Source organism: Gluconacetobacter diazotrophicus PA1 5 (assembly GCF_000067045.1).
In the GTDB taxonomy this organism is placed as follows: domain Bacteria; phylum Pseudomonadota; class Alphaproteobacteria; order Acetobacterales; family Acetobacteraceae; genus Gluconacetobacter; species Gluconacetobacter diazotrophicus.
In genome coordinates this window covers 822272-879053 of sequence record NC_010125.1, presented here as the reverse complement: position 1 = coordinate 879053, position 56782 = coordinate 822272, and the positions used below count along the sequence as shown (strand labels likewise).

Genomic DNA, 56782 nt, shown 5'->3' with positions numbered 1-56782 from the left:
GTTCGACATGATATCCATCATGGCTGGATTTTCTGCCGTACATCTCCGATCGAGGAAAGAGGCGCCGCGACGTCGGTCGGGCAGCGGATCAGGAAATAGGGGGGCACGCGCAGGTCGTGCCCGCCATTGAAGCTGGCCAGGCGGTTCCATTGCCCGAGCGTGCAATAGACATAGCCGTCATGGACGAAGATCCCGTCCGGCGACAGCACGCGCGGGTCGCGCACCACCGTATCGAACGTGCCGTCCGGATTGCGGCGGAAGATCGCGTCATGCTCGAAATTGGTCGTATAGATCCGGCCCTGCGGATCGGTGGCCAGGCCGTCGGCCACGCCCTTTTCGCCCAGATCGGCGACGGCGGCCGCCAGGTCGGCGTCGGTCTTCGAAAAATCCGAGAGCAGCGCGGTCGGCAGGCTGTAGAGCCGTCGGCTGGTCAGCGGGGAATAATATAATGTCGCGCTGTCCGGGCTGAGCGTGATGCCGTCCACCCCGCCGGAGACGAACGTGGGATGATGCGGATCGAACACCAGCGGCCGCCCCTCGACCACCGTCATGAAGCCCCGCTCGGCCTGCGTCGAGGGATGGGTGGCCAGGACGCGGCGCTGGCGGCCGGTGGCGAGATCGACCACCACCAGGGCCGGATGGGTCCCGAACGACGAATCGGTCACATAGGCCGTTCCCTGCGCCCCATGCGTCAGATCCACCCGCAAATCGTTCATGTGGCTGTCGGACAGCAGGGTCGGCGCGGTCAGCACGATGCTGGCGACGATGCGGTTGGTCGCCGGGTCGATCCCCACCACTTTCGCCGCGCCGGGCCGCAGGGGCTGGCCGGCCAGCTTGCCGTCATCGATCAGCCACAGCCGGCCGCGCGTGTCGGTGGTCATGCCATGCACCGACATCAGCCGGGCGGACGGCGCACGGGCGGACGGCAGGCTGGTCGCGGCGTCGGGATAGGGCACCAGCGCCCCGCCCTTCAGTTCCGCCAGCGTGGCGCCGGTGTGGTTGACGGCATGGCGGGGGAAACCGACGAACATGCGCCCGTCAGGGGTGATGGCGATCCCCGAGGGACCGGGATCGGCGAATTCGGCCACGATCTCGAACGATCCGGCCGAATTGAAGCCGTGATCGGTATTGGTGGCGAAACTGGCGGGCGGCGCGGCCCGCGCCGCACGACCGGCCAGGGCCAGCGCGCCGCTGCCCATCATGGCGCCGCCCAGCACGGCATGACCCAGGACGGATCGACGTTTCATGGCGTTTCCCCCGTATGCTTTCAGGCAAGTCTGCTTTCAGGCAGGGCGGCGGCGGGCCACCAGCAGCCAGATCAGGGCCAGCACGACCGCCAGGGCAGCCACCATGGCGGGAACGATATATGAGTCAACCCGCGCCAGCAGCGGCCTGGCCCCGCCGGCGCGGGACCGCGCCACGTCGGCCGCCGAGACATGGACCGACGGATCGCCGAACTGCGCCAGCACATAATTGCTGACATCGGCGACATCCTGATCCGACAGTTCATCGACATACGACCCGTGCGAGAAGCCGGGCATGTAGACATGCCGGCCGGCCACCGTCCGGTCCACGCCCTGCAGGATCGCGGCAATCAGATTGTCCGGCGTGCGGGCGCCGGTCGCGGTGTTGTGGAACAGTTGCGGGTAATATCCGTCCTGGCTGCCCTGGCCGGTCGGGCGATGGCAGGCTGCGCAGTCGCCGGCAAACAGGCGCGCGCCATGCGCCAGCGTGTCCGGCGCCGCGCCACGGACCAGGGCGTCACTGTCCGACGCCGCGCCGTACGCGTCGCGCGCCTTGCGGTCGGCCGTATCCCGAATGGCCGGGACCTGGCGCACATAGGCGACGATCGCCTTCAGGTCCGCGTCGTCGAGATACTGGAAACTGTGCTCGATCGCCTCGGCCATCGGACCGGCGGCCTGCGCCTTGCCCGGCACGTCGCCGGTCTTGAGGTAGCGGTACAGTTCGTCGGCGCTCCAGGTGCCGATACCGCTGACGGGGTCGGGGGTGATGTTCGGCGCGACCCATGAGCCCAGGGCGGCACCGCCCAGGTTCCTGTCGCCGATTTCCGCCATCGTCACGTTGCGCGGCGTATGGCAGGTATCGCAATGCGCCAGCGCGACCGCCAGGTAGGCACCGCGATTGACTTCGGCGGATCTGGCGGGATCGGGGGTGAAGCGCGTCCGGTCCAGATACAGCATGTTCCAGCCCCACAGGGACAGGCGCACGTTGAACGGGAACGGCAGCTTCGTCTGCGGCGCCACCGCGTCGACCGGCTGTACCGCCTGGGTGAAATAGGCGTACAGCGCGTGGATGTCGGCGTCCGTCATCCTGGCATAGGACGTATACGGCATGGCCGGATACAGGTGCGCCCCGTCGGCCCGGACGCCGTCACGCACCGCGGCGGCGAACTGGGCCTCGGAATATCCGCCGATGCCCCCGTGCCGGGACGGGGTGATGTTCGAGGAATAGATCGTGCCCAGCGGGGAAGCGATGCCGTATCCCCCCGCGAACGGCCGGCCGCCATTCGGGGCGGTATGACAGGCCACACAATCGGCGGCGGTGGCCAGATAGCGGCCGCGCGCCACCAGGCCGGCCCCGGAATCGCCCCCGTCCTGCGCCAGCGCGGTACCGCCGAACGATACGAGGACCAGGGCGGCGGCGCGCGCCGTCCTGCCGATCATGCCCGTCCCCCCTGGAGGTCGGCCCGCATGGCGTCGGCGGCCTTGAGGCCCAGCGCCACCATGCTCAGCGTCGTGTTGACGACGCTGGCCGACGGCATCGCGCCGCCGCCCGGCAGCCACAGATTCGGATGGTCATGGGCACGGCAGTCACCGTCCACCACCGAATCCTTCGGGTCGCGGCCCATGATCGCGCCACCCATGATGTGGTTGTTGGCATTGAACGAGGTGGTGATCCGCAATTCGCTGCCGCCCAGCAGGGCGGCCACCTGCCGAATCTGGTCGGCGGCGGCCACGGCGCCTTTGCGCACATACTCGCCGACATCGTAATGGATGTCCGGGCACGCCAGTCCCAGCGGGTCGCGCCGGGTGCGGCTCAGGGTCAGGCGGTTGTTCGGATCGGGCAAGGGCTCCAGGCTGACCGACAGGTCCACGCCGCGCGCCGCCCGGCGACGGATTTCGTCGTCCAGCGCCTGGCCGACCAGGCCCAGGGCCAGGGCCTGCTGCGTGGCGGGCGCGACGCGGCTGATATTGTTCAGGATCATCTTGTTGGCGGAATAGGTGCTGCGGAAGCCGCCATCACGCGGGCCGACGATGCAACTGCTCTGCGCCGGGCCGCGGCCGAACCAGAGCGGCTCGTTCGCCAGGAACGTCGCATGCACGCCCGAATGGTCCATCATGTTGCGCCCGACCTGGTCGGACGAATTGGCGATGCCTTTGGGGTTGCGCGCATTGGCCGCCAGCAGCAGCAGGCGCGGCGTTTCGATGCCGTTGCAGGCCAGGACGAACATGCGCCCCGATGCCTTGTGCGACGTCCGCTCCGCATCGTACCAGTGAATGGCGGTGATACGGTTCGCCTCGTCGGTGTCGATCCGGTAGGCGACGGCCTGGTCCAGCACGACCGCGCCGGCATCTTCCGCCTTCACCACGTGCTGGATGCCGTTATACATCGCCCCGATGGGGCAGATCGGCTGGCAGTTATTGTTGCCGCAGCATGACGGACGATCCTCGAACGGCTGGATGCTGCGTCCCTGCGGGATCGGTACCAGATGGAACCCGTGCGGGTTGACCAGTTCGGCGACGCGGCGATCGGCATAGCCGAACGGAATCATGTCGCGCGGATAGGGGCGACTGCGTTCGCGCGGGGACTGCAGGTCCGGGTCGTGCGGGCCGGAAACGCCCATCGCCTCTTCCGCGCGGCAGTAATAGGGTTCCAGGTCGTCGTAGGAAATCGCCCAGTCGCGACCCACGCCGTACCGGGTCTTCATCTGGAAGTCGACCGGCAGGTGGCGCCAGCACGACGCCGCCCAGTGCCACGTGGTGCCGCCGACGGTGCGCAGATATCCCTGCTGGAACGCCGACCCGTCCGGGCCGCTGAGCCCGACATAGTCGTTGGCCGGGAAATAGAGCGGGGCCGGGGCCAGCGGCGCCTGGGGATACAGGCCCTGGAAATCGGATTGGACCCGGTTGTGGAACGACATGTTCCGCCAGTTCTCGACGATGTCCGATCGCTTCAGCCGCAGGCCGGCCTCCAGCACCAGGACCGAATGCCCGGCGGCGGCCATCTGGTGGGCGATCATCGCCCCGACGACGCCGGAGCCCACGATCACGACATCGGCCGTCACGTCACCGGAACTGGAAAAGACGGGGTGCGCCACGGATCAATGCTCCTTTGCCGGGGGCTTGGTCGGAAGAATCCTGGATTGCGCCGGGGGTTTGGCTTCGACGCCGACCGGCGGCGGGGCCGGCGCGGGTACCGGAACGGGCGACAGGACCGCCACGCCCAGCGCGGGCGGCACTTCCGTCCACCAGCCCGGTGTGCCGAAGCAGTAGGTCGGCACCGGCAGCGCATCGTCCGTGGGGCGGTACATCAGCGCGTCCCGGTAGGCGACCATGGGCGCGTTGGTCCTGTCCTGCACCGAACCGGTGTACCAGGCCGCGACCAGGTCCAGCATCGTCTGGCGCTGGTTCGCCTCCTCGGCGCGGGCCAGGATTTCCTCGGGCTTGCCCCCGGCGACGGCCAGGCGCGACAGGGCGGCGATCCGTGCGCCGTAATTCGGAAAGGTCCGGACCATTGCCGCGAAAAGCCGGGTCCCGATCAGGGGATTCAGGTCCTGCCGTCCGGTCACCGCCCGGGACACCGCCAGGAACCGCGCCTCGTCCGGGCTCAGCGTCAGGGCGACGGCACGGCCGGGAACCAATGCCCCGGGCGCCAGGGCGGAGGCACCGGCCACGGCCCCCGCCGCCATCAGCGCCCGCCGGCTGACGCCCGGCGCGGCGTCGATCGTCTTCGCCCCCGTCGGTAAGGGATCGCTCATTGTCTCTTCACTCCAACACGGGCGCGTCATCCCACGCCCCTGCACGCGAACCCTGCCGTTCGCGCCTTGGGATATTCCAATCCGGCGTTCAGCCGGCGTCGTGCCCGGTCCAGACGGCCATGCCGGCCTCGGCCGCCTGTTCGTCCTGCGGGTTGGACCCGCCGCTGACGCCGATCGCGCCGATCACCCGTCCATCTTCGATGATCGGAATGCCGCCGGCCGCCGGCATGGCGTCCGGCAGCGCCAGCACCGCCATCCTGCCGCCCGCCAGCGCCTGCTCGAACGACGCGGAAGGGCGTTTGTAGAGCACCGCGCTGCGCGCCTTGCGTTCCGCCAGCGCCAGGCTGGCCAACTGGCTACCCTCCATCCGTTCGACCAGGATCGGGAAACCGCCCGCATCGACGATCGTCACCGCGACGCTGGTATGGTTTTCCACCGCGCGGCGTTCGGCGGCACGGGCCATGGCCCGCGCCTGGTCAAGGGTGGGCGCTACATCGGGGGCGCTGGACGGGGCAGCAACGAGGCGGCTCATCGGCAGGACCGTAAAGATGCCGGCCAGGAACGATATTAAAAAAAGCTTTCTTTTCATCACGCACTTTCGATCGCGACATCCTGAAGAACGAACGGTCCGCCCTGATGCCGGACCGTTCGCAGGCTCGATCAGTTCAGCGGCAGGCCGGTGACCACGTCCCCACGCGGCAGCGCCTTGCGCACGCGGGCCACGTCCGCTTCCGTCACAGGCGCCGCGTCGTTGCCCCACGCCTTGCGAATGAAGCTGACGACATCGGCCACTTTCCGGTCCGACAGGCGGTCGGCGAAACCCGGCATCACGAAGGAAGACGGCGCGGCATGCGTGGCGCGCAGCGTATCGCCCGTCAGCACGATATGGATCAGCGAGTCCGGCGCATGGCCCATCACCACCGGGTTGCCCGCCAGCGGCGGGAACACGGTCGGATAGCCGTGCCCATCGGTGCGATGGCAGGCGGCGCAGCGATCGACGTAGGTCCGGGCCCCCGGGGCCGATACGTCGCCCGCATGCAGCGCGTTCGCCAGCGCCGCGTCATAGACCCATGGCGCCTGCGTCGTGTCGTCGGGCGGCAGCGTCTTGAGGAAGCGCGCAATAGCATGCAGGTCGGCATCGGTCAGATGCTGCGTGCCGTGTCCGACCGCGTCCGACATGCCGCCGAAGGCCGATCCCGCCTGGATGCGGCCGGTCCTGAGGAAAGCGACGATGTCGTCTTCCGACCAGCGGCCCAACCCGGTGCGGTTCTCGCCGCGCAGGCTGGTCGGAACCCAGCCGTCGATGGCCCCGCCGCCGCCCAGGAAGCGCGTGCCGTCCTGGGCCGTCAGGGCGACTTCCTGCATCGTCACGGCGCGCTGGGTGTGACAGGCGCCGCAATGCCCGGGCCCTTGGACCAGGTAGGCGCCACGCGCCACCACCGGATCGGAAAAGGCCCGGCCGGAACTGGCCTGCGCGTCCCTGACCGAGGGCGCGAACAGCGCGCGCCAGAAGATCAGGGGCCAGCGCATGGACATCGGCCAGGGGATGGTGCCGGGCCGGTTCGGCTGGGCGACCGGCGCCACGCCATGCATGAAATAGACGTACAGCGCATGGATGTCGGCATCCGACATCCGCGCGTACGAGGGATAGGGCATGGCCGGATACAGCATCGCCCCGTCGCGGCGCACGCCTTCGCGCACCGCGCGGGCGAATTCGGCCTCGGTATACGCACCGATGCCGTGCCCCGCGTCGGGCGTGATGTTGGGGGCGTAGAGCGTGCCCATTGCCAGCGCGAAGGGCAGGCCACCCGCGAACGGCTTGCCGCCCGGTGCCGTATGGCACGCCACGCAGTCCGAGGCGCGCGCCATATATGCGCCCTGCGCGACCAGCGCCGCCTCGGTACCGGCCTGGACCTGGGCCCGGGCGGGGGTGGCGGCAACCGGGAACGCCAACGCCGCCAGGCCGCCGAACAGGGCCGCCAGGCCGGCCCGCTTACGATACCCCATCAGATCTGCACCAGCGGGCCGGGGTTCTTCAGGTAGGTCGTGCGGATATGATACGCCGACCAGTAGGCCAGGGCCGCCACCATGCCCGTGGGGTTGTAGCCCGTTCCCTGCGGGAAGGCGTTGGCGCCGATGACGAACACGTTGGACACGTCCCAGCTTTGCAGATAGCGGTTCAGCGCGCTGGTCTTCGGGTCGGCGCCCATGACGGCGCCACCGGCCAGGTGCGTCGTCTGGTAATAGCGCGTGTCGAAATGCTCGTCCGGCTGCCGCTGGCCGAAATGCACGTCGCGCGCGCCCATCGCCCGGGTCACCTTGGCAATCTGGCCGACGACGTACCGGTTCATGCGGATGTCATTGTCCTTCCAGTCGAAGGTCATGCGCAGCAGGGGCAGGCCGTACGCGTCCTTCCATGTCGGGTCCAGGTCCAGATACACGTCGCGATAGGCCATGTTGGACCCGTGCGCATCCATGCGGACCGAATGCCGGTAGGTATCGACCATGGCCTTCTTCCACGCCGACCCCCAACGTGGCGTGCCCGGCGGACCGCCACTTTTGGCGGCGGCGATGGCCTTGATGCCGGCCTGGTTCACCCACACGGGCGACCCGCCGACGAAGCCCAGCGGCCCGTGGTCGAAATTCTCGCTGTTGAAATCGTCGAAGGCGACGCCGCCGCCGCCGGTTCCGATAAACTGTTTGGTATAAACCGATTTGTCGAGCCACGCCGTGGTGGTGGTGACGTTCTGGTAGACGAAATTGCGCCCCACCACGCCCTCGTTCGCCACCGGGTCGTAGGGCTTGCCGATCCCCGACAGCAGCATCAGATGCACGTTGTGGAACTGGAACGCCGCGACGACGACCAGGTCGGCGGGCTGGAACACCGTATCGCCATTGCTGTCCAGGTAGGTGACGCCCGTCGCCTGCTTTTTGGTACTGTCGAGCTCGACACGCAGGACGTGCGCGCGGTCGCGCAACTGGAATTTCGGATCGGTGCGCAGCACCGGCAGGATATTCACGTTCGGCGAGGCCTTCGAATACATGTAGCAGGCATAGCCGCTGCAATATCCGCAGAAATTGCACGGCCCCATCTGCACGCCGTACGAATTGGTATATTGCGCCGAGGCATTCGCCGCCGGCATCGCATAAGGATGGAACCCGACTTCCGCTGCCGCGCGGCGGAACAGGCTGGCGCCATACACGTCCTTCAGCGCCGGCAGCGGGAAATGGTCGGAACGCGACGGCGCGAAGACATTCCCCTTGCCGACGACCTGCCCGTTGACGGTATAGGCCTCGCCCGACGTGCCGAAGACTTTCTCGGCCTTGTCGAAGAACGGTTCCAGTTCGTCATAGGTGACGCCGTAATCCTGAAGGTTCATGCCTTCGGGGATGAATTTCTCGCCGTATTTTTCCTTGACCTTGCTGCGCAGGATCAGGTCGTCCGGCGGCATGCGGAAATGCACGCCCGACCAGTGCAGGCCGGCGCCCCCGACCCCCTCGCCCGGCAGGAACGCGGCCATCTGACGATAAGGCAGTGCGGTCTGGCTGGAATTGTTGCGGATCGTCACCGAGCTGCGGGAGAGATCCTGGAAGATCTTGTGACGGAAATTGCCCTGCAGTTCGTCGATCGAACCGGGATAGGCGCCGTCGCTGGCCGTGCTGCGGTCGGCGCCGCGTTCCAGCATGACGACATTCAGTCCGGCCTCGGTCAGTTCCTTGGCCATGATCGACCCGGCCCAACCACCGCCGACCACCACCGCATCGACGGATTTCATCGTGATATTCGCCATGTCAGGCCGTCTCGCCGGAAATCGAGACGGTGCCGAGCGGATATTCCTTCCCGTACTGGTCGACCCAGTCCATGAAATCGGCGCGGGCACCGGGGAAGCCGATCGTCGTCCAGCCGCCCAGCCCCTTGTTTCCACCGTGAATGGGGTCGGAGAACGCCCCTTCCATGGTATTGTTCAGAAGCTGCGCGAAGAAGACGCTGGCCGGCAGGTCACCGAACCGCACGTCGCCTGTCTCGAACCCCTGCAGGATGACATCGCGCGTCGCGGCATCCAGCGCATGGAACGACTGACCGTATTTCGCCTTCACGAACGCTTCGGCCCCGGCGATGCCCTTGCGGTAGATGTCGCGGGGGGTGAAGGGAAGCTGGTACCCCAGATTGTCCGGTCCGGACACGAACGGTGCCTGCATGTACCACAGCTTTCCGTAGGCATACGGTGTTTCCATCTGGCGGTCGATGAATTCCGGCACCCCCAGGGCGATCGCCCCGGGACCGACCGCGTCCTCGGGGATCAGGCGGTCACAGGCCGCATGCAGGAATGCCCATTCCGGTTGCGAAAAAAATCCGGGCGTATAGGACGACCGTTCGGTCGAACGGGCGGCACGTGCGGGAAGCGTGGCCGAACCCAGTGCCGCAGCACCGGCCAGACCCTGCATGAACGTCCTGCGGGACGGATCGGACGAGGGAAGTGTCATGACATCACGAAGCTCCGGGGAACACCGGGGGGGGCAAAAAACGATCTATTCTTGTTTTGAACTGCGGTTATGTCCGCTTATCCACTTGACCTAGATCAGAACTCGCACCGCTGGCAACCCCGCCCGTCCGTGCCGATCCGGCGCCGTGCAAACCGGAACCCGCACGTTTCACGCCTGTCCACACGGGAATCCATCCCCGCCCGGTTCCGGCGAAACTTCATAATCCATCATCATAATCCCGATCTTCCCCGGCCGCCGCCGTGACGGATCACCCGCCGCCCGGCCCGCGCGAAGCAGGACGGTTCCCCGCCGATTATCACGCAATTGTTATGAAGATCTGTCGCAGTTCCGCGACAGTCTTCCGTGCGGCCTGTAGAGTAGATTTAAATTGTATTTTAAACGTCCGGGGCAAGTTTAATACAACATTATCAATATATTCCCGTTCCAGGCACGTCTGACGCCCTTTTATCCTTGGGCGTAATCGCACATGGAGGCCAGAAGCCGCCCGGTTACGACGGATACTCTCAGGCGCCGGCCACTCCGTCGCCCACCATCTCGATCGGCCGGACCAGGCGGTCGAACGTCGCCGCGTCCACCACGCCGGACCGCAATGCCGCCTCCCGGAGCGAGATGTCATGCTCCATGGCGTCATGGGCGATGGCGGATGCCCGGTCATAGCCGATCGCGGGGGTAAGCGCCGTCACCAGCATCACCGACCCTTCGACATAGCGACGGATGCGTTCGGCGTTCAAGGTCGTGCCCTCGACCGAGAAAGTCCGGAACGACCGGCATCCGTCGGCCATGATCCGCACCGCGTGCAGTACGTTCGCGATCACCACCGGCCGCATGACGTTCAATTCGAACTGGCCCTGGCTGCCGGCGAAGGCAACCGCCGTGTCGTTGCCCATGATCTGGGTGCAGATCATGACCATGGCCTCGCACTGGGTCGGGTTGACCTTGCCGGGCATGATCGACGATCCGGGCTCGTTCGCGGGCAGGTGCAGTTCCGCCAGGCCGCATCGCGGCCCCGAACCCAGCCAGCGCATGTCGTTGGCGATCTTCATCATCACCACGGCGGCCCCCCGTATCGCGGCCGAGACGCGCACCATCGCGTCCAGCCCCGCCAGGGCCGCGAACTTGTTCGGCGCGGTCACGAACGGCGCCCCGGTCAATTCAGCCAGACGTGCCGCGATCGCCCGGCCGAACCCGGCGGGGGCGTTCAGGCCGGTTCCCACCGCCGTTCCGCCCGCCGCCAGTTCCAGCGCCCCTTCCCGCGCCATCCCGATCGTCCGCATCGCATCGCGTATCTGATGCGCCCATCCCGACCATTCCTGGCCCACGGTCAGCGGCACCGCATCCTGGAGGTGCGTCCGGCCGATCTTCACCACGTCATGCCACTGGCGCGCACGCGTTTCGATCACATCGGCCAGTGCCTGCAGTTCCGGCAGCAGGCGCGCATCCACCATCCGCACCGTCGCGACATGCATGGCGGTGGGAAACGTGTCGTTGCTGGATTGCCCCATATTGACGTCGTCATTGGGATGTATCGGGTCCTGGCTGCCCGGACGGCCGCCCAGAAGCTGGATGGCGCGGTTGGCGATGACCTCGTTGACGTTCATGTTGGTCTGGGTGCCCGAACCGGTCTGCCAGACGAAAAGCGGGAAATGATCGTCCAGTTTCCCGTCCACGACTTCTTCCGCCGCCTGGATGATGGCAGCCGCCTTCCAGTCCGGCAGCCGCCCGTCGGCCAGGTTCACCAGGGCCGCCGCCTTCTTTACCAGACCATAGGCACGGCATAGTTCCAGCGGCATCCGGTCGGTGCCGATCGAAAAATGCACCAGGCTGCGCTGGGTCTGTGCACCCCAGTACCGATCGGCCGGAACCTGGATGTCACCCAGCGCGTCGTGCTCGCGCCGTTCGCCCTGCGCGGTCAGGCCTATGGGCAGGTCGGATTGCAGTCGGGTTTCCGGCATCGTGTGGTCCTCCCGGGTCGTCTTTGCCTTTGTCTTCCGAAACAGAAGGAAAAAGGCCTTTATTCACCAAGGGACGTTACATGTCCCACCACCGCAATCCTCAACGAATCAGACGTTTTTCGGTTCTTTTTTCCAGCAGGAACAAAAAAGGCGGCCCGTCACAGACGGGCCGCCCTTTCAAATCGACAAGCGTTCGGGATCAGGCCGAACGAGCCGCCTTCGCCGCTGCCAGACGGGCCAGGCGCACCTGCTTGCGGGCCTCGCGCGCTTCACGCCACGCATCGACCGCCGTACGGGTTCCCTTCGCGGCCCGACGCGTCGCGCCACGGGGCGCGGATGCCGGGGCAGCCTTGGCCGCCGCCTGCTTCTTGCCCTTGGGCGCCTTGGGCTCCGGCGCCTTCACGGCCTTGGCGGGTGCCTTTACCGCCGCCTTGGCCTTGGGGGCCGCCTTCGCGGCAGGCTTGGCGGACGTCTTCGTCACGGCCTTGGCCGGAGCCTTGGGGGACGGCGCCTTGGCCGCTTTCACGGGGGCTTTGACGGGGGCTTTCGCCGGAGCCTTCACAGGCGCCTTCGCGGCCTTTGCGGCCGGCGCCCGGGTCGCCTTGGCGGGCTTCACGGCAACGGCCTTGGCCGCGGGCGCCGTGGCCTTCGCACCCTTCTTCGGCGCCTCGATCACCGGGGCCGCCTTGCGGGCGATGCGGGCCGGGCCCTTGGCGACGGCCGCACGCGCCGTGGTCCGCGTGGCAGCCGCCTTGCGTCCGGCAGGGGCCACCCGCGCCGCGACCTTGCGCGCCGGGGCCGCCTTGGCGGGCTTGCGGGCGGACGTCACCGCTTCCTCGGCCACCGCGCCGGTTTTGATCGCAGCACGTGCGGTCCCGCGACGCCGCGCGGGCGCCGCCGCGACGACGGGCGCCGCAACGGGTTCGGCGGCCACGGCCTTCGCCGTGCGCGAACGGCGCGCGGGCTTTGCCGCGACCGGCGCCGGCTCGGCAGCCGGCGCGATTTCAACCTTCGCTTCGGCTTCCTTGGCCTTCTTGCGGCCGCCCTTCGCCTTCGCGGGCGTCTCGGCCACGACCGGGGCCTCCGTCGCGATGGCCGGGGCGGTCGTCACCGGCGTTTCCGCCTTCTTGTCGGATGCCTTGCGCCGCCCGCGCGTGGCCGGCTTCGTTTCTTCGCTCATATAAATACAACCTTCCGCTTGTCCTGATGGCCATCGTCCGGGCGGTAGCGCGCCAGCGCCATGGGCCCATGGTCCGAACGGAAATCCCGAAAAGCCGTTTCGTTCCCACCATGCCGGATACCCGCCCGAACTGAGGTCAATGAAATACCTCGTTCTTCGGCATCATCTCGACCCTGCACGGGCACATGTCAAGTCAAAGCCATGACGGATTGCATTTTTTTCTTGCAGGACGAAACACAGATCGCACCCCCTCTTGGAAGGAAAGAGCAGTCGTATTTTATTTTTCCTATATTATATAACGATTCTGACAAAATCGTCCCAGGCCGCCGCCCACCCTTCCCCCATGTCGCGCGGGCGCCCGCCGCACCGATGAAAAACGGAGCGCGCGGGCGCCGCCCGCCGGTTCACGAGGCCGGCGGGACTCCGGCCACCGTCGGCGGGACCGGAAAACCGACCATATTCCGGTCCGATTTCGCGACCCGCCCCCCGCTACCCCGCGCTTCAGGCTGCGCTGTCGACCAGGACCAGTTCGGAATCCTCCAGCGCGGTCACACGCACGGTCTCGGTTTCCGAAATCGCCGCCCCGTCGCGCGCCGCCACCCGCTTTCCTTCGACCTCGACCGCGCCGCTGGCCGGCACCAGATAGGCCACGCGTTCGGCGCCCAGCGGATAGTCGACGCTCTGTCCCTTGCGCAGGGTGGCCGCGACGACCCGCGCGTCACTGTGAATGCGCAACGCCCCCGCATCGTCGTCATAGCCCGAGGCCAGGACGACGAACCGCCCCGCACGTTCGCCCCTGGGGAAGGGACGCGCGCCCCATGACGGCGCGTGTCCCCGCGCCGTGGGCAGGATCCAGATCTGGAAAAGGCGCGTCGTCCGCTCTTCCAGATTGAATTCGCTATGGACGATGCCGGTACCGGCGGACATGACCTGCACGTCGCCGGCCTCGGTCCGGCCATGATTGCCCAGGCTGTCGCGGTGGGTGATCGCCCCCTCGCGGACATAGGTGATGATTTCCATATCCCGGTGCGGATGCGACGGAAAACCGGTGCCCGGCGCGATGGCGTCGTCATTCCAGACGCGCAGGGCACCCCAGCCCATCCGCGCCGGATCGTGATAATCGGCGAACGAGAAATGATGCCGCGCATCCAGCCAACCGTGGTTGGCGGCACCGAGACTGGCAAACGGACGGATATCGATCATGGGAATTTCTCCTGTCCCTGGCGGGTTGTGTCTGGACAGAAGATAGGCGCAACGGGCATCGTAAAAAATGGAAATGGTGGAAACACATAGGTTCTGGAAACGACATGACGCGACTCCCCGACCTGGAAGCCTGGGCCATCTTCGCCAAGGTGGTGGAAACCGGGTCCTTCGCGCGGACGGCCGAAGAGCTACAGATCTCGAAACCCACCGTGTCCAAGGCGATCAGCCGGCTGGAACACCGGCTGGGGTCGCCCCTGCTGCATCGCACGTCACGGCAGTTCTCGCTGACCGAAACCGGGCGTGGCGCGCTGGAGCGCGCCACGCGCATCCTGACCGATGGAGAAATGGCCGAGGCCGAGGCCCGCGAGCAGACGGTGCATCCGCGCGGCCTGATTCGCATGACCGCGCCGATGACCTTCGGGATCGCGCATCTGGCACCCGTCCTGCCGGATTTCATGGCGTCCTATCCGGACATCGACATCACGATAGGATTCAGCGACCAGATCGTCGACCTGGTCGGCGGCGGCTACGACCTGGCCGTGCGGATCGCGTCGCTGTCGGATTCCTCGCTGCGGGCGCGGCGGCTGTGCACGGTGCGACTGCTGATGGTGGCGTCGCCCGGGCTGCTGGCACGGGTGGGACAACCCACCCACCCGCGCGACCTGGAACAGATTCCGGGCTTCGTCTACACCAACGTCGCGACGCCGGGGCAGATCCGGCTGCATCACGCCCAGGCCGGCGAGTATACGATCGTGCAGCCCGGCCGGCTGCATGCCAACAATGCCGAGGCGTTTCGCCCCTTCCTGCTGGCCGGCCTGGGCATCGCGCTGTTGCCGGAATTCATGATCTGGGATGACCTGGCCGCCGGCCGGCTGGTGAATGTCCTGCCCGAATGGCAGGTGACGCCGGTGGCGATCCATCTGGTGACCCCGCCGGGACAGACGCGTCCGGCGCGGGTATCGGTACTTCTGGAGTATCTGGCAAGCCGTTTCGCGACCGCGCCCTGGGCCCGGTCGGCCCGCGCGGCGTAGCACCGGAGGCTGTTTCAAAAGTCCTGCCTCTTATCCGTCCTTTACCGTCAGGGGCAGGCCCGCGACCACGAACATGACTCGCCGCGCATCGCGGGCGATCGCCTGGTGCAGCCACCCGGCCTCGTCACGGAAGCGGCGGCCGAGCGGCGTTTCGGGCACGATGCCCAGCCCCACCTCGTTCCCCACCAGGACGGTCGGCGCCGGACGTCGCCACAGGGCCTGCAGCAGCCCTTCCGTCGCGGCCGCGACATCGCGGTCGTCCAGGATCAGGTTGGTCAGCCACAGCGTCAGGCAATCCACCAGGACCGGCATCCCGCCGGCCCAGTCCAGGGCGGCGGAAAGGTCCAGCGGTTCCTCGACCGTGTGCCAGCCGGGGATGCGCGCGGCCCGGTGATGGGCGATCCGCCGGCGCATCTCGTCATCCCAGGCCCGGCCGGTCGCGATATAGGTCCAGGGTCCCGGGCACGCCGTGACCAGGGCCTCGGCATGGCGGCTCTTGCCCGACCGGACGCCGCCCAGAACCAGGGTCCAGTCCGCTCCGTCGTGTCTGTCCGCCCCGCATCCCGCCGGTTCCATCGCGCGCCCCCCGTTGTCCCCCACCACGCTGTCTTGCATCGCGGCGCATAACGCCACACAAAAAGCGCCATGCCAGCCCCGCGCCGCACCTCCCTGCCCTTTCCCACGCCGGATGCCCTGCGCGCGGCCTGCGCGGACCTGCCGCCGCCGGACGAGGCGGCACGGTACGCCATCGCCGCACGCGAGGCCACGCTGACGAAGCCGCCCGGCAGCCTGGGACGCCTGGAAGAACTGGCGGCGTGGCTGGGGGCATGGCAGGGCCGGGAGAGACCGGCGCTGGACCGGGTGCGGGTGGTCGTCTTCGCCGGCAACCACGGGGTCGTCGCGCGGGGCGTGTCGCCATGGCCCGCCAGCGTCACCGCGCAGATGGTCGCCAATTTCGCGGCGGGTGGGGCGGCGATCAACCAGATCGCGCGCGTCGCCGGGGCCGGGCTGACGGTGGTGCCCATGATGGACCTGGCCCCGACCGCGGATTTCACCGTCGCCCCGGCCATGGACCAGGACGCATTCCTGGCGGCGGTCGCCACCGGCCATGACGCGGTCGAAGCGGAAACCGACCTGCTGTGCCTGGGCGAGATGGGGATCGGCAACACCACCGCCGCCGCCGCGCTGGCGGCATCCCTGTACGGCGGCAGCGGCGCGGACTGGGCCGGACCGGGCGCGGGATCGGACGCGGACGGCGTGGCGCGCAAGGCCCGGACGATCGACGCCGCGCTGGCCCGTCACGCCGGCCACGCCGGCGACCCGCTGGCACTGGCGCGGTGCCTGGGCGGGTACGAAATGGCGGCCATCCTGGGCGCGGTCCTGGCGGCGCGGCAGAAGCGCGTGCCGGTCGTGCTGGACGGGTTCATCTGCACGGCGGCGGCGGCGCCCCTGCTGCGGCTGAACCCGGACGGGCTGGCCCATACCGTCCTGTCGCACCGGTCGGCCGAGGCCGCTCATGGCGTCCTGGCCCGGCATCTGGGGCTGGAACCGTTGCTGAATCTGGGCCTGCGCCTGGGCGAGGCATCGGGCGCGGCGCTGGCCGTGCCGCTGCTGCGCGCGGCGGCAGCCTGTCATGGCGGCATGGCGACATTCGCCGAGGCCGAAGTCAGCGAGAAGAAAGTCAGCGGGGAAACATGACCTGGCTTACCCGAGTCCGCGCGGACCTCGCCACGGGCCTGGGCCTGCTGACCCGGCTGCCGGTGTCCTGGCTGGCGCGGGGCAGCACGGGCGTCGACCTGGCGCGGTCGGCCTGGACATGGCCCCTGGCGGGGCTGGCGATCGGGGCCTTGGGGGGCACCGTCCTGACCGTGCTGGCTGAGGCCGGCATCGGCCGCCTGCCGGCGGCGGGATGGGCCGTCGCGGCGCAGATCCTGCTGACCGGGGGACTGCACGAGGACGGGCTGGCCGACATGGCCGACGGGTTCGGCGGCGGCCGGGACGCCGCGCGCAAGCTGGCGATCATGCGCGACAGCCGCGTGGGCAGTTACGGGGTCATGGCGCTGGGCCTGGCGCTGCTGATCCGGGCGACGGCGGCGGCGGACCTGCCGCACCCCGTCGCGGCCATGGCGGTGGCCGGGGGCCTGGGCCGGGCCGCGATGGCCGGCCTGGTGGCGGTGCTGCCCCCGGCCCGCCAGGATGGAATGGCCGCCACGATGACGCGCATTCCGCCGCCCGTTCTGGTCGCCAGCCTGCTGACGCCCGTGATCGCCGCGCGGCTGACGCTGACGCAGTTCCAGACGGGCAGCGTCTGCCTGGCCGCCTGCGCGGCGGCAATATTGATGGGCCGGATGGCCCGGCGCCAGGTCGGCGGACAGACCGGCGACATCCTGGGCGCCACCGCCCTGATCATCGAATGCAGCGTACTGAGCGTACTGACGGCCGCCTGACGCCATCACCCGGACACATCACCTTGGCACCATCACATCGTCGCGCTCCGCCGGACGACCGCTTGCGCCCGGGCGCCACGCCCCCACATGCGGCCTGTCGGGGCGTGAATCCGGCCCCGGATGGAGATCGATATCATGTTCGGTAAACGCATGGCCGGCTATCCGGCCGGCCACAAACTGTCGGACACCACAAAACAGACACTGGGCGGGGTTGCCGTCATCCTGTTGATGCTGGTCGCGATTGCGCTGAGCATCCTGCTGTCACCGACGATTCCCCTGGGCCAGTGAATAGGGTCCCCCGGCCATCGCCGGGGGACGCCCTGCAATCAGCGAACCTGCAACTGGGCCCGGGCCTCGCCATCCGGATGGGCGGCGGTGTGCAGATTGACGTAGACGCGGCCGGCCCGCAGCGCCGTCACCTGCTCGGGCGTCAGGATGACGGCGCCGCGCAACGGGCTGGTATACGGGCCGCTGATCGGCGCCAGCACCCCGGCATCCTGCCCCGGATCGGCGGGACCGTGGAAATGGGCGGCCATGACCGGGCCGCTGAGTCCCTTCCAGGTGATATGGTAGGTCACAAGGTTTTTCTTGTCGTCCAGCGTGGCGGTGACGCTGCCGCTCGGGGTTTCCGTCACGCCGGCGGCCGGGGTGAACTGGCCGGTCACGTGCTGCGTCCGCGCCTCGGCCGGCGCCACGGCCAGGACAGGCGCGGCCAGCGTCAGGCCGGCGAACAGGTAAGAACGGATCATGTATTGGGATCTCCCGCAGAACTCGCTATGGCAGCGCAAGCATCGGCACGTCGTTTTCCTGCCGCTTCGCGCCTGCGCGGCCTGAAAAGCTTTGCCTGCCGAAATTCAGATGTCCAGACCGGCCGAACGGTTCAGCGCCGACAGGTCGGGATCGATCCGGGTGTCGACAAATCGCGCAACCTGGATGCCGCATGCAATGAGCAGCCCGGAAACCAGGCTCATCATTCCCAGATAGACCATTGCCGTTCTCCTGCTGAAAACCACACAACAGCGTCAGAAATGGCCATCGCCTGTGCTCGAATCATGGCGAGAGCCGGACTTTTCTGCAGCATCGCCGTATCGTATCCCGACACGGGTCGTTACGCCTTCATAATCCCGATCGTGCCCGGATGCGCGTTAACATTATAAGACACGCATCCCGTCGCCGAGGACCCTTTACCAGCCATTGCCACCCCCGCCGCCATGGACGTATGGGCCGCGATCCTGATGGTCACCGCGACCATAATGGTCGCGATAATGATCGCGGTGGTCATAGCAGCCACCCAGCGCCACCGCCGCCCCAATCACGCAGGCGATACGCCATGCGCCTCGATGATATCCACCCGGGCGATGAAGATCTGCCATCACGACTTTCTCCTGTCACAGCAACACCAAAACAGGTGCGAAGTTCCAGAATTACAATAAATTCCGTCTGGTTATCCCACGGTAGCACCGACCCGATCCTGCCTGCCCCGTTTCAGGGACCGATCGCCCTCAACCGACATTCTGCACGAGGGTCCAGCGCCCATCGACCTTCTTGAAGGAAAGTTGCGCCGTATTCGTGCCGTTTTTCGTCACGGCGGTCACCGCACAGCGATAGACGCCATTGTCCTGCGCCGTGCAGTCCGCATGGGAAATCACCAGATCCGCCGGATCATACGGGCCGCTGAACAGGCCGAGCGTCATGCCGGACGCCTTTTGGTTCTCCGTCTGCATCGCGCTGCGGATCACCTGCTGGATATCGGCGGTGGTGGGCGCCCCGGCCTGGCCGCAGGCAGCCAGCATCATCAGCAGCGCAAGGCCCGCCGCCGGTTTGGTGAGGGTGTGATGCATTGAATCGCGCGTCCTTCCAGGCATGGTTCGCATGACGGAAGAACGGTTGAGCCGGGGACCGGTTCGCGGCGAACCCGGGCGGCATGCCTGCTTTGCCGCCATGGGGGTAAAAACCGCCGCGCCGCGCCACACATTATTTGTCGGACAAGGAGAACGACCCATGCCCCGCTTCATCGAAGACGACGACGCACCGGCCAACACCGGGCCGGACAAGCACGAACAGGCGCGACGCCTGGCCGAGGCTGCCCTACGGGCCGAGGAAGAGGGCCAGCAGGCCCACGCGGACGAATTGTTCGCCGAGGCCGAACGCACCGACCCGCTGGCCGTGGAAAATGTCCTGATGGAATGGCCCGAGCATCCGCGCGCCCGCCGCCATGGCCGCGGACCTACTTAACGGGCGTCTCGGCGTCCGCGTTGCGCCGCAACAGGGCAGCACCCTCGGCGACCGCGTTCCAGGCCGCCTGGGCCAGGGCCTTGCGGCTGGGAAAATCGTCGGGGTCCAGGGCCGGATGCAGCATCACGGTGGCGCGCATCGAACGCCACTGCGCCAGTTGCCACACGTGCGGCGCCAGGTCCATGTCGCCATACCAGGAGAACACCGCCCGGCGGTGGCGGTTCACGTTCAGCCCGTCCAGCCGGTCATAGACCAGCGAGACCGGCTGGATCAGCGGTGCCATCCCCGGCGCGTAGGTCAGCATCGGGGGCTGGGTGTCGGCCCCCTTGCGCAGGGCCGGCATCTTGGCGATCGCGAAGAACGCCGACATGAACGGCAGGACCCGCGCACCGTCGGATGAGGTTCCTTCCGGAAACAGGACCAGGTTGTCGCCGTTGATCAGGCGTCCGACCATCTCGTCCCGCTCGCGCCCCGTCGTGCTGCGCTGGCGGCTGACGAAGATCGTGCGCCCGATGCGCGACACGGTTCCCATGATCGGCCAGTTGCCGATATCGCCCTTGGCCACGAATACGGACGGCAGGACGGTTCCCAGCACGGGCACGTCCAGCCATGATGCATGGTTGGAGACATAGATCACCGGGCGTTCGCCCCGCGCCCGCGCGCGGGCGCCGCCCACCGTGCCGGCCCGGGTGCCGATCACCCTGATGTCCAGCGACAGCAGCCGGCAGAGCATGCCCCAGATCACACGGGTCCAGCGGATCTTCGCAGTGCCGGGCACCAGCAGCAGCAGGGCTTCGAAACCGACCGACAGGGGCACCCATACCGCGATCGCGACCAGACGCGCCGTCGCGCGCAGCCGTGCCGGGAACCGGCCGCGAGGAGCGAACCCCACATCGGGACCGTCAGCCGGCCCGTCATCGGGCAGCACCATGGCCCGACGGCGCCCGGCCCGGCGCCCGGTCATGCCCGACACCCCGGACAGGGGGGCATGAGGCGCGAAACGCGGAAAGGAACAGAAATCATGTACCGATCATAGCCCGGATAACGTGGCGGCCCAAACCGGGGCCGGCCGCCGACGGTCATGCATCATCAATCGGGGCCCAGTCAATCGACGCCCCGCGGAACCCTGGGACACGGGACCCTGGGACACGGACACGCTGCCCGGCGCCCCGCCCACGTATCACATAGCCGATAGGGTGGGAAACATCCGGCCGCGACTCACGTTCAGCCGTTGTCGCATGAGCCAACATTGGAGGTCATCATGTCGAGAACGGCCATGGCGGGCGCCGCCCCCCGCACGGACAAACCCCAGGACGAAAAGAAAAAACCGGGCCGCGCCGAAACGGAGGCCAAGCTGGACGAGGGACTGGACGAGAGCTTTCCGGCCAGCGACCCCCCCTCCACCGGCGGATCGACGTCGGCCGACGCCGAGTAAACGGGAGGGAGCGAAGCGCGGGACGGCAGGCCGACCTGTCGCAAAGCCCCGCCTGGGAACCTGTCACGGGCAGGGCGCATGATACGCCCCCCGATCGACGTCCGCCCCCGGCGTGACGTCTCCGTTCGTGGTGGCGTGGCCTGTGCATGACGCAGGCGGAAGCCCCATATAGCGACTGTGTCGCCAGGCGACATGACGCCCGGCAAGACGGTGCAAAGCCGCAATCGCCATGAACGGATGGCATGGTCCATAAGGGCAAGGCATGCGCGACATGACCGCCAGAGTGCAACCCGGTTGGAAAAAGGGAGAACTTCCATGACGATGTCGCATTCCCGCCTCGGCGCCTCTTCCGGAAATCCGGCCGATATCGGGCCGTGGCTCGATCGGACCGAATGCGCGTCCTGGCTGGACACCTTCCTTTCGGAAACCGCACCGCAGCGCGGATACGGGCACCTGCTCCGCCGGGCGGCGGATACCGGACTCTATGACGTGGTGCGGAACTGGAGCCAGACCCCCAGCCCGTTCCCCACCGACATGCTGACGGTACAGTTGCTTCTGCCCCCGGACCTGGTGGCCGAAATCGCGCGCGAGACGGCGATGACGGATCAGGACACGCTTGCGGCCCTGACGACCGAACTGCCGCTGGCCGTGCGGCGGCACAGCACGCAGAAGCGTTTCAACCGGTTCGGACATGCCGGCTGCCAGGGCGAGGACCCCACCCGGCGATAAGAGTCCGTTTCCGAGCCTTGATGCCGGTGATCCGATGCGTGTTCCGCTCCCGCATCGCGGCTCCGGGGAACCACATTGAGAAGCGGCGCCGGCGGCTACCGCATTGGTGCGGACGCCATCTGCCGTTTCGTGATCTCCTGTTTTCCAAGCGATTTCCTCCCGCGGCGATACGTGTCTGCACATGGCGCGCGGCGTATGCACGCCTGTCCGGAACCGGACCATCCCGCATGACGTTGCCACCCTGAAAGATCGCGACGACGGGAGCGGATGCGTCGGCCCACCCGGCACGCGATCATGCCCGAAGCTGGGCCATGGGTTCGCCTGGTCTGGTGTCGCGTCCGCTCGCGCACATTTTCGTCACGTTTCATGGGCACAATAATGCGCCTGAGCCCGAAAGCCTTGGAGGCGGGCACGGACTGACAACCAAGATCCTGATATTATTAAATAGCTCGCATACATTCCTGATTGTGACGATTTTCGATTTCATGGTATGGCTCGACCCTATAGGAAGGCTGAAATAGCGGATACACCGCCGGGCGCCAGGATGCTGCATTCTCGTTCATTACGAATTCTTCGAAATGTCGGTCATTCCGTACGAGACTGTCCCGGTGACGAAATCACCCTATCCGCATGGGTCCGGGCGACTATCGGCGTTTCGTCGCGTAATCGCATTGTTTCCCATGCATACTGATGCATCGCTCCGCATAACCCATGGACCAGAGAGGACCGTGACATGTCTGACACCACCTTCCCGGTGATCGGCACCAAGGCTGCCAACACGACCCGTATCGTTCCCGTCATCCTGTCCGGCGGAACCGGCAGCCGGCTTTGGCCGCTCTCGCGGGCCAGCTATCCCAAACAGCTCTGGTCCCTGGTCAGCGAGAAGACGATGCTGCAGGAAACGGCGCTGCGCGGCTGCGGGGAAACGTTCGACGCGCCGATCGTCATCTGCAACAACGAACATCGATTCCTGATCGCCGAGCAACTGCGCGAGGCCGGTATCGAGAATGCGCGGATCGTGCTGGAACCCGCCGGACGCAATTCCGCCCCGGCCATCGCCGCCGCCGCCCTGCTGGCCGCCGAGACGAACCCGGATGCGGTGCTGTGGATCATGGCCGCCGATGCCGTCATCACGCGCCCGGAAACACTGGAGCACCTGATGCCCGCGGCGGCGGCGGCGGCGCAGCGCGGCCATATCGTCGTCTTCGGCATGCACCCCACGCGGCCCGAGACCGGATACGGCTACATCGAGGCCGGCAAGCCGCTTGCCAAGCTGCCCGAGGCCAACGCGGTCGCCTGCTTCATCGAAAAGCCGGATGCCGCGACGGCGGCCGAGCTGATCGCGTCGGGCAAGTATATGTGGAATTCGGGCATGTTCGTCTTCACCGCCCGTACCCTGCTGAAGGAAATGGAGACCTACGCCCCGGCCGTACTGAACCCCGTACGCCAGGCCGTCGAACGCCGCACCAGCGACCTGGTGTTCCAGCGCCTGGACCCGCAATCCTTCCTGTCCACGCCCGATATCTCGTTCGATTATGCCGTCATGGAACATACCGACCAGGCGGCGGTGATCGCCGGCGATTTCGGATGGACCGATATCGGCAGCTGGGACGCGCTGTGGGACATCAGCAGGAAGGATGACAGCGGCAATGTCGCCGAAGGCCAGGTTTTTCTGGAATCGGTCCATGGCAGCTATGTCCGGTCGGACGAGATCCTGACCGCCGTCGTCGGCGTCGACGACGTGATCGTGGTCGCGACCCGCGACGCGGTGCTGGTGACGCAGCAGAGCAAGGCGCAGGACGTCAAGAAGATCGTCACCCGCCTGCAGGCCGCGGGACGCCAGGAGGCCAAGGCGCATAACCGCTGCTATCGTCCCTGGGGTTTCTATGAAAGCCTGATCCAGGACCAGCGCTTCCAGGTCAAGCGCATCGTCGTGATGCCGGGCGAAAAACTGTCGCTGCAGAAGCACTACCATCGCGCCGAACACTGGATCGTCGTCAGCGGCGTGGCGCTGGTGACCCGCAATGCGGAACTGATTACCGTCCATGAGAACGAGAGCATCTACCTGCCGCAGGAATGCACCCACCGGATGGAAAATCCCGGCAAGATTCCGCTGGTGCTGATCGAGATCCAGACCGGATCCTATCTGGGCGAGGACGATATCATCCGGTTCGAGGATAACTACAACCGCAGCTGATGCCTCATCTCCGAAATTCGATCGGCGGATTTCGGAGGTCGGCAGCCTCCGGGAGAGGATCATGACGACACGATCACGCTTTCTGGTCACGGGCGGCGCGGGCTATGTCGGCAGCCATGTCGTGGCCGCGCTGTGCGATGCGGGGCATGATGTCGTCATATTCGACAATCTACGGACCGGACATCGGGAGTCCGTCCCCGATGGCGTGCGCTTCGTCCCGGGAGACCTGGCGGACCGGCCGCTGGTGGACAGGGTGCTGGCGGACGGCCCGTGGGACGGCGTGCTGCATTTCGCCGCGCTGTCCCTGGTCGGCGAGAGCATGCAGCAGCCGTTCCTGTACATGGAGGCCAATGCCGGACTGGGATTTTCGCTGATCGATGCCTGTGTCCGCCATGGCGTCAAGCGGTTCGTCTTCTCATCGACCGCCGCCCTGTTCGGACAGACCGAGGACGCCCTGATCACCGAGCGGACACCCATCATTCCCGGCTCGCCCTACGGCGAGAGCAAGCACATGGTGGAACGCGCGCTGGTGTGGGCCGACCGCATTCACGGATTGCGCAGTGCCTGCCTGCGCTATTTCAACGCGGCCGGTGCCGATCCCACCGGACGGATCGGCGAGGACCACCGGCCCGAAACGCACCTGATCCCCCTGGTCATCGATGCCGCTCTGGGACGACGGGGGGAACTGCAATTGTTCGGCGACGATTATCCGACGCCGGACGGTACCTGCATCCGCGATTACATCCACGTCACCGACCTGGCGCAGGCGCATCTGGCGGCCCTGGACGTCATCCATGACCGCAGCGTCGTCTATAATGTCGGAAACGGGGTCGGTCATTCCAACATGGAGGTCATCCGCAGCGTGGAACGCGTGACCGGGCGCACCGTCCCGTGGCGCCTGGCCCCGCGCCGTCCCGGCGACCCCGCGCGCCTGGTCGCCGGAGCCGAGCGGCTGCGCGCGGAAACGTCCTGGACCCCCCGCTTCGCCAGACTGGATGACATCGTCGAGACGGCCTATCGCTGGCGCCTGGCCCACCCGGACGGCTATCGCAGCCTGGTCGCCGCCGAGAGCCTGCTAGAGCAGATCCTGAGTAGGCGGAATCGCCTAATCACGTGAAGATGCGCTGAAAACAAAAATCTAGAGTGCATGATTGGGTTTACCCAATCATGCACTCTAAGAGGCCGACTAAGGCACCATCAGGGTCCCGCTATCCACCAGGTCCTGAAGTTTCGCCGGTGGAACAGGATAGCCGAAATAGAAGCCCTGGGCCTCTTGGCAGTCCTGCTCTTCCAGCCAGCGGAGCTGGTCCTGGCGCTCGATCCCCTCGGCGATGACGCGGATTCCCAGGTTCTTGCCCAGCGCGATGATCGCCTTGACAATGGCCCGGCTGCCCGGTGACGAACCGAGGTCCTGGATGAAGACGCGATCGATCTTGAGGCGGTGGATCGGAAGCCTGGTCAGATAGACCAGCGAGGCATAGCCGGTTCCAAAATCGTCTATCGCGACCGACACGCCCATCTGCTGCAGGGCGGCAAGCTGCCGCCCGGCGGATTCGGGGTTTTCGATCACCGCGGTTTCGGTCAGTTCCAGTTCAAGGAAGGACGGGTCCAGGCCGGCTTCCGTCGTGGCGTCCACCACCAGTCGATGGACGTCATGCTGGCGAAACAGGACGCCCGACAGGTTGACCGCGACACGGATATGAATGCCGTCGCTCTGCCATCGCGCCGCCTGGCGGCAGGCCTCGCGCAGGGACCACACCGTCATGGGCGCGATCAGCCCGGTTTCCTCGGCCAGCGGCAGGAAGCAGCCCGGATGGACCAGGTCGCCCCCCGGCTGCACCCAGCGGATCAGGGCCTCGACCCCGCATAAGGTGCCGGAGGCCAGATCGATCTGGGGTTGATAATGCAGGACGAATTCCTCGTTCTCCACCGCGCGGCGCAATGCCTGCTCCAGTTCGGTCGTGGCCGCGAAGGCCTGTTCCATTTCCTCGTCGAAAAAGGCGTAGCGGCAGCGTCCCTCGTTCTTGGCACGGTACATCGCCAGATCCGCGCGCTTGAGCAGCGTCTCGAACGTCGCGCCGCGGGCAGGGAACAGCGTCACCCCCGCACTGGCGCCGACGCTCGTGACCCGGTCGCCCAGGGTGAAGGGACGGGCGAAGATCCCCACGATCCGCTCCGCCATGTGCGCCGCGTCCGCCGCGTCGATGACGTCATGCACGATGGCGAATTCGTCCCCGCCCAGGCGCGCGATGATTCCGGCCCGGGGCAGCGCCGTCCGCAGCCGGAGCGCGACCTTGCGCAGCAACAGGTCGCCGATCGTATGGCCCTGCGTGTCGTTGATGCCCTTGAACCGGTCGAGGTCCATCAGCACAAACGCGAAAGGGGGGCCGTCCGCCCCGCGCTGCCGCAGCAGCACCTGCATCTCGGTCTCGAGCTTCGAGCGACTGGGCAGACCCGTCAACTGGTCATAATAGGCCAGATGATGCAGTTCCCGCTCGGCCTTCTTCCGGTCGGTGATATCGAGCGACGTGGTCAGGACGTACCGCATACCGCTGGCGTCGTCATAAAACGGGATCTTGGACGTCAGCAGGATACGTTCCATGCCGTACCGGTCGGCAATGCTTTCCTCGTACCGCGCGGTGGGCAGGCCGGTTTCCAGCACCTGCCTGTCGCGGAGCTGCGATGCCGCATCGTTACGCCCCTGCCCTGCCCCCATCACCCGGGCATGGAATCTGTTGACGAAGATGTAATTCCCCTCGGCGTCCGTGGCGCTGACCAGGGCGGGCACCGTGTCGATGACCTGCAGCAGGCGGTCGCGGCTGCCGCGCAGGATTTCGGCCTGCGCGGCCCGGCTGTTTTCCAGTTCCTGCTCCAGTTGCACGGGCGAGCGGGCGCGCTTCTGGTGCCAGCCCAGTTGCAGCAGGTTGCGGGCCCGGATCAGGAATTCCGTGTGATCGACGGGGCTGGACAGGAAATCGGTGGCCCCGGCCGCCAGCGCGCTGATACGACCCTCGCGGTCTTCCTGGGCCGTCACGACCATCACCGGCACATCGCCGCCCCAGCCCAGGGCGCGGATGCGCGCGGTGAAAGCCGCCCCGTCCATCATCGGCATTCTGCAATCGGCAATGACCAGATCGGGGATATTCGTGTCCCCAAACCAGTCCAGCGCCTCGATCGGGGAAGCGAAGGCTTCGACCTGGATGTCCGCGCCGAGCGTCATGGCCATCCGCGCGAGGATCGTCCGGGTGGCGGAACCGTCATCAACGACGACGACAAGTCGCATTCGGGCCTCGGCGGATGGGGTGCAGGACCGGAACGGCCGGCCGGACGCGACTCTGTCAGTGGGCACGACGATGATACGAACGCACCACAAACGCACGATATTCGTTTTGGATGCATTCCGGCCCGATTCCGGTCACGGCCCGGCCTGAACACTCCCGGGATCATCCAGGGCCAGGGCCAGTTGCGGGCTGGCACCGCCGGTGAGGTCGAGATTCGACAGCGTCACCCCCAGCAGGCGGATGCCCCGTTCTGGCGGAAAGAACGGCCGCAGCAGGTCGCATGCGACCTGGCGAAAGACGGCGTGCGCGGCCAGCGGCTGGGGCAGCGAGCGGGCGCGGCCGGTCTGCTGGAAATCGGCATATTTGACCTTCACCGTCACCGTGCGCGCGACCAGCCCCCGCTTGCGGCACTCGCCCCAGACCCGGTCGACCATGCCGTCCAGCGCCGACAGGGCCTCGGCCCAGTCATGGATGTCATGTTCGAAGGTGCGTTCCGTGCCCACGGATTTTCGGCGGCGGTCGGCTTCGACCGGCCGGTCGTCCCGTCCCCGGGCGATGCCGTAATAAAAGGCGGCCGCCTTGCCGAAATGCCGGGCCAGGCTGTCCATGTCGTGGGCGCGCAGGTCCAGGCCGGTGCGGATGCCCATCGCGCGCATGCGCGCGGCCGTTGCCGGGCCGATCCCGTGAAACGCCTCGACCGGCAGGGATTCGACGAAACGCGGGCCCATGCGGGGTGTAATCACATACAGCCCGTCAGGCTTGCGATAGTCCGAGGCCAGCTTGGCCAGGAATTTGTTGTACGACACCCCGGCCGACGCGGTCAGGCCCGTTTCGGCGCGGATCGCCGCCCGGATATCCTGCGCGATCGCGGTGGCGGAGGGACGGTCGATCAATGGATCGGTCACGTCCAGATAGGCTTCATCCAGCGACAGCGGCTGAATCAGCCCTGTATAGCGCGCGAAGATGGCATGGATCTGCGCCGAAACCGCCCGATAGACGTCGAAGCGCGGCGGAACGAAGATCAGGTCGGGACATTTGCGCCGCGCCGTGACCGACGGCATGGCGGAGCGTACGCCATAGCGCCGGGCCTCGTAACTGGCCGCGGCGACGACGCCGCGCTGCCTGCTGCCGCCGACGGCCAGCGGCCGGCCGCGCAGGGCGGGATCATCGCGTTGTTCGACGGAGGCATAGAAGGCATCCATGTCGACATGGATGATGCGGCGTAAGGAAGCGGGGTCGGGATCGGTATCCTGTGGCGACATGCCCTGCTGCCCGCACACGAAAAGGTCCGCCCCGGAGCATGACCCCGGGGCGATACGATCAGGCGCCGGCCTTGCAGCAGGACTTCTTCTTGAAGAAGAAGATCACTGCCGCCACCAGGCCCAGCGCCAGCATCCCCTTCACACACGGGGACTTCACGGAGCATTTTGCGGGACAATTGGCCATAATCTTTATTCCTTGCAACAACATCCGGCATGTGGACAGGCCGGATCGCCCACCATTCTACCCGCCTTGTCCCGGCTGGCTAGCCCGGGCCGGGCATGGCAGGTCAGGTCCGGGCATGGATCGCATCGCACAGCGCGGGATCGACCCCGCGCGCGTAGGGCAGGCCCAGGACGTCATGCAGATCGTCGCGCGTGGCGCGGCACACGGCGGCCGCGTCATGCGAACGCAGGGGGGACGCGATGACATGGCTGCCCGCGTCGGGAAAATCCACCCGCCGCCGCAGGGCCGGGGACGTTCCCAGCCGATCGAACATGTCCAGCATCGCCGGGACCGAGACCGTGGGGTCCTGATGCGCGGGGTCGCGATCGTAATAGCCGAGGAAGACCGGCGCCACGACGCGGCGGAACGTGTCGCCGGTCATCTGGCCCCGTGTCAGTTCCGCCAGCGCGACATACCCGTCGACATGCACGTCGCCGGTCCAGATCGGCCCCTGGGCAGCCCCGCGCGTCACGTCATGGCCGTGATTATGCACCAGCCACATCAGGTCCGTCCCCCAGGGCCGGAACAGCGGGTCCAGCCTGTCGCCCCGTTCGCGCACCAGGGGCGACCACAGGACCAGGCCCGCGACCCGGCGCGGGTACCGGGCCGCCAACGCCAGCGCCAGCGTGCCCCCCGTGGAACTGCCGGCCACCACCACCCGGTCGCCTATGGCCCCGCCGATAGCCAGCGCGGTGGCCGCTCCCTGCATCAGCCGCGCGGCCGTCAGGCCCCGCATCGCGTCCGGCGCCCGCAACCCGTGCCCCGGCAGGCGCGCCAGATAGAGGTTGCAGCCGAACAGGCGCGCCAGGCCGGTATGCAGGGGCGCGCCCTCGCCCTGGCTGGCGGTAAAGCCGTGCAGGTAGACGATGGCGCAGGCGGTGCGCGCCGGATGGGCCGGATCGGCCCAGACCACCCGGGCCCGGGTGTCGGGCCGCAACGGGCCCGCCGCCTTCTCCCCGGCCGCGATCCAGGCATCGAGCGCCGCCGGGTCGCGCGGCACCGAAGGCAACGGTACCGCCCCTGTCCACGGACGAACCCGCGGCCCCGCCAGGACCAGTACCGCCAATACCACCAGCGCCGCCGCCAGCCTGGCCCGCCATCCCGTCATGCTTCTTCCCCCGGCCAAGCCCTGCCATGCCCTGCCATGCCCTGCCATGCCGGCGGACATTCCATCAAACACCGCCGACAGGGTGGTGTCGATTTCCGTCCGGCATGCTTCCTCCGGCCGGTTCCGCCGACTTGACCCCTCCCTGGGACGCGCCTAGCGTCGCAGGCCATGACGTCCGTTGTCCGGTCCCTGCTTCCCGCGATCATCCTGTGCGTACCCTGCTGGGGGGTGCCAGGGGCAGCCCGCGCGGCGCCGGAAGCGATCGCGGTCGATGGAGTCCGGCCGGTCCAGGTCGCGGATTATCGCGACCTGGCCAAGGTGTTTCGCACCTTCAACGCGTTTCCGGCGGCCGACCGGGCGGACCTGACGCTGCATCTGATTGCGCGCGTGCTGCCCGGCGACCGGCCGATCCAGTCGGCGCCCCCCTATCTGCGCCGTGCCTCCGGCCCGGTCGCGCTGTTCGGCGCGACGGGAGCCGAGATGCATCTGCCGCTGACCGATGCGCTATGGGCTGAAAACCCGCCCGTCTATGCGCCCCTGGCACACGGGCAGACGGTGGGGCTGCGCTTCGTCATCACGGTGACGCACGGCCAGACCGACCGGTTTACCGATGTCCAGGCCCGCACCTGGCTGCGCGAACTGGATGGATGCATCGAGGACGTGGTCGGCGTGGTCTTCGCCTTCCTGATGCCGGACGCGCACAAGTTGACGGTCGAAGTCGCGGCCGGCGCGCGCCTGGATGCGGTCTCGAACGGCGCGGTGCGCCCGCTGGTCGTCAATCGCGGGGCCGTACCCTACGCCTTCACGTTTCGGCCGCAGGATTACCCGCGCGACACGGTCTTCCGCAGCGACCGTCCGCTCGGCACGCTGACCGCGGTCATTCCGATGAATATCCACGGCGAACTGACGCGAAACGGCGATTAGAGGGCTTCCGGCTTCGCCGCCATATGCTGGCGGTCCCACCGGCGGGCGAGCGGCAGCAGCAGGGCGACCACCGCCACGATCCCCGCAGCACCGACCGCCAGGTCGAGGAACAGGCCGGCATAGGCCCCTGCCCCGACCGGCACGACCGCAGCACCCGCCCCATGGTCGATGGCGGCCAGATTGGCGATCATGCTGCCGAGATACATCGCAACCCCCATCGCCAGAAGGTACGACCCCATCATGAATGCCCCCATGGCGGGCGGGACATAGCGTGCGATGACCGCCAGTCCCAGCCCGCCGATCAGCAATTCCCCCACCGACAGGAAGCCGTACGCCCAGATCATGATCCAGGGCGAGACCCGCCCCGTGCCGCCCGAAAGCGCCCCCAGCCACCAGACCACGAAGGACAGCGAGACCAGGCTGAACCCGATCATGAATTTCTGTGCGATCGACAGGTCTCGCCCCGCCCGCGCCAGGCGCCGATAGGCAAAGGCCAGCGCGGGGCTGGCCAGCATGATCCAGATCGGATTCAGGGCCTGGAACTGACCGGCCGACATGCTGAACAGCGTCACTCCACCCACCCCGACCTGCCCTCGGACGGCGCGCAGCGCGAACAGGGTCAGCGAGGTCACCGTCTGCTGGTAGAAGATGAAATAGAGCATGCCCTGGATCGACAGCATGTAGGCCATGCGCAGCCCCGGCCGCTGGGCCGCCGCGGCCCGGCGATAGATCACGGCCCAGGACAGCAGGACAAGCAGCGCCGCCAGCCAGACGCAGTCCCGTGCCAGCGTGGGCCGCGCCAGCACCAGGTCCAGCGCGCCGATCACCCCGCCGATCCCCAGCAGGACCATCCCGGCGTGCCGGGGCGGAAGCGGCGCGAAATCGGGCACCGAGCCGATCCGTGCCAGCCGCCGCCGCCGGACCACGTACATGCACAGCCCCACGAACAGGCCGGCGGAACACGCGGCGAACGCCACCGCCGGACCGAACCGGTTCTGCAGCCACGGCGTCAGCAGCGTCGAGGCCGTCGAACCGACATTGACCGCCATGTAGTAAAGCGTGAAGGCGGAATCGAGCGCGGCATCGTCGTCGTCATAGATACGGCGGACCAGGTTGGCGGCATTGGGTTTGAAAAAGCCGTTGGATACCGCGATGATTCCCATCGCGACCGTCATGAACTGCACCTGCACCGTCGCCAGCGCCAGGGTGGCGTAGCCGCACATCATGCCCACGGCCCCCAGCAGCATCGCCCGGCGCGACCCCAGCACCCGATCGCCCAGCCAGCCGCCGACCACCGGCAGCGCATAGGTCATGGCCGCGAAGGCGCCCATCAGCAGGTTGGCCTGCGTGTCGCCCAGGCCCATATGCTGCACCATGAACAGCAGCAGCACGGCCTGCATGCCGTAATAGCCGAACCGTTCCCATAATTCGATGGCGACCACGACCGCGAAGGACGACGCGCGGGACGGCTGGGCGGCACCGGCGGAGGGGGAGAAATTCATGAAATTCCCAAGGACATGGCAACGCGGAAGGCGAGAGCCCTAACAGAGAGGACAGGCGCGCGACAATGCCGGGACAGACCGGCAACTGACATTTGATGCCACCGGCATACAACAGGTCGAAACGATTCCGGTCATTTCATGCCACGGCGGGGGTTTCAATCGCGAGCGACGTGTCGCCTTGGCGCTGCTTGCCCATGGTACGGTGCACGATCCCGGCCTCGATGAATTCCGGGCCCTGCGCCACATATCCCAGGGATTCGTAAAAGGGCAGCGCCCCGGCCTGGGCGTCCAGGACGAATCGTTCGACAGCACGGCAGGCGGACGCATCCTCGATCGCGATCATCAGGCGCCGGCCCAGCCCCTGCCCGCGCCGGGCCGCATCGATGGCGACGCGACCGCTCCTGGCCGTCTTTCCATCCGGCCCGAACAGGACGCGCGCGGTCCCCACCGGCCGCGTCCCCTCCAGGACCAGGAGGTGCAGCGCCGTTTCGTCATGCTCGTCATACTCCATGTCGAGCGGAACCTGCTGCTCATCGACGAAGACGGTCTTGCGGATCAGGAAGCAGGCGTCCCTGTCCTGGCTGCTTTCGGCGATCCTGATCGTGGTCATCGTCATGGTGCGGGCCCCGCCTGGGTGTCGGTTAACGGAAACGGTGCGGCACCATAGACCGGATGATCCCGGCGCCGAAGCCCGGCACGGCGTCCCCTGGATACCGCCCTGATGCCGCGACCCGGGGACACGGACCGCCCCCTGATGCATATCCCCCATGCGCCTGCCGCCCACGCCTTGTAATGGGCATCCGGGACGTCCACCTCAGCATGGCACCATACGTTCCAGGGAGATCGTAATGACAAACAAGACGACACCTTCCGAAGCCGGTACAGCCCACGCCCATACCTATCTGGGAACACCGACGGACCTGAAGCACGACGCCGTCCACAAGATCTCGGCCGGCCTGAAGGCGGTCCTGGCGGATGTCTTCGCCCTCTATATCAAGACGAAGAACTTCCACTGGCACATGAGCGGGCGGCATTTCCGCGATTATCACCTTCTGCTGGACGAGCAGAGCAGCCAGATCTTCGCCATGACGGACCCGCTGGCCGAACGAGCGCGGAAGATCGGCGGCACGACCCTGCACTCGGTGGGGGAAATCAGCCGGCTGACCAAGGTGTCGGACAACGATGCGATCTATGTCACGCCCGAGGACATGCTGTCCGAACTGCGCGAGGACAACCTGGCCCTGACGGCCCGCATGCGCGCCGTCCATGCCGTATGCGACGAAGGCAACGATGTCGCGACGGCCAGCCTGCTGGAAAACTGGATCGACGAGACCGAGCGCCGCACCTGGTTCCTGTTCGAATCCACCCGACCGGCCTTCGGCAGCAATAGCTGACGCGCCGCCCATATCCGATCATCAGGAAAGGCAGTGTCATCACTGCCTTTTTTGGTATCCAGGCCGAGGGTCATCCGAAGCGGGAGGAAAGATCGGCATGGAGCGGTATCAGGATGTCGGGACGATGCAGCCACGAAGCGCGGTCGGATATCGCGGCCTGGCGGTGCGCGACGCCGTGCAGGACGCGGTGATCGAACTGGCTATTCTCTATCCGACCGGGGATACGCCGCACGCCCGTTCCTTCGGTCCCTACAGTCTGGACGTGGCGACCGACGGGGGCGTGGCGGGGCGGGACCGCACGCTGGTGGTGCTGTCCCACGGCAATGGCGGGTCGCCCTGGGTCTATCGCGACCTGGCGATGGCGCTGGCGGGCATGGGCTTCGTCGTCGCGATGCCCCGGCACCCCGGCAACAGCCTGAACGACAATGCGCTGGCCCGCACGATCAAAAACCTTGAAAATCGCCCGCGCCATGTCTGCCTGAGCATCGCCGCCGCCTTTGCCGACCCGCTGGTCGGCCCAGGCCTGCGACCCGGCCGCGTGGCCCTGATCGGCCATTCGATGGGCGGATATTCCGTCCTGGCCGCGGCGGGCGGCCAGCCCTGGACCCGACAGGACGGACCGTCCGGCGGCCCACCCCATCGCATTGCGGTGGAGCACGACCATCGGGTCCGGGCCCTGGTGCTGCTGGCCCCGGCCACCCTGTGGTTTCGCGCCCCCGGCGCCCTGTCTTCCGTGCGCGGCCCCATCCTGATGCGCAGCGCCGAACATGACACGATCACACCGCCATCGCAGGCCGGCATCGTGCTGGACGGCGTGCCCGACCCCACGCAGGTGGATTATCGATGCGTGGCGGGGGCGGGGCATTTCGCGTTCCTCAGTCCGTTCCCGGCCAACATGGTCCATCCGAACTTTCCGCCGTCGCAGGACCCGCCGGGCTTCGACCGCGCGGCGTACCAGGGCGTGCTGAGCCATGACATCGGCACCTTCCTGCACCGGACGATGGAAGCCGATGCGGCAATGCCCTATCGCGCCAGCCGGCGTGGATGACCATAGGTATTGGTCACCACCACACCCGCCATGACGATCGCGCCGCCCGCCAGGGTACGCAGGCTCGGGATTTCGCCGGTCAGCACGAAGGCCAGCACCAGGGTCGCGGGCGGTAACAGATACAACAGCGCGGCACCGCGCGCCGCCCCCATATGGCCGACGACGAAGGCCCAGGCCGCATAGCCTATGGCCGCCGGGAAGACCGCCAGTTCCAGCACCGCCGCCCAGCAGCGGACGGGCGCGTGCGGCAGGACGGTCAGGGCCTGCGGCAGCCAGGGGGAAAGGCACAGGGCGCCGGCCATCAGGATGTAGCTGATGCTGGGCAACGCGCCGTAGCGCAGCACCAGACGCTTCTGCAGCGTCGTATACAGCGCGCCGCAGAACGCGGCCCCAAACACCAGGGTGGCCCCCGAACCGAAGGACACGCCACCGATCTGCCCCTCGGCAATCAGCACCACGCCCGCGAAGCTGAGCAACGAACCCGTCCACCCCCAGAGGGACAGCCGTTCGCCCATCGTCACCACCGCGATCAGGGCCGCGATCAGCGGGGCGGCACTGATCAGCAGGCTGGACGCACCGGCCGACACCGTGACCTCGCCGGTATTGAACAGCACGTTATAGACCGCGATGCCGATCACGCCGCAGGCCAGGATGCGCGGCACGTCGCGTGCGGCGGGCAATGGGGGACGCTTCCATGCCAGCCACGCCATGGCGAGCACCGCCGCCCCGGCATAGCGCGCCGCGGCCAACGGGATCGGCGGCAGGTCGCGCAGGGCGATCCGCACGACCGGATAGGCGCTGGCCCAGGACAGGATGGCAATGGCGACGATCAGGGGAATGAACCGCGCGACGGTCTTGGTCATTGCTCTGTCTTGTCCGTTCCCGATCGACGGTCTGGGGATGTCACCCCGATCGCATAGCGTCATATCGGACCTGCACGCCTGGCGCGAGGGGTTCGGTACGGATTCGTTTCATCCGGCGCCTTGCGCGACGGGCGTGGGGGATTCATCGTCCATCCAACCGGAACGACAGATGGACCACGTCATGACCTCTCTTCTTCGCGGCGGCCGCGCCGGGCGGACCCTTCGGCGTCTGGCCCTGTGCCTGCCCGGATTGCTGCTGGCGACCACGGCCCAGGCGGCACCGGAGGCCGCCTCCGCCCCCGGCGGCCAGTGCTATGCGGACCTGGCGGCCACGCGGAATTTCACGCTGGGGTTGCCGCGCCATGCCCAGCCGACGCCGGACGGCCGGTCGGTGCTGTTCCTGCGCAGCGGGCCGCGCGATACCATGCTGCATCTGTGGCGGTTCGACGTGGCGGACCGCAGCGAAACCGAACTGGCCCGCCCCGCCGCCGGCCCCGAAACCCTGTCGGTCGAGGAAAAGGCCCGGCGCGAACGCGCCCGGATGTCGCTGACCGGCATTACCGAATTCGCACTGTCCGATGACGGGCGGGTCGCCCTGGTCAGCCAGGGCGACCGGCTGATGCAGGTCGCGGTCGCGACGGGGCGTGTATCCGACGTGCCGGGTCGCGGGTGGATCGCCCCCCGCCTGTCGCCGGACGGCGCCCATGTCGCGGCGGTGCGGGACAATGACGTCTATGTCGTGGCACCCGGCAGCGGCGACACGGTGCGCCTGACCCATGGTGGAACCGATACGCTGACCCACGGGCTGGCCGAATTCGCCGCCGCCGAGGAACTGAGCCGCCCCGACGGGCTGTGGTGGTCGCCCGACGGGCAGTCCCTGCTGTACGAGGAAGCCGACACATCGGGCGTCGAGAAGCATTACATCGCCGACCCCCAGCATCCGTCCATCGCGCCGGTCGAATTCCGCTATCCGCGCGCCGGCACCGCGAACGCGCGCATCCGCCTGGGCCTGGTCGCCCGCACCGGCGGCCCGACGCGCTGGGTGACGTGGGACAATGCTGCCTTTCCGTACCTGGCGCGGGTCGTCTGGCCGAAGGGGCGCGGCCCGCTGTCGCTGGTCGTGCTGAACCGCGCCCAGACCCAGGAAAAGGTGCTGCGCGTGGACCCGGCCACCGGACTCACCACGACATTGCTGGACGAACATGACCCGGCCTGGATCAACATCACCCCGGCCGGCGAGGGACGCGGCCACGCGCTGCCGCGCTGGCTGCCGGACGGCAGCGGGTTCCTATGGGCCGCGGAGCGCGACGGCAGGTGGCCCCTGCAACTGCGCCCGGCCGACGGCACGCTGGATCATGCCGTCACGCCGCCGGACCTGCCGTTCGTCTCGCTGGACGATGTCGATGCCGATGCCGGCACCGTGACGGTCACCGCCAATCCGGACCGTATCCGGACAGCAATCTACCGCCTGGACCTGCATGGCGGCACGCCCGTGAAGCTGGGGACCGAACCCGGGCTGCATGCCACCGCCTTCGCCGAAGGCGGACATGCGCGCTTCGTCGACAGCGTCACGGGCGCGGACGGCAGCGCCGCCACCGTCGTGCGCGACCGGGACGGGCACGTGCTGGCCACGGTTCCCGCCGTGGCGGAAACCCCGACCCTGGCGCCGCATATCGAATACACGAGGGCCGGCGCGCGGGACATGGACGCGATGATCGTCCGCCCCGCCGACTTCACGCCCGGCCGGCGCTATCCGGTCGTGCTGTCGGTCTATGCCGGCCCCGGATACAAGCAGGTGCTGGACGCGCCGCGCCTGTATCTGGAAAACCAGTGCATGGCCAACCATGGTTTCATCGTCGTCAGCCTGGACGGACGGGGCACGCCGGGGCGCGACCATGACTGGGAACGGGCGACCAGGAACAACCTGATCGACCTGCCGCTGCAGGACCAGGTCGACGGACTGACCGCCCTGGGACGGCGCTTTTCCGAAATGGACATGACGCGGATCGGCGTGCATGGCTGGTCGTTCGGCGGCTATTTCACCGCGATGGCGACCATTCGCCGCCCCGATATCTTCAAGAGCGGCGTCGCGGGCGCGCCCCCGGCCGATTTCGCCGATTATGACACGGCCTACACCGAACGATACCTGGGCACGCCCCAGGCCGACCCGGACGGCTACCGGGCCAGCAACGTCCTGACCTATGCCGCCGCGCTGTCGCGGCCGCTGCTGATCATGCACGGCCTGACGGACGACAACGTGTATTTCGAAAACACGATGAAGATGACACAGGCCTTCATCACCGCCGGCCGGCCGTACAATCTGCTGCTGCTGCCCGGCACCCACATGCTGACCGATCCGGCGCTGCGCACGCAGGTGGCCCTGGCCCGCGAGGCCTTCCTGGCCGCCACGCTGAAACCCGAGACCACGGCGGCCATCCGGTAGGCCGCCCTCCTCCCCCTGCCCCGCGCCCGCCCTGCCGGCGGACGCGGGGCAGAACGGAATGAAACGGGACCTGTCCTACCGGTCGTCGGCCAGACAGGCCCAGCGTTCGTGATCGCGCCACGCGCCATCGATCTTCAGGTAGCGGGGAGAAAATCCCTCCCTGCGAAATCCCGCCCGCCGGACAAGGGCGATCGAGGCCATGTTCCCGGGCTGGATATTGGCCTCGACACGATGCAGGCCCAGCTCGTCAAAACCATATTCCAGCACCAGGCGCAGCGCGCGGGCCATCCGGCCGGTACGGGCATGGGCGCGCATGCCGTAATATCCCAGATAAGCACTGCAAAAGGCGCCCATCACGATCTGGCTGAACCTGAACACGCCCACGATTTCACCCGTGAAATCGTGCCGCGCCAGCAGGCCGACATCCGGACCGGTCACCAGACCGGCGAACCAGGAATCGAATCCACCCTGATCGATGAAGGGATTCACCCAGGGCGCATGGTAATCGCGATTGTCGATATTGGCGCGGATCAGGTCGGGGGCATCCGCCCGCATGACCCGGCGCACGAACACGTCCGTCATACCGGCGCCCCGCCATCCTGCCCGTGGCCCTGCCCGAAGCCGATCACCCCCATACCGGTCGCGAGAAGACAGAAGACGACGGAGAGGGGGAACAGGACAAACAGGCTGACGATGGACAGAAGGGCACAGACGTCGCCGTACGAACCGAACAATCCCGCCGCGCCGAAGAAGCCGAAATAGAGAAGACCCGTCATGGCGGCGGCAAAGACCGGCCGCGCCGGTCCGCCCGCGAACAGCCACGCCCAGTTGGGTACCACCAGCCGAAAGAAGAAGCTGTACATCGCCAGAATCGACGGCAGGGTGACGAGCGGCAGCAACAGCCAGGGTGACATATGCAGCCCGCGCGCCATTTCGGCCATGTCGCCATGCGTGGTGATGGTACGGATGGGCGCATAGCTCCATAGATTGGCTGCCCCCATCAGGGCCAGCCAGAACAGGAAACGCACCGCCGGACGGTTCATGTCCCGGGGACGGACGCGCCGGATGCACCAGAAGCACAGCACATAGAGAGCCCCGTTCCCCAGCGCCATCCCCGACAGGGCGATCAACGCCGCCGCACCGTCGCGATGGGCCGCGTAGATCGGGCCGTACGCGACATTTTCGTCGATCTCCCGCTGCAGCAGGATATTCACGATATCGGCGTGCCCATAATGCAGTGCCAGCGGATCGGCCTTGAAGCCCAGAAGCCACGCGGTGACGGCGTGGCTGTATTCATGCAGGAAAAATGCCAGGGCATGCGCCAGAAAGACGAACAGGACCGTCTCGGCCACGAACCGGGGGACCGCCTGATCACGCGGGAAAACAGGGGTCTCGGTCATGATCCGGTCCATACGGTGGCAGAGGCTTCGGTGTAGACCGCATCTCCGCTATTGTCACGGGACCGGAAGGATCGGGCCCGTGGGGCATCATTCCTTCTTGCCTTCCTGGCGGCGGGAACAAACATAGGCGCATCGCCCATGACCCGACGAGCCGGATTGCACGCCATGCCCCCAGCCCCCCCGCCGCCCACCGTTACGATCCGTTCCGCGCGGGCGGAGGATGTACCCGGCATCGCCGCGATCTATGCCCACCATGTCCTGCACGGCACGGCGTCGTTCGAGACCGAGCCCCCGTCGGCCGAGGACATGGCGCGGCGCATGGCGGCGCTGCGTGCGGGGGATTTTCCCTATCTGGTCGCCGAGGAAGGCGGGGCGGTCATCGGCTATGCCTATGCCGGCCTTTATCATCTCCGCGCCGCCTATCGCGACACGGTGGAAAATTCGGTCTACCTGGCGCACGACGCGGCGGGACGCGGGGTGGGGTCGATGCTGCTGGACGCCCTGCTGGCCGCCTGCGTGGCAAGGGGATTCCGGCAGATGATCGCCCTGGTCGGCGACAGCGCGAATATCGCGTCGATCCGGCTGCACGAGCGGCTGGGATTTCGTACGGTCGGAACGCTGCAATCGGTGGGATACAAACACGGACGATGGCTGGACGTCGTCCTGCTGCAACGCGAACTGGGCCCCGGGGACCGCTCGCCGCCACAGGCGCGGTCCTGACTGCCCCCCCCATACGGTCTTCCCACCATGCCGCATCCATCCAGACCGCCGGACGCGGACACCCACCCCAGCCTGGAGTTGGACACGGGCGGGCGGGACCGCGTCCTGGGGCCCGGCGCCATGGTGCTGGCGGGATTCGCCCGCGCCATCGCGCCCGACCTGATCGCCATGGTGGACATGGTCGCGCGCACGGCGCCGTTTCGCCGCATGTCCACGCCCAGCGGCCGGACGATGTCGGTCGCCATGACCAATTGCGGCACCGCCGGATGGGTATCGGACACGAAGGGATACCGCTACGACCCGATGGACCCGCTATCGGGCCATCCGTGGCCCGCGCTGCCCGCCCTGTTCGCCGACCTGGCGGCACGGGCCGCGTCCCGGGCCGGGTTTTCGGAATTCCACCCCGATGCCTGCCTGATCAACCGCTACGAGCCCGGAACGCGGCTGACCCTGCATCAGGACCGTGACGAGCACGATTTCAGCCAGCCGATCGTCTCGGTCTCGCTGGGCCTGCCGGCCATCTTCCTGTGGGGCGGGCCGGCACGATCGGACCGGGTGCGGCGCGTGCCGCTGGAACATGGCGATGTCGTGGTCTGGGGCGGCCCCGCGCGACTGGTCCATCACGGCATTCATCCGCTGACGGAGGGCATGCATCCGCTGACGGGCCGGGCACGGCTGAACCTGACCTTCCGGCGGGCGATGTAGATCGGCAGATGGCGGCGGGCGATGGACAGCGTGGCCGCCCGCGCCTATTCACGCGCGATGTCCCCGACCACCCCGACCCGCATCGGCATCGATTTCGGCACCACCAACAGTGTCGTGGTCATCGCAACGCCGGATGGCCGCACCCACACCGCGCGCTTCGCCCCGCCTGGCCACCCCGAGGCCGAAACCTGCCGCACACTGCTGTGCCTGTGGCAGGAGGAAGAGCGCGGGCGGCTGGCGGTGCATGAAGCGATCGGCGCCGCCGCCATCGACGCCTATCTGGATGACCCGGCCGAAAGCCGGCTGATCATGTCGATGAAATCGTACCTGGCGCAGACCTCGTTCCGCGAAACGCGGCTGCTGGGGCGGCGGCTGACGCTGGAAAACCTGATCGGTCGTTTCCTGACCGGGCTGATGCGCGAAGCCGGAATCGATCCGGCCGGCGTGACCGCCACGGTCGGCCGCCCGGTGCGGTTCGCGGGCGACATGCCCGACGATTCGTTCGGCGAGCAGCGTCTGCGCGACAGTTTCCACGATGCGGGATTCGGCGACATCGCCGTGGCGCTGGAGCCCGAGGCCGCCGGCTGGCGCTTCGCCCAGCGGCTGGATGGGCCGGCGACCATCCTGGTCGGCGATTTCGGCGGCGGCACCAGCGATTTTTCCATCCTGCGCTTCGACCCGGCCCAAGGCGGCACAGGACGGGGACACGCGCAGCCGTTGGGCCATGCCGGCGTGGGCATCGCGGGCGATCAGTTCGACTACCGGATCATCGACAATGTGGTCTCGCCCGCGCTGGGACGTGACAGCACCTATCGCGTCATGGGCGGCGCGCCGCTGCCCGTTCCCATCGAATGGTATGCCAGCCTGGCGCGATGGCACCGGCTGTCGCTGATGCGTACGCCGCAGACGCTACGCGCGATCGCGGACGTGGCCCGCACCGCCTCCGCCCCCCAGCGGCTGGACGCGCTGGCGACCCTGATCGCGGACCAGCAGGGCCAGGCCCTGTATCGCGCCATCGGCGCCGCGAAGACCGACCTGTCCCAGGCCGACAGCACAACCCTGCGCTTTCACCACAAGGACATCCGGATCGAACGCCGGATCACCCGGACGGAATTCGAGGACTGGATCGCCCCGGACCTGGCGCAGTTCGACGCGGCGGTCACCACCGCCCTGACCCGCGCGGGACTGACCGAGGCGGGGATCGACCGGGTGTTCCTGACGGGCGGCACGTCGTTCGTCCCGGCGGTACGGAACCTGTTCGTCACACGTTTCGGCGCCGAGCGGGTCGATCGAGGCGGAGAGTTCGTGTCGGTGGCCGAAGGGCTGGCCCTGATGGGCGGATAGGCTTCAGACTGGTCCCGTTCGGCAACAAGGAACCCTGCCCATGCTCTATCTGATCGGCCTGTTCTGCTCCCCGCTCGCACTGCTGCTGGCCGGTCGTCCGATCCAGGCGCTGCTGAACGGCGTGATCTGGTGCGTCTCGCTGTTCAGCCTGGTGGTCGGGCTGATCTTCGGCCTGCTGCCGGCGTTGCTGCTGTGGGGCATCGGCGTCGCCCACGCCTTTGCCGTCATCAACGCGCGCAACGCCGACCGCCGGGCCGACCGGCTGGCCGCCGCCCTGCGCGCCCGACGCTAACCGATATCGAACGATACGCCCTGCGCCAGCGGCAGGGTCGTACCGTAATTGATCGTGTTGGTGGCGCGGCGCATATAGCCTTTCCAGGCGTCCGATCCCGATTCGCGGCCGCCGCCGGTTTCCTTCTCGCCGCCGAACGCCCCGCCGATCTCGGCCCCGGATGTGCCGATATTGACGTTGGCAATGCCGCAATCGGACCCGGCGGCCGACAGGAACCGTTCGGCCTGGCGAAGGTCGGTGGTGAACACGGCCGAGGACAGGCCCTGCGGAACCGCGTTCTGCAACGCGACGGCGCGGTCGAAATCGGAGTATTTCATCACATACAGGATCGGCGCGAAGGTCTCGTCCAGCACCGGGCCGGCCTGTTCGGGCATTTCCACCAGGGCGGGACGGACATAATACGCATCGGGCCAGTCGGCCGCGCCTTCCCTGTGGCCGCCCGTGACCACGCCACCCAACGCACGCGCCGATTCCAGCGCACGCTGCATGCGGTCCATCGCCGCGGCATCGATCAGGGGGCCGACCAGATTGCCCTCTTCCAGGGGGCTGCCGACCGTCACGGTCGCATAGGCCGATTTCAGCCGCGCGACGAACCCGTCATAGATGGCGTCATGCACGAACAGGCGACGCAACGTCGTGCAGCGCTGGCCCGCCGTGCCCATCGCGGCGAAGGCGACGCCGCGCAGGGCCAGTTCCAGATCCGCCGACGGCGTAACGATGGCGGCGTTGTTGCCGCCCAGTTCCAGGATGGCCCGCGCGAAGCGGGCAGCCAGGCGCTGGCCGACCGCGCGGCCCATATCCGTGGACCCGGTCGCCGATACCAGCTTCACATCCGGATGATCGACCAGGATTTCACCCACCGCGCGTCCACCGGTCAGCAGGACCGACAGGCCGTCGGGGACCGCCGTGCCCGACGCCGCGAAGCGGGCGGCGGCACGGTGGAAAAGCGCCTGGCAGGCCAGGGCGGTCAGCGGCGTCTTCTCGGACGGCTTCCACACCACCGGGTTCCCGCATACCAGCGCCAGCGCGGCGTTCCAGGACCAGACTGCGACGGGGAAATTGAAGGCGGAGATCACGCCGGTAACACCCAGCGGATGCCAGGTTTCCATCATCCGGTGGTCCGGACGTTCGGTCGCGATCGTCAGGCCGTGCAACTGGCGGGACAGGCCGACGGCGAAGTCGCAGATATCGATCATTTCCTGCACTTCGCCCAGTCCCTCGGACGGGGACTTCCCGGCCTCGATCGACACCAGGCGGCCCAGGGCCGACTTGCCGGCACGCAATTCCTCGCCCAGCAGCCGCACCAGTTCGCCCCGGCGCGGCGCCGGCACCAGCCGCCACGCCTGGAAGGCCGCGTGGGCCGAGGCGATCCCGTCGCACGCCATCTGCCGCGTGGCGGTGGCAACACGCGCGATTTCCTGCCCATTGACGGGTGAACGCACAGGCAGGTCGCCCGTCAGGGCGTCGTCCGCGACCCCCAGCGTGGCGAGCAGCGAACGGGCTTCGACGGAAAGGTCGATCATCGGATATCCAGTCGGCAGGGTGGCGAAGGCAAACCAGGGACCATCGGCAGCGGCATGCGGCCGCCCGGCCGCTGCATAGCGATGCACCATATTCTTCGTAGACGATCTGCCGGGCGAGGCAAAACCCCGGGATTCGGGCCGCCCGACAGGCGCCAGGCCGAGTCTTTTACCAAACCTGTCGTTCTTTTCATGAACTTTTGATTCAAATCATGTTTTTGGTCCCTCGACCATGCCATACGAAAAGGGCGATGGGGGCATCGCAAATCGAACCATCACGATACCTTGCAGGGTCTTCGGACCCTGCATTTTTTTTGCCCATAGCCCCGCCCTGGGATGTCAGGCGACCGAAAGCGCCGCCGAGCCGACGACCGGCCTGGGTACCGTCATGGGGGCCACGCCCCCGTCCCCCCGAAGCATGTAGCCCTGGCCCCAGACCGTGGCGATCAGCGACCCTGCCCCCGCCTGCTGCAGTTTCTTGCGCACCTTGCAGATGAAGACGTCGATGATCTTCATCTCCGGCTCGTCCATGCCGCCATAGAGATGGTCGAGGAAGGCGTATTTGGTCAGGACCGTTCCCTTGCGCAGCAGCAGCAGTTCCAGGACCAGGTATTCCTTGCCGGTCAGGTGGACGGGCCGCCCGTTCACCGTCACCTCGCGGCTGTCCAGCGACAGCCGCAACGGTCCGGCATGCAGGATCGGCTGGCAATATCCCTTGGACCGGCGGACCAACCACTGGATTCGGGCGGGCCGCGAGTTCGCGTCGGTCGTAAGGTTTGGTGATGTAATCGTCGGCACCGGCCGAAAAGGCCCGGACCTTCGCCTGCGGACCGCCCAGGCTGGACAGGGCGACGATCGGCGTTTCCCGGCGTGCCGCCCGGGTGGCACGCAGGACCTCGTACCCATCGATATCCGGCAGAACCATTTCCAGCAGGGCAAGATCGTAATCATAGCGCCGGAGCATTTCGACCGCCTCATGTCCCGTCGCAACATGATCCAGGGCATAGCCGATCGCGCGCAGGGCGCTGGAGGTGCCATGAGCCGTGCCACCATCATTCTCGACGAGCAAAACACGCATATATGCCACCATGAGTTTTGTTAAACCAACATTGCTACCTATAGGTGTATAAATTGTATGACACAATCTTCCCGGGACAGGTTAGGCATTAATACAGCCGCGTTATCCATCTGATCACGCATATGTTATATCACTCCGCCGTTCAGCACGACGGGCAGCGGAAAGGCATGCGTTCCGTTTCCGAGTCGGGGCGTGTTTTTCCTTGAACCGGCCCCGAAACCGGCTATACCCACCGCAACCGATCGCCGCGCGGACGCTGGACGCGCGGCGACACCCCGAACAAGAAACGATCATGAAACCCCGATCTAGAATCGCCTGGCGGGGACGCCGTGACCGATCTCTTTCGGTCGCCGGGTCTGTCTGCGGGCATCGTCCCTATCCGGGTCTGACCGTTCTGCCTGTTTGCTGACCCTGGTCGGCTGACCGGCAACCGGCCTCCCGGGTTCGAGCAACCGCTTGAGCGGCAGGAGGCCTTTTTCATGGCTTTTTGTATCTGTTTTGATGTCCGCGCCATGGCGCGGCGCGGCGACGACGCATGACCGGGCCGCGCAATGCCCCCTCGCCGGTTCCGCTGCGGGCGTGGTGCCGCGGCAGCGTCCTGCGCCACGCGCCGCATGGCGCCACCGCCGTTCCGCCGCCGGAGCCCCTTGCAACGTCCCTTGCAACCCGGCCGGTGCCGGTCCGCAGCCGCCTGGCACGTGACCTGGCGTTGGGCTGTGCCTGGGCGGCCGCGCGGACGGTGCAGGGGTTGCGCGGCCTGGGCGTGCTTCGGCCGAATCACGTCTCGCGCCTGGTTCCCGTCATCGTGCGCATGGCCGACGCCGCCGACTGGGCGCAGCCCGGCCGTCCATCCGGTCGACGGGACGAAGCGTGATCAGGCGGCGGGGGTCCAGTCGGGGCCGATCGTGACCGCATGGTTCAGGGGTCCGGCGCCCGCGCCATAGCCCGGCGCGGCCGCGATGGCGGCGCGCAGGTAGCGCCGGGCCCGGATCACGGCATCACGCAGCGTCAGGCCCTGCGCCAGGCCGGTGGCGATCGCGCTGGCCAGCGTGCAGCCTGTCCCATGGGTGTGGCGGGTATGCAGCCGCGTATCCGAAAACAGCTCGATCCCCGCGTCGGTGGCCAGCACGTCGGTCAGCACGTCGCCATCCAGGTGCCCGCCCTTGACCAGGACCGCCCCGGCCCCGGCCCGGCGCAGGTCCTCGGCCGCCCGCCGCATGTCGTCCACCGTGCGAATCGGACGTCCGACCAGGACTTCGGCCTCCGGCAGGTTGGGGGTCAGCAGGGTGGCCAGAGGCAGGAGATCCCGCCTGAGCGTCTCCACCGCGTTATCCTGCAACAGGCGCGAGCCGCCCTTGGCCACCATGACGGGATCGAGGACATAGGGGATGCCGGGATGGACACGAATGATGTCCGCGACGGCCAGGATGACCTCTGCCCGGTCCAGCATCCCGCTCTTGAACGCATCGGCGCCCAGGTCGTCCAGCACGCTGCACATCTGCTGCGCCACGAAATCGGGCGGGACCGGCAGCACGCCCGTCACCCCCAGCGTGTTCTGCACGGTCAGGGCGGACAGCGCCGTCATGGCAAACCCGCCCAGCGCCGTGATGGTCTTGATATCCGCCTGGATTCCCGCGCCGCCGCCGGAATCGCTGCCCGCGATGACGAGGATGCGCCCCTTCATGGCCCCCGTCCCTAGGCCACGACCTGGGCCGAATCGATCGCCTCACACATTTCGGCGACGATTCGTTCCACCAGCGCCGGGTCCTCGGCCTCGGCCATGACCCGGACCAGGGGTTCCGTGCCGCTTTCGCGCAGCAGCAGCCGGCCGGCCGTGCCCAGTTCGGCTTCCGCCCGGCGGCGGGCGTCCTGCACCGAAGGGGCGTGAAGCGGGCTCTTGCCCGTGAAGCGGACATTGCGCAGCATCTGCGGGAACGGGGTGAACATGCGGCAGACCTCGCTGGCCGGGCGGCCTTCCTCGACCAGCACGGCCAGGACCTGCAGCGCCGCCACCAGCCCGTCGCCGGTCGTGGCGAAATCGGACAGCACCATATGGCCCGACTGCTCGCCCCCCAGGTTGGCGCCCAGTTCGCGCATCCGCTCGACCACGTACCGGTCGCCTACCGCGGTGCGCACCAGTTCCAGGCCCAGCCCCTCCAGGCACCGCGCCAGGCCCATGTTCGACATCACCGTCGCCACGATCTGTGCCGAGTTCAGCCGCCCCTGCCGGCCCCAGGACCGGGCGATCAGGGCCAGGATCTGGTCGCCGTCGATCAGCCGCCCCTTCTCGTCCGCGATCAGCACGCGGTCGGCGTCGCCGTCCAGGGCGATGCCGATATGGGCGCCGTGCGCGACCACTGCCTCGCACAGGGATTCCGGCTTGGTCGAGCCGCATTGTTCGTTGATGTTGATGCCGTCGGGCTCGCACCCGATGCGGATGACCTCGGCCCCCAGTTCCCACAGCGCGGTGGGCGCGACGCGATAGGCCGCGCCATTGGCGCAGTCGATGACGATGCGCAGGCCGTCCAGCCGCCGCCCGCGCGGGAACGAGGCCTTGGCATTCTCGATATACCGCCCGGCGGCGTCATTCAGGCGCGAGGCCCGGCCGATCCGGTCCGGCGCCGCCAGCCGGCCGGCCAGGTCGGAGCGCATCAACTCCTCGATTTCGGCCTCGGTCTCGTCCGACAGCTTGAATCCGTCGGGACCGAACAGCTTGATCCCGTTATCGCCGAACGGGTTGTGCGAGGCCGAGATCATGACGCCCAGGTCGGCGCGCAGCGACCGCGTCAGCATGGCGATCGCGGGCGTGGGCATCGGCCCGACCAGCGTCACGTCCATGCCGGCGGACAGGAAGCCCGACACCAGCGCGCATTCGATCATGTAGCCCGACAGGCGCGTGTCCTTGCCCAGCAGCACGCGATGGCGGTGCACGCCCCGCGTGAAGCGCAGGCCGGCGGCCTGCCCCAGCTTCTGCGCGATTTCCACCGTCATCGGGTCCTGGTTGGCGAGGCCGCGGATGCCGTCGGTGCCGAATAGATGTCTGGTCTTGCTCATTCCCGGCTATCCCTGGTTCTGCCCTGCCATGGCGGGCCCTGATGCCGGCTTATCGCAGGTCCACACGCCCTGCCAGACCCGCAGGGCCTGAACCATGGCCGGCACGTTATGTACACGCAGGATCGTGTTGCCGAGTTCCAGGCCCGGCAGGGTGCTGGCCACGGTCCCCGGATCGCGGTCGGCGGCCACCTGCACCCCGGCCAGTTCCCCCAGCGTGCGCTTGCGCGACGTTCCCAGCACGATACGGCACCCCAGGTTCGCCAGGATCGGCAACCGGCCCAGCAATGCGGCATTCTGCGCCGTGGTCTTGGCGAAGCCGATGCCGGGATCGACGAGGATGCGATGGCGCGCGACACCGGCGGCCACGGCCGCGTCGATTCGCGCGGCGAGTTCGCGCGTCACGTCGGCGCCCACGTCGCCATAGGTCGCAAGGCGCGACATCGTCTGCGGCGTGCCGCGCATATGCATCAGCACCACGGGGCACCCGGCATCCGCCACCACCCCCAGCGCATCCGGGTCATGCGCCAGCGCCGAGACATCGTTGATCAGCGTCGCCCCCAGCCCCAGCGCGGAGGCCATGGTACGGGCGTTGCGGGTGTCGACCGACAGTACGGCCCCGGTCCGGCCGTGCAGGTCCGCCAGCACCGGAGCGATGCGGGCCCATTCCTCGTCCGGCGTCACCACGGCGGCGTCGGGCCGCGTGCTCTCGCCGCCGATATCCAGCAGCGCGGCACCGGCTTCCACCATGGCCGCCGCGGCACGCAATGCGGCGTCCGGTCCCATATGGCGGCCACCGTCGCTGAAGCTGTCCGGCGTCACGTTCAGGATGCCCATCACCCGCGGCCCGTCCGGCAGGTCCGCCGACGGCAGCGGCGCCGTCACACGGGCCAGGACCGGCAGCCAGCCGGGCGGAATATCGCCCGCGCGGACCAGGCGGACATCGTCCCCGTCGATCAGCCGAGCCAGGGTAAAGGCCGCCGGCCCACCGGCCAGCCAGTGGGCCAGTCCCGCCGCCACGGCCACATGCGCCTGCCGCCCCAGGACCAGCCCCACGGGTTCGATCAACCGAAGACAATCCATCCAGCCTTCCCGTTTCCCTGCGCCCAACGGAAAACAGGCGGGGGATACCCCCGCCTGTCGTGTTTATTCGAATAGACGGCGCCTTAGCCCGGCTGCGGCGCCGGATCCAGCCCCCCGCCGCCCGGCGAGGGCAGCGGCGCGGCCGGCGGCGTGGGCGGAACCGAGGCGCGGCGATTTTCCGGCATCGGGTCGTCCACCACCACCCGCTCGATCGGCTCGCCGCGCAGGACCTGGCGGATTTCCTCGCCCGACAGGGTTTCGTACTCCAGCAGGGCCTGGGCCAGGCGATGCAGTTCGTCGACATGCTCGATCAGCAGCGTCCGGGCCCGGGCATAGGCGCTGTCGATCAGGATCTTGATCTCGTCATCGATCTCGCGGACCGTTTCCTCGGACACGTTCTTGTTCTGGGTCACGCTGTGGCCCAGGAAGACTTCCTGCCCGTTATCGCCATAGGCGATCATGCCCAGCTTGTCGCTCATGCCCCATTCGGAAACCATGCGGCGGGCCAGGTCGGTCGCCATCTTGATGTCGCCCGACGCGCCGTTGGACACGTTGTCGGCGCCGAAGATGATCTCCTCGGCCGCGCGGCCGCCCATGGCCAGCGTCAGCTCGCCCAGGCATTTCGCCCGGCTCTTGGAATAGCGGTCGCCCTCCGGCAGGCTCATGACCAGGCCCAGCGCGCGGCCGCGCGGAATGATCGTGGCCTTGTGCACCGGATCGGCGCCGGGGGTCAGGATCGCGACCAGCGCGTGCCCGCCCTCGTGATAGGCGGTCATCCGCTTTTCGTCGTCGCTCATGACCAGCGAGCGGCGCTCGGCACCCATCAGGACCTTGTCCTTGGCGTTCTCGAATTCCAGCATCGCGACCGTGCGCTTGCCCAGCCGGGCGGCCATCAGCGCGGCCTCGTTCACCAGGTTGGCAAGGTCGGCACCCGAAAAGCCCGGCGTGCCGCGCGCGATCACCTTGGGATCGACGTCGGAGGCCAGCGGGACCTTGCGCATGTGCACGCGCAGGATCTTCTCGCGTCCCACCACGTCGGGGTTGGGCACCACCACCTGGCGGTCGAAACGGCCGGGGCGCAGCAGGGCCGGGTCCAGCACATCGGGACGGTTGGTCGCGGCAATCAGGATCACGCCCTCATTGCTCTCGAAACCGTCCATTTCGACCAGCATCTGGTTCAGGGTCTGCTCGCGCTCGTCGTTGCCGCCGCCCAGGCCGGCGCCGCGATGGCGGCCCACGGCGTCGATTTCATCGATGAAGATGATGCAGGGGGCGGCCTTCTTGCCCTGTTCGAACATGTCGCGGACGCGGGACGCGCCGACGCCGACGAACATCTCGACGAAGTCCGAGCCGGAGATGGTGAAGAAGGGCACGTTCGCCTCGCCCGCGATGGCGCGGGCCAGCAGGGTCTTGCCGGTGCCCGGCGGGCCGACCAGCAGCACGCCCTTGGGGATCTTGCCGCCCAGGCGGGTGAATTTCTGCGGGTCACGCAGGAAGTCCACGATTTCCTGCAGTTCGCTCTTGGCTTCGTCAATGCCGGCCACGTCATCGAACGTCACGCGGCCCTGCTTTTCCGTCAGCATGCGGGCGCGGGACTTGCCGAAACCCATCGCCCGGCCGCCGCCGGCCTGCATCTGCCGCATGATGAAAATCCAGGCGCCGAACATCAGCAGGATCGGGGCGTAGTTGATCAGATAACGCAGGAACGGATTGGAATCGCTGTCCAGCGGCTTCGCGACCACCTCGACGCCCTTTTCGGTCAGGCGCGGGATCAGGGTCGGGTCCTGGGGAGTGTAGGTCTCGAACGACGTGCCGTCCGTCAGCGTGCCGGAGATATTGTGATCCTGCACGATGACCGAGCGCACGCGCCCGCCATTCACATCCCCGATGAAGTCGGAATATGCCAGTTGCTGCGACGCATGCTGCACGCTTCCAGGCTGGAAGACGTTGAACAGCAACAGCAGCAGCACGATGATGATAACCCAGAGAGCCAGGTTCCGGCCAAAATTGTTCATCTTGCCCATTGTTCCATACGCTGGCGCCAACCAGCGGCCAAACGCCTTTTCAACCTAATGTTCACCCATACATAGGCGGTTCGGGGGACATTCACACCCCCATGGCCCCTCTTTCTTGTCAAAAGCGGGCGGTCTCGGCCGCTACCGCCCCCGGGGTCAGCATCAGGGCCACCCCCGCCAGGTCCGCCGCGTGGCAGATCCCCATGGTCGGAACCGCCACCACCCGCCCCGCGCGATGCAGCGCCGGCAGGGTGCGCAACGCGCGCGCGGGCCATTGCGTTCGCCAGCCGGGGGGCGCCCAGGCCCCGGACGGGCCGGCCGCGCCCAGCGTCACACCGTCCAGGTTCGTGCCCGCCGGCGCCGACAGGACGAAGCGCCCGTCCCACACGCAGTCCGGCCGGGCGACGACCGGGGGCTGCATCGCCGCTTCCTCGCGCAGCAGCAGCCATCGATGGCCGGCGCGCTTCAGGGCCGGCCCCGCCGCCATCAGGCAGGTGCCCCCCAGCGTCGCCGGCCGCGGGGCGGCGCACAGGGCCGCGACCGCCCGCGAAGGGGGCAGGTAGTCCGACCCCGACACCGCCCGCATCAGGAACGCCAGCGCCCTGGGGCAGGTCGGATCGTCGGCCAGCGCCACCCAGCCCCCTTCCGCCATCGTCACGTTCCGGGCCAGCAGCGCGGCCTGCCTGGCATCACGGTCCATGCGCGCCGCGCCGGCCCGCGACGCCGCCGCGCGGAGCGGCCCGCGTGCCGCCGGGTCGTCGTCCAGCGCCGCGCGCACCCGGGCCCGTTCGGCGCGCGGATCGGCATTCGACGGGTCTTCGACCCATGCCAGGCCGGCGCGGCGCAGCGTCGCGCGCAGGCGGTCGCGATCGACACCCAGCAGGGGACGCACCAGACGCAGATCGGCGGTGAAGCTGACGGAGGCCATGCCGGCCAGACCGTCCGGCCCGCTGGCGGCGCGGCGGCGGATGGCGATCGTTTCCGCCTGGTCGCCGGCATGATGGCCCAGCAGCAGGTCGACGATGCCCGCCCGCCGGCAGGCCCGGGCCAGCGCCGCATAGCGTGCGCGACGGGCCCGGTCGGCCAGGCCGGGCCCGGGCCGCAGGCCGTCGAGAACCAGGATGTCGGCGGGAATGCCCAGGGCATGCAGCCGCCGCCGGGTCAGCGCGGCCTCGGCCGCCGCGGCGGGACGCAGGCCGTGATCGACGATCAGGGCACGGACCGCGCGGCGCCAGCGCGCGGCCAGGTAGGCCAGGCATAGACTGTCGGCGCCGCCCGATACCGCCACCCCCACCGGGGGCATGTCCGGCCCATCGGGCAGCCAGGGACCAAGCCCCGCCATGATGGCGGCGAAACGGGCGTCATCCAGTACGCCCGAGCGGGTCGGGCCCCCGGCGGGGTCCCCGGTCAGCCTGATATCAGTGGCATCCGGCACGGGTGCGGTAGATGGCCTGCGCGCTGCGGACGCGGGGGGCGGGGGTGGGGAATTCCGCCTTCAGCTTCGCCAGCGCCTGACAGGCCGAAGCCTTGTCGCCCAGGGCGAGCAGCGTGGCCGTGACCCCCAGCAGGGCATCCGGCGCGCGGCCCGAATGCGGCGCGCGGTTATAGGTGTCGTAATAGGCGACGGCGGACTGGCGATATTGCTTCTGCCCGGCCAGGGATTGCGCCAGCAGGAACTGCGCGTCCACCTGGCGCGGGCCGCGCGGGCCGGCCAGGACCTTCTGGGCCGCCGCCTGGGCTGCCGCGTAATCGCCGTGCAGCAGGGCGGCGTTGCCCTGCTGCAGCAGGGCCTCGGGCGTTTGCCTGGCCGGTGCTTCGGGCGCGGGTGCGGCCGGAGCGGCGGCGGGCGGGGCGCCGGCCGGGGCGGGGTGACCGTTCTGCGCCGCGAAATTCATGTCCTCGATCTGCTTGGACAGGGCCGCGTTCTGCTGCTGGACCTGGTTGGTCAACTGGTCGAGCTGGCCCCGCATGTCGCGCACCTGCTGTTCCAGCGTCATCACCCTGTTCAGCAATTGCGCCGTCAGGTCGCCATTGGCCGGCGGCATCACGTTCTGCGGCACGCTGTCCGGCCCGGCCGGCGGCAGCATTCCGCCCCCGGCCCCGGGGGCCGACTGCAACTGCGATAGTTGCTGGCGCAGATCCATGATCTGGTTCTGCAGCGCGATGCCTTCGCGGCTGGTCATTCCGTCCTGGGCGCGGACGGGCAGCGGCGACAGGATGGTCAGGGCGGCCATCACGCCTAGGAACGGCGGAAGGTGGCGGAATGCAGCGGACCGCATGAACGGATTTCCCCCAAGTCACGGGCAAGGTCACAAGACAGGCCCTGTTATGTACCACGGACCAGACAAAACAAAACCGGCCAGGCGACGGGCGCCTGGCCGGTTCCGACCGATCGGACGACGATCCGATCGATACGATCAGCGGACCGAGGTGATCGCGTTGCGGTTCTGGGCCCACGACTGCTCGTCGTCACCCGTCGCCGTCGGACGATCCTTGCCGTAGGAGATCGTGGTGATGCGCGAAGCAGCCACGCCCTTGGCGACCAGGTAGTCACGCGCCGCGTTGGCGCGACGCTCGCCCAGGGCGATGTTGTATTCTTCGGTGCCACGGTCATCGCAGTTGCCCGCGACCTGGATCGTGACCTGCGGATACTTGGCAAGCCAGGCGGCCTGACGGTCGAGCGTCGCCTGGGCGTCGCTGGACAGGTTGTTCTTGTTCAGCTCGAAGAACACGCGGTCGCCGACATTGGCGACCAGGTCGGCTTCGCTGCCCGGGGTGACGCCGGTGCTCTGCGCGGCGGCGCCGGTTCCGGTCGTGGCGCCCTTTTCGTTCTCACCCGAGCACGCCGCCAGAAGAACGGCCATGCCAAGCGCACCAAGAAGCTTCAGTCTCATTATTTTAGATCCTGAGATCGGTTCCCGCGTGGAACCATATGATTAAGTTGCCGGGTAAAGGTCCGGTCCCGACACTCGTTTTGTTCCGCCAACAACCCAGAGGCAGAACGTTGCGAACACTGGAGACCACTTGCCGGTTAGCGCCAGACGCGACGAAGCGTCAAGATGCCCGGAACACATGTCCGATATCTTGTTTCAGTATTGACCGGAAAAGCACAGTAACGCGCTTCCCCGGTCTTTAAATCTTAACCGTTCAGCGGCGACCAGGCCGGGTCGGACGCGCCGCCGGCCGGAATCGCGCGTTCGTGGAAGCCGGTGATATCGACGGTGCTGATGCCCGAGGAAAACCCTGCCCCGCCGGCCCCCGCCGCCGTCTGGCGGCAGAAGGCGATCACCCGTCCGTTCGGGCAGAAGGTGGGGCTTTCGACGGTGAAGCCCTGGGTCATGATCCGCTCGCCCGTGCCGTCGGGGGCCATCACGCCCAGCGAGAAGCTGCCGTTGGCGATCCGGGTGAAGGCGATCAAATCCCCGCGCGGTGACCAGACCGGCGAGCCGTACACGCCGTTGCCGTACGAAATACGCCGCGCGTCGCCGCCGCCCGCGCTCATGATATAAAGCTGCGGCGAACCGCCCCGGTCCGAGTTGAAGACGATCTGCGACCCGTCCGGGCTGTAGCACGGGCTGGTATCGATGGCGCCGGAACTGGTGATCTGCCGCTTGGCCCGCGTGACCAGGTCCACGCTATAGATGTCCGACCCCGCGCCGCGCGTGGCCGACAGGATGACCGCCCGCCCGTCCGGCGCGAAACGCGGCGCGAACGAGATCCCTTCGAAATCGCCCAGCAACTGCTGCCGGCCCGTCGCCAGGTTGAGCATGTACACGCGCGGGCGGTTGTTGGCGTACGACATGAACGCCAGTTGGTCGCTGGTCGGGCTGAAGCGCGGGGTCAGGGTCAGCCATTGGCCCCCCGACAGGTAATGGCTGTTGGCGCCGTCCTGGTCCATGATCGCCAGCCGCGTCGTCTGGTGCTCGCGCGGACCGGACCGCGCGATATAGGCAATGCGGGTGTTGAAATAGCCCTTTTCGCCCAGCAGCCGTTCATAGATCACATCGGCGATGATGTGCGCGATCTTGCGCGCGTCGCCGGCGCCCGCCGTATAGGCCGTGCCCTGGATCTGCTGGCCGGTCAGCACGTCCCACAGGCGGAATTCGACGCGCAGGCCGCCACCGCCGGTCGTCGCCGAACCGCTGACCAGCGCGCGGGCGCCCAGCGACTTGTATGTTCCGAAATCCGGCACCCCCACGGGCAGCGACCCGCTGATCGGGGAGAACAGGCCGCAATTCCCCAGGTCGCCCGAGATCACGCTGCTGACCAGCGCGCCCGCGTCGCCGCCCAGCGCCGGAATGACGATGGGAATCGGCGCCGTGCGGGCCTGGTCCACCGTGATTTCGGCGGCACCCGGGCCCGCCGCGGGCGCGCCCTGCGCAAGGGCCGACAGCGGCGCGGCCAGGATGCCGGCCGCGATGCCGCCGCCCGTTCCCAGCAGCATGCGGCGGCCGAGATGGGTCGCCAGCAGCGATGCATCGGTATCGGAAATCCAGGGGGAAGTCGGCGGAAGGTCACAGGGACGCATGGTCTTCTCCTCGAACGCACCGCCCGTGCATGGGCTGCGGCAGGTTGTGCTGCTTCATGGGCGGAAAACGAATTTGAGCTGCCGCGTTTGCCCCAGCATCGCCTTGGGCAGCGGCAATTGCGCGCAGGTGGGGCTGAGCACCGCCGCGCGGGCCCGTTCCGCCAGCGCGCGATAGGACGAATCGGCGTCCATGCGCGCCTGGGTTTCCGGCGCGAACTGGACGATGCGGGCCATGCCCGTGGCATCCACCGTCACCACCAGATGGGCGACGAAGGTGGCGTAATCCCGCGCCGCCGTATCTTCGGTATAGCAGCGGCGCACGGCATTTCCGATCGCGCGCTGGTCGGCCGCGTTCAGCGCGCTGGTGATGTCACCGTCCGGCGCGCCGCCGCCGTTGGGTGCGCCGCCCTGCAGCGGGTTGGCGCGCGCCTTGGGCGGATGGGTCTGCTTCTGGTCCGCGCGGAACGCATCCAGCGTCGCCAGCAGCGAGTGCGTGTCAGGCACCGCCTTCTTCGTCTCGTTCGGCTGGGTGACGTGCGAGAATTGCTGCATCTTGGGCAGCGCGTTGGGTTCGGGCTGCGGCGTCGGCGGCGAGGCCGCGCGCGAGGGCACCGGCGGCGCCGGCGGGGTCGGCGGCGCCTGGACGGCGTCGGGCGACGGTTCCTCGACCTTCGGCGGCACCTGCGTGTCCGGAAGTTCGACCGGCGGGGTTTCCGGCGGCGGCGGCATGGGCGGCGGCGGAGGGGGCGGCGGCGGCGGTTCCTCGGTCGGCGCCTGGACCGGCGGCGTCGGGGCCGGGGGGGCCTCCTGCGGCACGGGGGCCGGCGCGGGCGCGGGCTTGGGGGCCGGCTTTTCGGCCTTGTGCGGGGTGCCGCCGCTGTCCGAACTGGTGAATTCCATCTCGATCGTCGGCGGGGGCGGCGGTTCGGTGGGCACCGGAATGGGCAGCCCCAGCAGCACTGCCAGCAGCAGCGCCATATGCGCGGCCCCCGACACGACGATCGATCGCCGCATCAGGATACGTTCGGAACGGCGCGGCTGAACCACGACGAGGATGCTCCTAGCCGATGACGATCAAGGGGGG

General features: G+C 67.8%; 54 protein-coding genes and 1 pseudogene (1 of these 55 only partly in view). 18 read left to right on the top strand and 37 right to left on the bottom strand.

Annotated elements, in window-relative coordinates; genetic code table 11:
* From GDI_RS04085 to GDI_RS04030, 12 genes are all read right to left on the bottom strand, one after another.
* Positions 1–18, bottom strand: partial view of a quinone-dependent dihydroorotate dehydrogenase gene (locus tag GDI_RS04085; RefSeq protein ID WP_173363396.1) — the 5' portion only. The gene continues 1053 nt to the left of window position 1, outside the view; only the first 18 of its 1071 coding nucleotides appear in the window; it begins with the start codon at positions 16–18; its stop codon lies beyond the left edge, outside the window.
* Positions 18–1247: an L-dopachrome tautomerase-related protein gene (locus GDI_RS04080; RefSeq protein ID WP_012223643.1), complete on the bottom strand. Its 1230-nt coding sequence runs from the start codon at positions 1245–1247 to the stop codon at positions 18–20. The genes GDI_RS04085 and GDI_RS04080 overlap by 1 nt, the downstream gene beginning before the upstream one ends.
* A 36-nt stretch (positions 1248–1283) precedes the next feature.
* Complete coding sequence (locus GDI_RS04075) at positions 1284–2684, bottom strand: c-type cytochrome (protein WP_012223642.1); 1401 nt, start codon at positions 2682–2684, stop codon at positions 1284–1286.
* A complete protein-coding gene (locus GDI_RS04070; RefSeq protein ID WP_012223641.1) occupies positions 2681–4339 on the bottom strand; it encodes a GMC family oxidoreductase in 1659 nt (552 codons plus the stop codon). Before GDI_RS04070 ends, GDI_RS04075 begins: the two co-directional genes overlap by 4 nt.
* A gap of 3 nt (positions 4340–4342) precedes the next feature.
* Entirely contained in the window at positions 4343–4999 is a 657-nt protein-coding gene (locus GDI_RS04065) for a sugar dehydrogenase complex small subunit (protein WP_012553623.1), read from the bottom strand.
* Positions 5000–5087: 88 nt separating this feature from the next.
* Positions 5088–5588: a GlcG/HbpS family heme-binding protein gene (locus tag GDI_RS04060; protein ID WP_012223639.1), complete on the bottom strand. Its 501-nt coding sequence runs from the start codon at positions 5586–5588 to the stop codon at positions 5088–5090.
* A 71-nt stretch (positions 5589–5659) separates the two neighbouring features.
* The gene (locus tag GDI_RS04055) at positions 5660–7006 is read right to left on the bottom strand and encodes a cytochrome c (protein ID WP_012223638.1); all 1347 of its coding nucleotides are present in this window, start codon (positions 7004–7006) and stop codon (positions 5660–5662) included.
* Entirely contained in the window at positions 7006–8790 is a 1785-nt protein-coding gene (locus tag GDI_RS04050; RefSeq protein WP_012223637.1) for a GMC family oxidoreductase, read from the bottom strand. Before GDI_RS04050 ends, GDI_RS04055 begins: the two co-directional genes overlap by 1 nt.
* A 1-nt stretch (position 8791) precedes the next feature.
* Positions 8792–9445, bottom strand: a complete 654-nt coding sequence (locus GDI_RS04045; protein ID WP_012223636.1) for a gluconate 2-dehydrogenase subunit 3 family protein — start codon at positions 9443–9445, stop codon at positions 8792–8794.
* Positions 9446–10008: 563 nt separating this feature from the next.
* Entirely contained in the window at positions 10009–11457 is a 1449-nt protein-coding gene (fumC, locus tag GDI_RS04040) for a class II fumarate hydratase (protein ID WP_012223634.1), read from the bottom strand.
* Positions 11458–11656: 199 nt separating this feature from the next.
* Positions 11657–12637 carry a hypothetical protein gene (locus GDI_RS04035; protein WP_012223633.1) on the bottom strand — a complete coding sequence of 327 codons (981 nt, stop codon included), beginning with the start codon at positions 12635–12637 and terminating at the stop codon, positions 11657–11659.
* Positions 12638–13138: 501 nt separating this feature from the next.
* Positions 13139–13840: a pirin family protein gene (locus GDI_RS04030; RefSeq protein WP_012223630.1), complete on the bottom strand. Its 702-nt coding sequence runs from the start codon at positions 13838–13840 to the stop codon at positions 13139–13141.
* A gap of 104 nt (positions 13841–13944) precedes the next feature.
* Between GDI_RS04030 and GDI_RS04025 the strand changes: the two genes are divergently transcribed.
* On the top strand, positions 13945–14871 hold the full coding sequence (locus GDI_RS04025) for a LysR family transcriptional regulator (protein ID WP_012223629.1): 927 nt from the start codon (positions 13945–13947) through the stop codon (positions 14869–14871).
* A 30-nt stretch (positions 14872–14901) separates the two neighbouring features.
* Here GDI_RS04025 and cobU read toward each other — a convergent pair whose 3' ends face one another.
* On the bottom strand, positions 14902–15447 hold the full coding sequence (gene cobU / locus GDI_RS04020) for a bifunctional adenosylcobinamide kinase/adenosylcobinamide-phosphate guanylyltransferase (RefSeq protein WP_049762872.1): 546 nt from the start codon (positions 15445–15447) through the stop codon (positions 14902–14904).
* Between the two features lie 69 nt (positions 15448–15516).
* Here cobU and cobT point away from each other — a divergent pair, with 69 nt between their 5' ends.
* The 3 genes from cobT to GDI_RS19635 all read left to right on the top strand — a co-directional run bounded on the left by cobT (position 15517) and on the right by GDI_RS19635 (position 17606).
* A complete protein-coding gene (cobT, locus tag GDI_RS04015) occupies positions 15517–16569 on the top strand; it encodes a nicotinate-nucleotide--dimethylbenzimidazole phosphoribosyltransferase (RefSeq protein ID WP_012223627.1) in 1053 nt (350 codons plus the stop codon).
* Entirely contained in the window at positions 16566–17318 is a 753-nt protein-coding gene (locus GDI_RS04010) for an adenosylcobinamide-GDP ribazoletransferase (protein WP_012223626.1), read from the top strand. The genes cobT and GDI_RS04010 overlap by 4 nt, the downstream gene beginning before the upstream one ends.
* 120 nt (positions 17319–17438) lie before the next feature.
* On the top strand, positions 17439–17606 hold the full coding sequence (locus GDI_RS19635; RefSeq protein WP_157864149.1) for a hypothetical protein: 168 nt from the start codon (positions 17439–17441) through the stop codon (positions 17604–17606).
* Positions 17607–17644: 38 nt separating this feature from the next.
* Here the strand turns inward: GDI_RS19635 and GDI_RS04005 are convergent, their stop codons facing one another.
* From GDI_RS04005 to GDI_RS04000, 4 genes are all read right to left on the bottom strand, one after another.
* Entirely contained in the window at positions 17645–18067 is a 423-nt protein-coding gene (locus GDI_RS04005) for a CHRD domain-containing protein (protein ID WP_012553628.1), read from the bottom strand.
* 105 nt (positions 18068–18172) lie between these two features.
* Positions 18173–18307, bottom strand: a complete 135-nt coding sequence (locus GDI_RS20465; RefSeq protein WP_012223624.1) for a hypothetical protein — start codon at positions 18305–18307, stop codon at positions 18173–18175.
* 119 nt (positions 18308–18426) lie between these two features.
* Positions 18427–18600, bottom strand: a complete 174-nt coding sequence (locus tag GDI_RS19630) for a hypothetical protein (protein WP_012553629.1) — start codon at positions 18598–18600, stop codon at positions 18427–18429.
* A 220-nt stretch (positions 18601–18820) separates the two neighbouring features.
* Positions 18821–19261: a hypothetical protein gene (locus GDI_RS04000; RefSeq protein WP_144880097.1), complete on the bottom strand. Its 441-nt coding sequence runs from the start codon at positions 19259–19261 to the stop codon at positions 18821–18823.
* A gap of 58 nt (positions 19262–19319) precedes the next feature.
* Here GDI_RS04000 and GDI_RS03995 point away from each other — a divergent pair, with 58 nt between their 5' ends.
* On the top strand, positions 19320–19553 hold the full coding sequence (locus tag GDI_RS03995; protein ID WP_012223621.1) for a hypothetical protein: 234 nt from the start codon (positions 19320–19322) through the stop codon (positions 19551–19553).
* Here GDI_RS03995 and GDI_RS03990 read toward each other — a convergent pair.
* Positions 19546–20484 carry a lysophospholipid acyltransferase family protein gene (locus GDI_RS03990; RefSeq protein ID WP_012553631.1) on the bottom strand — a complete coding sequence of 313 codons (939 nt, stop codon included), beginning with the start codon at positions 20482–20484 and terminating at the stop codon, positions 19546–19548. The two genes, GDI_RS03995 and GDI_RS03990, sit on opposite strands and share 8 nt — an antisense overlap.
* A 330-nt stretch (positions 20485–20814) precedes the next feature.
* Between GDI_RS03990 and GDI_RS03985 the strand changes: the two genes are divergently transcribed.
* From GDI_RS03985 to galE, 4 genes are all read left to right on the top strand, one after another.
* Positions 20815–20988 carry a hypothetical protein gene (locus GDI_RS03985; protein ID WP_157870990.1) on the top strand — a complete coding sequence of 58 codons (174 nt, stop codon included), beginning with the start codon at positions 20815–20817 and terminating at the stop codon, positions 20986–20988.
* A gap of 315 nt (positions 20989–21303) precedes the next feature.
* The gene (locus GDI_RS03980; protein WP_012553633.1) at positions 21304–21717 is read left to right on the top strand and encodes a hypothetical protein; all 414 of its coding nucleotides are present in this window, start codon (positions 21304–21306) and stop codon (positions 21715–21717) included.
* A 733-nt stretch (positions 21718–22450) separates the two neighbouring features.
* Positions 22451–23914, top strand: coding sequence for a mannose-1-phosphate guanylyltransferase/mannose-6-phosphate isomerase (locus GDI_RS03975; protein WP_012223616.1), 1464 nt, complete (start codon positions 22451–22453; stop codon positions 23912–23914).
* A gap of 61 nt (positions 23915–23975) precedes the next feature.
* Positions 23976–25031 (top strand): UDP-glucose 4-epimerase GalE, encoded by a 1056-nt coding sequence (gene galE / locus GDI_RS03970; protein ID WP_012223612.1) that lies wholly within the window; start codon positions 23976–23978, stop codon positions 25029–25031.
* A gap of 69 nt (positions 25032–25100) precedes the next feature.
* Here galE and GDI_RS03965 read toward each other — a convergent pair whose 3' ends face one another.
* From GDI_RS03965 to GDI_RS03955, 3 genes are all read right to left on the bottom strand, one after another.
* Positions 25101–27197: a putative bifunctional diguanylate cyclase/phosphodiesterase gene (locus GDI_RS03965; protein ID WP_041249276.1), complete on the bottom strand. Its 2097-nt coding sequence runs from the start codon at positions 27195–27197 to the stop codon at positions 25101–25103.
* Between the two features lie 132 nt (positions 27198–27329).
* A complete protein-coding gene (gene dinB / locus GDI_RS03960) occupies positions 27330–28457 on the bottom strand; it encodes a DNA polymerase IV (protein WP_049762873.1) in 1128 nt (375 codons plus the stop codon).
* A 287-nt stretch (positions 28458–28744) separates the two neighbouring features.
* Positions 28745–29788 (bottom strand): alpha/beta hydrolase, encoded by a 1044-nt coding sequence (locus GDI_RS03955; RefSeq protein ID WP_012553636.1) that lies wholly within the window; start codon positions 29786–29788, stop codon positions 28745–28747.
* A 168-nt stretch (positions 29789–29956) separates the two neighbouring features.
* Here GDI_RS03955 and GDI_RS03950 point away from each other — a divergent pair, with 168 nt between their 5' ends.
* Positions 29957–30712 (top strand): hypothetical protein, encoded by a 756-nt coding sequence (locus tag GDI_RS03950; RefSeq protein WP_012223604.1) that lies wholly within the window; start codon positions 29957–29959, stop codon positions 30710–30712.
* Here GDI_RS03950 and GDI_RS03945 read toward each other — a convergent pair.
* Both GDI_RS03945 and GDI_RS03940 read right to left on the bottom strand, forming a co-directional pair.
* Positions 30709–32214, bottom strand: a complete 1506-nt coding sequence (locus tag GDI_RS03945) for a peptide MFS transporter (protein WP_012223603.1) — start codon at positions 32212–32214, stop codon at positions 30709–30711. The two genes, GDI_RS03950 and GDI_RS03945, sit on opposite strands and share 4 nt — an antisense overlap.
* A 136-nt stretch (positions 32215–32350) precedes the next feature.
* A complete protein-coding gene (locus GDI_RS03940) occupies positions 32351–32824 on the bottom strand; it encodes a GNAT family N-acetyltransferase (protein ID WP_231854209.1) in 474 nt (157 codons plus the stop codon).
* A 238-nt stretch (positions 32825–33062) separates the two neighbouring features.
* Here GDI_RS03940 and GDI_RS03935 point away from each other — a divergent pair, with 238 nt between their 5' ends.
* Positions 33063–33608 (top strand): Dps family protein, encoded by a 546-nt coding sequence (locus tag GDI_RS03935; RefSeq protein ID WP_012223601.1) that lies wholly within the window; start codon positions 33063–33065, stop codon positions 33606–33608.
* Between the two features lie 97 nt (positions 33609–33705).
* Positions 33706–34656: an alpha/beta hydrolase family protein gene (locus GDI_RS03930; RefSeq protein WP_012553637.1), complete on the top strand. Its 951-nt coding sequence runs from the start codon at positions 33706–33708 to the stop codon at positions 34654–34656.
* Here GDI_RS03930 and GDI_RS03925 read toward each other — a convergent pair.
* Positions 34632–35519, bottom strand: coding sequence for a DMT family transporter (locus GDI_RS03925; RefSeq protein WP_012223599.1), 888 nt, complete (start codon positions 35517–35519; stop codon positions 34632–34634). The genes GDI_RS03930 and GDI_RS03925 overlap by 25 nt on opposite strands.
* A gap of 169 nt (positions 35520–35688) precedes the next feature.
* On the opposite strand from GDI_RS03925, the gene GDI_RS03920 reads away from it, so the two are divergent.
* On the top strand, positions 35689–37962 hold the full coding sequence (locus GDI_RS03920; protein WP_012223598.1) for a S9 family peptidase: 2274 nt from the start codon (positions 35689–35691) through the stop codon (positions 37960–37962).
* A gap of 75 nt (positions 37963–38037) precedes the next feature.
* Here the strand turns inward: GDI_RS03920 and GDI_RS03915 are convergent, their stop codons facing one another.
* The gene (locus tag GDI_RS03915; RefSeq protein WP_012223591.1) at positions 38038–38544 is read right to left on the bottom strand and encodes a GNAT family N-acetyltransferase; all 507 of its coding nucleotides are present in this window, start codon (positions 38542–38544) and stop codon (positions 38038–38040) included.
* Positions 38541–39362 carry a hypothetical protein gene (locus GDI_RS03910; protein WP_012553639.1) on the bottom strand — a complete coding sequence of 274 codons (822 nt, stop codon included), beginning with the start codon at positions 39360–39362 and terminating at the stop codon, positions 38541–38543. Before GDI_RS03910 ends, GDI_RS03915 begins: the two co-directional genes overlap by 4 nt.
* Before the next feature lie 165 nt (positions 39363–39527).
* Between GDI_RS03910 and GDI_RS03905 the strand changes: the two genes are divergently transcribed.
* Genes GDI_RS03905 through GDI_RS03890 form a run of 4 tightly spaced genes read left to right on the top strand, consistent with a single transcriptional unit; the run spans position 39528 to position 42423 of the window.
* Positions 39528–40082, top strand: coding sequence for a GNAT family N-acetyltransferase (locus GDI_RS03905; RefSeq protein WP_012553640.1), 555 nt, complete (start codon positions 39528–39530; stop codon positions 40080–40082).
* 27 nt (positions 40083–40109) lie between these two features.
* Entirely contained in the window at positions 40110–40787 is a 678-nt protein-coding gene (gene alkB, locus GDI_RS03900) for a DNA oxidative demethylase AlkB (protein ID WP_012223584.1), read from the top strand.
* Positions 40788–40808: 21 nt separating this feature from the next.
* Positions 40809–42131, top strand: a complete 1323-nt coding sequence (locus GDI_RS03895; protein WP_012223582.1) for an Hsp70 family protein — start codon at positions 40809–40811, stop codon at positions 42129–42131.
* A gap of 40 nt (positions 42132–42171) precedes the next feature.
* Positions 42172–42423 carry a hypothetical protein gene (locus GDI_RS03890; RefSeq protein ID WP_012223580.1) on the top strand — a complete coding sequence of 84 codons (252 nt, stop codon included), beginning with the start codon at positions 42172–42174 and terminating at the stop codon, positions 42421–42423.
* Here the strand turns inward: GDI_RS03890 and amaB are convergent.
* Both amaB and GDI_RS03880 read right to left on the bottom strand, forming a co-directional pair.
* Positions 42420–43946, bottom strand: a complete 1527-nt coding sequence (gene amaB, locus GDI_RS03885) for an L-piperidine-6-carboxylate dehydrogenase (RefSeq protein ID WP_012223578.1) — start codon at positions 43944–43946, stop codon at positions 42420–42422. The genes GDI_RS03890 and amaB overlap by 4 nt on opposite strands.
* 336 nt (positions 43947–44282) lie before the next feature.
* Positions 44283–45021 (bottom strand): annotated as a pseudogene (locus tag GDI_RS03880) (response regulator transcription factor).
* 535 nt (positions 45022–45556) lie between these two features.
* On the opposite strand from GDI_RS03880, the gene GDI_RS03875 reads away from it, so the two are divergent.
* Positions 45557–45895 carry a hypothetical protein gene (locus GDI_RS03875; RefSeq protein WP_012553642.1) on the top strand — a complete coding sequence of 113 codons (339 nt, stop codon included), beginning with the start codon at positions 45557–45559 and terminating at the stop codon, positions 45893–45895.
* Here GDI_RS03875 and thiD read toward each other — a convergent pair whose 3' ends face one another.
* The 9 genes from thiD to GDI_RS03830 form a co-directional block, all read right to left on the bottom strand.
* A complete protein-coding gene (thiD, locus tag GDI_RS03870; RefSeq protein ID WP_012223572.1) occupies positions 45896–46705 on the bottom strand; it encodes a bifunctional hydroxymethylpyrimidine kinase/phosphomethylpyrimidine kinase in 810 nt (269 codons plus the stop codon).
* An 11-nt stretch (positions 46706–46716) separates the two neighbouring features.
* On the bottom strand, positions 46717–48075 hold the full coding sequence (gene glmM / locus GDI_RS03865; RefSeq protein WP_012223570.1) for a phosphoglucosamine mutase: 1359 nt from the start codon (positions 48073–48075) through the stop codon (positions 46717–46719).
* Positions 48076–48081: 6 nt separating this feature from the next.
* Positions 48082–49155 carry a dihydropteroate synthase gene (gene folP / locus GDI_RS03860; protein WP_012553643.1) on the bottom strand — a complete coding sequence of 358 codons (1074 nt, stop codon included), beginning with the start codon at positions 49153–49155 and terminating at the stop codon, positions 48082–48084.
* Between the two features lie 83 nt (positions 49156–49238).
* Positions 49239–51170, bottom strand: a complete 1932-nt coding sequence (gene ftsH / locus GDI_RS03855; protein WP_012553644.1) for an ATP-dependent zinc metalloprotease FtsH — start codon at positions 51168–51170, stop codon at positions 49239–49241.
* A 118-nt stretch (positions 51171–51288) separates the two neighbouring features.
* Positions 51289–52605 carry a tRNA lysidine(34) synthetase TilS gene (gene tilS, locus GDI_RS03850; protein ID WP_012553645.1) on the bottom strand — a complete coding sequence of 439 codons (1317 nt, stop codon included), beginning with the start codon at positions 52603–52605 and terminating at the stop codon, positions 51289–51291.
* The gene (locus GDI_RS03845) at positions 52589–53449 is read right to left on the bottom strand and encodes a tetratricopeptide repeat protein (protein WP_012223566.1); all 861 of its coding nucleotides are present in this window, start codon (positions 53447–53449) and stop codon (positions 52589–52591) included. Before GDI_RS03845 ends, tilS begins: the two co-directional genes overlap by 17 nt.
* Before the next feature lie 138 nt (positions 53450–53587).
* Positions 53588–54064 (bottom strand): peptidoglycan-associated lipoprotein Pal, encoded by a 477-nt coding sequence (gene pal / locus GDI_RS03840; protein WP_012223565.1) that lies wholly within the window; start codon positions 54062–54064, stop codon positions 53588–53590.
* A gap of 245 nt (positions 54065–54309) precedes the next feature.
* Entirely contained in the window at positions 54310–55698 is a 1389-nt protein-coding gene (gene tolB / locus GDI_RS03835; protein WP_012223563.1) for a Tol-Pal system beta propeller repeat protein TolB, read from the bottom strand.
* Positions 55699–55752: 54 nt separating this feature from the next.
* Positions 55753–56745, bottom strand: coding sequence for a hypothetical protein (locus GDI_RS03830; protein WP_012223561.1), 993 nt, complete (start codon positions 56743–56745; stop codon positions 55753–55755).
* Between the last annotated feature and the right edge of the window lie 37 nt (positions 56746–56782).

Coding starts and splice junctions, on each gene's coding strand:
- folP (WP_012553643.1), bottom strand. CDS start 49,155: ATGGATTGTCTTCGGTTGATCGAACCCGTGGGGCTGGTCCTGGGGCGG.
- GDI_RS03875 (WP_012553642.1), top strand. CDS start 45,557: ATGACCGGGCCGCGCAATGCCCCCTCGCCGGTTCCGCTGCGGGCGTGG.
- fumC (WP_012223634.1), bottom strand. CDS start 11,457: ATGCCGGAAACCCGACTGCAATCCGACCTGCCCATAGGCCTGACCGCG.
- cobT (WP_012223627.1), top strand. CDS start 15,517: ATGCCAGCCCCGCGCCGCACCTCCCTGCCCTTTCCCACGCCGGATGCC.
- GDI_RS04010 (WP_012223626.1), top strand. CDS start 16,566: ATGACCTGGCTTACCCGAGTCCGCGCGGACCTCGCCACGGGCCTGGGC.
- ftsH (WP_012553644.1), bottom strand. CDS start 51,170: ATGAACAATTTTGGCCGGAACCTGGCTCTCTGGGTTATCATCATCGTG.
- cobU (WP_049762872.1), bottom strand. CDS start 15,447: ATGGAACCGGCGGGATGCGGGGCGGACAGACACGACGGAGCGGACTGG.
- glmM (WP_012223570.1), bottom strand. CDS start 48,075: ATGAGCAAGACCAGACATCTATTCGGCACCGACGGCATCCGCGGCCTC.
- GDI_RS04030 (WP_012223630.1), bottom strand. CDS start 13,840: ATGATCGATATCCGTCCGTTTGCCAGTCTCGGTGCCGCCAACCACGGT.
- GDI_RS03895 (WP_012223582.1), top strand. CDS start 40,809: ATGGACAGCGTGGCCGCCCGCGCCTATTCACGCGCGATGTCCCCGACC.
- GDI_RS03930 (WP_012553637.1), top strand. CDS start 33,706: ATGGAGCGGTATCAGGATGTCGGGACGATGCAGCCACGAAGCGCGGTC.
- dinB (WP_049762873.1), bottom strand. CDS start 28,457: ATGTCGCCACAGGATACCGATCCCGACCCCGCTTCCTTACGCCGCATC.
- GDI_RS03975 (WP_012223616.1), top strand. CDS start 22,451: ATGTCTGACACCACCTTCCCGGTGATCGGCACCAAGGCTGCCAACACG.
- GDI_RS04025 (WP_012223629.1), top strand. CDS start 13,945: ATGACGCGACTCCCCGACCTGGAAGCCTGGGCCATCTTCGCCAAGGTG.
- galE (WP_012223612.1), top strand. CDS start 23,976: ATGACGACACGATCACGCTTTCTGGTCACGGGCGGCGCGGGCTATGTC.
- amaB (WP_012223578.1), bottom strand. CDS start 43,946: ATGATCGACCTTTCCGTCGAAGCCCGTTCGCTGCTCGCCACGCTGGGG.
- GDI_RS20465 (WP_012223624.1), bottom strand. CDS start 18,307: ATGGTCTATCTGGGAATGATGAGCCTGGTTTCCGGGCTGCTCATTGCA.
- GDI_RS04005 (WP_012553628.1), bottom strand. CDS start 18,067: ATGATCCGTTCTTACCTGTTCGCCGGCCTGACGCTGGCCGCGCCTGTC.
- GDI_RS03920 (WP_012223598.1), top strand. CDS start 35,689: ATGGACCACGTCATGACCTCTCTTCTTCGCGGCGGCCGCGCCGGGCGG.
- GDI_RS03845 (WP_012223566.1), bottom strand. CDS start 53,449: ATGCGGTCCGCTGCATTCCGCCACCTTCCGCCGTTCCTAGGCGTGATG.
- GDI_RS04055 (WP_012223638.1), bottom strand. CDS start 7,006: ATGGGGTATCGTAAGCGGGCCGGCCTGGCGGCCCTGTTCGGCGGCCTG.
- GDI_RS03950 (WP_012223604.1), top strand. CDS start 29,957: ATGACGTCCGTTGTCCGGTCCCTGCTTCCCGCGATCATCCTGTGCGTA.
- GDI_RS04080 (WP_012223643.1), bottom strand. CDS start 1,247: ATGAAACGTCGATCCGTCCTGGGTCATGCCGTGCTGGGCGGCGCCATG.
- GDI_RS04035 (WP_012223633.1), bottom strand. CDS start 12,637: ATGAGCGAAGAAACGAAGCCGGCCACGCGCGGGCGGCGCAAGGCATCC.
- pal (WP_012223565.1), bottom strand. CDS start 54,064: ATGAGACTGAAGCTTCTTGGTGCGCTTGGCATGGCCGTTCTTCTGGCG.
- GDI_RS04060 (WP_012223639.1), bottom strand. CDS start 5,588: ATGAAAAGAAAGCTTTTTTTAATATCGTTCCTGGCCGGCATCTTTACG.
- GDI_RS04075 (WP_012223642.1), bottom strand. CDS start 2,684: ATGATCGGCAGGACGGCGCGCGCCGCCGCCCTGGTCCTCGTATCGTTC.
- GDI_RS03955 (WP_012553636.1), bottom strand. CDS start 29,788: ATGACGGGATGGCGGGCCAGGCTGGCGGCGGCGCTGGTGGTATTGGCG.
- GDI_RS03995 (WP_012223621.1), top strand. CDS start 19,320: ATGCCCCGCTTCATCGAAGACGACGACGCACCGGCCAACACCGGGCCG.
- GDI_RS03890 (WP_012223580.1), top strand. CDS start 42,172: ATGCTCTATCTGATCGGCCTGTTCTGCTCCCCGCTCGCACTGCTGCTG.
- alkB (WP_012223584.1), top strand. CDS start 40,110: ATGCCGCATCCATCCAGACCGCCGGACGCGGACACCCACCCCAGCCTG.
- GDI_RS04045 (WP_012223636.1), bottom strand. CDS start 9,445: ATGCAGGGTCTGGCCGGTGCTGCGGCACTGGGTTCGGCCACGCTTCCC.
- GDI_RS03980 (WP_012553633.1), top strand. CDS start 21,304: ATGACGATGTCGCATTCCCGCCTCGGCGCCTCTTCCGGAAATCCGGCC.
- thiD (WP_012223572.1), bottom strand. CDS start 46,705: ATGAAGGGGCGCATCCTCGTCATCGCGGGCAGCGATTCCGGCGGCGGC.
- GDI_RS03945 (WP_012223603.1), bottom strand. CDS start 32,214: ATGAATTTCTCCCCCTCCGCCGGTGCCGCCCAGCCGTCCCGCGCGTCG.
- GDI_RS03940 (WP_231854209.1), bottom strand. CDS start 32,824: ATGACCACGATCAGGATCGCCGAAAGCAGCCAGGACAGGGACGCCTGC.
- GDI_RS03905 (WP_012553640.1), top strand. CDS start 39,528: ATGCCCCCAGCCCCCCCGCCGCCCACCGTTACGATCCGTTCCGCGCGG.
- GDI_RS19630 (WP_012553629.1), bottom strand. CDS start 18,600: ATGACCACCGCGATCATTATCGCGACCATTATGGTCGCGGTGACCATC.
- GDI_RS03990 (WP_012553631.1), bottom strand. CDS start 20,484: ATGGTGCTGCCCGATGACGGGCCGGCTGACGGTCCCGATGTGGGGTTC.
- GDI_RS03925 (WP_012223599.1), bottom strand. CDS start 35,519: ATGACCAAGACCGTCGCGCGGTTCATTCCCCTGATCGTCGCCATTGCC.
- GDI_RS04000 (WP_144880097.1), bottom strand. CDS start 19,261: ATGGCGGCAAAGCAGGCATGCCGCCCGGGTTCGCCGCGAACCGGTCCC.
- GDI_RS04050 (WP_012223637.1), bottom strand. CDS start 8,790: ATGGCGAATATCACGATGAAATCCGTCGATGCGGTGGTGGTCGGCGGT.
- GDI_RS03985 (WP_157870990.1), top strand. CDS start 20,815: ATGTCGAGAACGGCCATGGCGGGCGCCGCCCCCCGCACGGACAAACCC.
- GDI_RS03965 (WP_041249276.1), bottom strand. CDS start 27,197: ATGCGACTTGTCGTCGTCGTTGATGACGGTTCCGCCACCCGGACGATC.
- GDI_RS04065 (WP_012553623.1), bottom strand. CDS start 4,999: ATGAGCGATCCCTTACCGACGGGGGCGAAGACGATCGACGCCGCGCCG.
- tolB (WP_012223563.1), bottom strand. CDS start 55,698: ATGCGTCCCTGTGACCTTCCGCCGACTTCCCCCTGGATTTCCGATACC.
- GDI_RS19635 (WP_157864149.1), top strand. CDS start 17,439: ATGGAGATCGATATCATGTTCGGTAAACGCATGGCCGGCTATCCGGCC.
- GDI_RS03935 (WP_012223601.1), top strand. CDS start 33,063: ATGACAAACAAGACGACACCTTCCGAAGCCGGTACAGCCCACGCCCAT.
- GDI_RS03910 (WP_012553639.1), bottom strand. CDS start 39,362: ATGACCGAGACCCCTGTTTTCCCGCGTGATCAGGCGGTCCCCCGGTTC.
- GDI_RS03915 (WP_012223591.1), bottom strand. CDS start 38,544: ATGACGGACGTGTTCGTGCGCCGGGTCATGCGGGCGGATGCCCCCGAC.